The sequence below is a fragment of the Nocardioides limicola genome, from assembly GCF_016827675.1.
GTDB lineage: Bacteria > Actinomycetota > Actinomycetes > Propionibacteriales > Nocardioidaceae > Nocardioides > Nocardioides limicola.
On sequence record NZ_JAERJA010000010.1, the window covers coordinates 1 to 56854 of the forward strand.

The following is a 56854-nucleotide window of genomic DNA, read 5'->3' on the forward strand; positions in this document are numbered from 1 at the left end:
GCAGTGGCCAACGGCCCGTTGTAGACCACCTCATGCTCGGTGCCGGGCGTCCTCGACAGTCTCAGCACGATGAGCGCTGCGGCATGCTCGGTGCCGGGCGTCCTCGACAGTCTCAGCACGATGAGCGCTGCGGCGGCCCCGTGGGAGGTCTGACGTATCGCGACACCGCGGGAACCGTAGGTCGCCTTGATCTCAACCTGACGACCGTCCCCGGCGATCGCGTCGTGGCCGGTCGAGGATGCTGGAACCAAGACGATGTCGAACATGGCCTCGGCTGCGGCCTCACCAATGGAGCCGACGAGGTGACCATCCAGCGGGAACTTCCGTCCGGGATGCATGGCCTCAAGCTCGTCTACGACCGCATGCAATCGCTCCACCAGTACGGCCGTCCGAGCAGTCCGCTCCGAGTGATCGACTGACCGACGCTCGCCTGCACCTGGCTTCTCCACCATGGGTCGATGATGCCGGTTCAAGAAGCAACAGGCAGACGTGGCCGGTGACGTGTGGTGCGCAGGTGCTCGGACCGGGCCCGGCCGAGCGAGGCGAACAAGCGTCGACCAGCAGGGATCGTCAGCAACGACCGTGCGAACTCGATCGCGACCCGGCTCGGGCGCGGGCTGGTCACCGTCGTACCGGTGACCAGCAACATCGACCGGATCTTCCCGTTCCAGGCACTGCTCCCGGCAGCCGCCACCGGACTGGGGTAGGACTCGAAGGCCCAGGCCGAGCGGGTCCGTTCGATCGCAGTCGAGCGACGCGGCGCCGTGTGGGGTCAGATCGTGCGGTTTGGCACCGTTCGTGTTGACAGCAATAGGGACATTGCGGCACCTTGAACCCGAGAGCGTCAACGATCGCGTTGACCCCCGTCGAGTGAGAGCCGCTATGAACAGTCCTTCACGCACGTCTCCGACCGTCGGCTCGAGCGAGGCCACGGTGACCGTCCACCCCACCCGCAGATCCGGTGCCGGTGGCGTCACGCTGGCGATGGACACGTTCACCCCGACCACGGTCCGCCCCACCGCCACCGTGGTCGTGCTCCATGGCGGCGGACAGTCGCGCGAGCAATGGCGCGACGTCGGACTCGGCCTCGCCGCGGCCGGACTACGTGCGGTCACCGTGGACCTGCGCGGCCACGGGGAGAGCGACTGGTCACCGTCGGGCAGCTACCGACTCGAGGACTTCGTGGCCGACCTCGAGCTCATCATCGACGACCTGGTCAATGACCTCGCCGCCCCGATCATCCTCGCCGGGCACAGCCACGGCGGGAAGGTCGTGCTGACCACGGCGGGCCGGCGAACGGCCGCCGTCGCCGGGGTGGTGCTGATCGACTCCCTCCCGGACATGGAGCCGGACTGGAGTGTCAACGAGTTCTACCAGCGCACCGCGGCCGGCTTCGGCGGGCTCGACGAGGCCGCTGCGGCCCTCGCCGAGCTGGTCGGTCGACCGATGACCCCCGCCGGCCTGGATCGAGGACTACGACACGGCGAGGACGGCCGGTGGTACTGGAACTGGGACACCAGGACCCTCGACGCGGTGGCCGACGGCCTCACCCGCGACCGGGTCGTGATGAACGCCGCCGCGCGCCAACTCAAACTCCCCGCGCTGCTGCTGCGCACCGAGGAGTCGCCCTTCCTCAACGACGAGAACGTCGCCCGGCTCCAGGACGCCATTCCGCACGCGGCGGTGCAGACCATGCCCGACACCCAGCACCACCGCCCCTGGCAACACCCGGGGCTCGTCGTCAACCACCTCAGCGAGTTCGTCGCGACCACCCGCAGACGACCGCCCGAGGCCGAGCTGTTGTACGACGTCGACTCGATCGCGCCGCTGTTCCAGCCGTTCCGGCTCGGCGAGCTCGAGTTGACCTCACGGGTGGTGATGGCCCCCATGACGCGCAACTTCTGCCCCGACGGCGTACCAGGCCCCGACGTGGTGGACTACTACGCCCGGCGGGCCGCCGCCGGAGTGGGGCTGATCATCAGCGAGGGCATCTACGTGCCGCACCGCAGCGCGGGCACCTATCCCGACGTCCCGGAGATGGCAGCCCCCGGGGCGGTCGAGGCGTGGCGCCGGGTCACCGACCGGGTGCATGCCGAGGGCGCCCGGATCCTCGCCCAACTGTGGCACGTCGGTGGTGTGCGACGGGTCGGCAAGCCGCCGTTCCCGGACGCGCCGGTGGTCACCCCGTCCGGCCTGGACCTGCGCGGACGTGACGTCGGCGAACCCCTGGGGCTGGTGGAGATCGACGAGATCGTGGCGGCCTACGCCTCGGCGGCGGCGGATGCGATGGCGGCCGGATTCGACGGTGTGGAGATCCACGGCGCTCATGGCTACCTCATCGACGAGTTCCACTGGGGTCAGACCAACCTGCGCGAGGACCACTTCAGTGGCGACATCGGCGACCGCAGCACCCTCGGCGCCCGCGTCACCGCAGCGGTACGGGAGGCGATCGGTCCGCAGGCCACCCTGTCCTATCGATTCTCCCAGTGGAAGCTCACCGACTACAACGCCATGGGCGCCGCCGACCCCGACGAGTTGGCCCGCATGCTCGAACCCATCGTGGCGGCGGGGGCGAGCGTGCTGCACCCCTCCACGCGGCGCTACTGGACCCCCGCCTTCGAGGGGTCGGACCGCACCCTCGCGGGCTGGACGCGGCACCTGACCGGGCTGCCCGTGATCGCCGTCGGATCGATCGGCGTGACGGCGCCCGCCCGCTCCGAGGAGACCGATCGCGACGGAGTGTCCCTGGCGCCGCTGGTCGACCTCGTCACCTCCGGCGAGGTCGACCTGGTCGCCGTCGGCAGGGCGCTGGTCTCCGATCCCGAGTGGGCGTCGAAGGTCCGCGACCGCCGGCCCGAGGCGATCCGCTGGTACCGCAAGGAGCACGAGGCAGAGCTCTACTGAGGCACATCAGATTCCACACAAGTGTTGACAGCCCGGCCGTTCGCGTGGTCGTATATCAACACTAACGTTGACACCCCGTTCAGGACGGTGAGATCTCGATGTTCTACGACTGGTTCGGCAAGAGCCTTGCCGGCACCTTCGACCACACGTGCCGGGAGATGCCCGACCATGCCGCGCTCGTCGTCGGAGCCCGCCGGTTGACCTACCGCGAGCTCCAGGACGAGGTCCTCGAGGTGGCCGCCGGTCTGCAGGCGGTCGGCGTCGGCGCGGGCACCCGCGTGGCCGCCATGGTCGAGGGCTCCGAGGAGTTCGCCACCATGGTGCTGGCCCTGCACCGCCTGCAGGCAGTGCTGATCCCGTTGAACCTGAGCTGGACCGCCCGCGAGTTCGTCCAGTCCTTCCAGCTCACCGACCCCGACCTGCTGATCACCGTCGAGGAGTTCCGCGGCAACGAGATCCTGGCCGGCCTCGAGGGAGCCCTCCCCGAGCTGACCCACAGTTCCTTCGGCGACCTGCAGCTGGCCGATGTGCCCACCCTGCGCGGCGTCATCACCGTACGGAGCAGCACGCCACGCCCCTACGCGCGCACGTTCGCCGACGTCAAGGCGGGAGGGCGCGGCTACGACCGGACGGCGATGCTGGCCCTCTCCGACGCCGTGGACCCCGAGGCTCCCGTGCTGTGTCTGCCCACCTCGGGCTCAACCGGCTTCCCCAAGCCCGTGATGCACTCGCAGAACAGCTTCCTGAGCAACTGCGCCAACTACGTCGACGCGGTCGAGCTGACCGCCGACGACGTCGTCCTCAACTTCGGCACCACCTACCACGCCTCAGGTCAGCTGCTCTTCATCCTGCCGCTGATCCGAGGCGCCTCCCAGGTCCTGCTCGACTGGTTCGATCCGGGCGTCGCGATGCAGCTGATCCAGCAGGAGGGCGTCACCGTCACCTGGGGCTTCGACGTGCACTTCCAGATGATGGCGCGCCACCCCGAGCTGAAGAAGTACGACATCAGCTCGCTGACCCGGGCGCTGATCGGCAGCGACCCGGCCGCTTACGACGAGATCGCCCAGCTGGGCTTCGAACACCACGGCAACATCTACGGCTGCTCGGAGTACCTCTCCAACGTCTTCCCCTACCGGGATCGGGCCGACCGTGAACGGATGAGGACCTCGCACGGCCGCCCGGCCGAAGGCGTCGTCCAGAAGATCGTCGACCCGGCCACGGGTGACCGGGTCCCCGTCGGCCAGATCGGCGAGATCTGCGTCAAGGGCCCCGGCCTCTTCAAGGGCTACTACAAGATGCCCGAGCAGACCGCCCAGGCCATCGACGACGAGGGCTTCTTCCACACCGGCGACTTCGCCTACGTCGACGAGGCCGGCTACACCTACTACCGCGGCCGCCTCAAGGACACCGTCAAGACGGGCGGCGAGAACGTGTCGGCCCGCGAGGTCGAGCTCTTCTTGCAGACGGAGACGCCGTACGTCCGGATGGCCCAGGTCTTCGGAGTCCCCGACCCCAAGTGGGGCGAGGCGGTGACCGCCATGATCGAGCTCCGCGACGGCGTCTCGATCACCGACCAGGAGCTGCGCGACTTCTGCCGCGGGAAGCTCGCGGGCTACAAGATCCCCAAGCGCTTCGTGATCGTCGGCGAGTCCGACTGGATCGTGACCCCCACCGGCAAGCTCGACAAGCAGGCGCTGCGCCAGCGGACGTTGACCGAGCTCGACAGCGCCACCACCGGCGCCTGACCGTCGGCCCCCACCCACCACCACACGTGAGGAACCCAGTTCATGGACTTCGAAATCTCCGACGAGCAGAGCGCCATGGTTGCCGGCGTACGCGACGTGCTCAGGGGCCGGTTCAGTCCCTCCCACTTCCGCGAGCTCGAGGACAACGCCGAGTGGCCGTGGGAGGCGATGAAGGTGCTGGGCGACCAGGGGTACCTCAGCATCCTGGCGCCCGAGGAGCTCGGCGGTGCGGGCGGAACCAGCTTTGATGCGATGCTGTGTCTGGAGGAGGCGGCGCGGGTCATGGGCGGCCCGGCCATGGCCTTCTTCACCACCATGTGCTTCGGCGTACGCTCGCTGGCCGAGCTCGGCACGCCCGCCCAACAGGAGAAGATCCTGCCGGGACTGATGGCCGGCACCAGCTTCGTCGGCCTCTCGCTGACCGAACCCGACGGCGGAACCGACGTCCTGGGCGCGATGCGCACCCGCGCCAGGCAGGACGAGGACGGCACCTGGGTGATCAACGGCGCCAAGATCTTCACCACCGGAGCCCACATCGCCGACTACGTCATCGCGGTGGTGCGCACCGACGGCTTCGACAAGCGCAGCAGCTACGGCGTGACGATGTTCCTGGTGCCCACCGACGCGCCCGGCCTGACGATCACACCGATCCCCGTCTTCGCCCAGCGCACCACCGGCGCCAACAACGTCATCTTCGACGACGTGCGGGTGCCGGCCGACATGATCCTCGGCGAGGTCAACAAGGGGCTCTACGCCCTGTTCAACGTCCTCAACGATGAGCGGATCGGCGCCGCCACGATGGCGCTGGGCATCGCCCAGGCCGCCTTCGACGAGGCGTTGGAGTACGCGAAGAACCGCACCGCGTTCAACCGGCCCATCGGTCAGTTCCAGGCGGTCCAGCACAAGCTGGCCGAGATCTGGGTGCGGCTCCAGGCCGTCCGTCAGATGGTCTACCGCGCGGCGTGGCTGCAGACCAACGGGAAGCCCGCCGAGATGGAGTCCTCCGGCGCCAAACTGCTGGCCTCCGAGACGTGCATCTGGGTGGTCAACGAGTGCATGGACGTCCTGGGCGGCTACAGCCACACCCTGGAGTTCAACATGAGCTACTACCTGCGCGACGGCCGCTACACCTTCGCCCCGGTGACCAACAACGCCGTGAAGAACCTCATCGGCGAGCGCCTCGGCCTGCCGAAGTCCTACTGACCCTTCCCACCCAGAGATTGGACCGAAACCATGCAGGAACGCGAGTCCTTCGAGGACTACACGGTCGGTGAGCGGCTGGTCAGCCCGGCCCGCACCATCACCGAGTCGGATGTGGTCAACTTCGCGATGATCACCGGCGACTGGCACCCGATCCACATCGACAAGGAGTACGCCGGGAAGAGCAGCTTCGGGCAGCGCATCGCCCACGGCATGCTCACCATGAGCCTCGGCGGCTCCCTGTGCATGTGGATGGGCCCCAACACCTTCTCGCCCAAGAGCTTCATCGCCTTCCTGGCCATGGACGAGATCCGGATGAAGAACCCCACCTTCATCGGCGACACCATCCACTGGGAGGGCGAGGTCGTCGGCCTCGAGCCGAAGAGCAACGGACGCGGCGTGATCACCTATGCGTGCGAGGTGAAGAACCAGCGCGACGAGGTGTGTGCCTCCTACGTGCAGAAGATCCTGGTCGGCCGTCGCGACGAGAGCGAGCCCGCACGATGAGCCTCTCCGCGTCGACACTGTCAGGGAAGGCCGCCATCACCGGGGTCGGCGAGACCAGCTTCGCCGAGGGCGCCTCACGCAACCGCCTGGCGCTGGCCCTGGAGGCCATCGAGAAGGCCGCCGCAGACGCCGGGATCGCAGTCGAGGACATCGACGGCATCGTCCGCTACTCCATCGACGGCTCCGGCAACGACCAGATCCTGCACCAGAACCTGGGCATGAAGGACCTCTCCTTCTCCGTGGAGATCCCCTACTACGGCGGATCGGGTGCGGCTGCGATCGGTGCGGCTGCTGCCGCGGTCTCCTCGGGCCTGGCCAAGAACGTCATCGTCTACCGGGCGTTCACCCTCTACGACATGACGCACTTCGCCAAGCGCAACGCCGCGTCGGTGTGGGCGATGGAGGGTGGCGTGGCTGACTTCATGCGCCCCTACGGCTGGCTGTCGATGATGGACACCTACGCGCTCACCTACGAGACCCACCGGGCGAAGTACGGCACCACCACCGAGCAGCTCGGCGCCATCGCGGTGGCGATCCGCAAGGCCGCCAACCGCAACCCCAACGCGATCCTGCGTGACGTGCCGCTGACCCTGGAGGACCACGCCCGCGCCAACCGGGTGTCCGGCCGCCTGGTCGTGGACGACGTCACCCTCAGCGACTGCGAAGGCGCGGCCGCGGTCCTGGTGAGCTCGGTCGAGCAGGCCCGGGACTCCCGGCACAAGCCGGTGGTCATCCACGGCGCGGCCGCCGGCCTGGGACCCAACCCCTCCCTCAACTGGGAGATGCACCTCTTCAAGGACGACCCCACGGTCTCGCCGGCCCACTACGTGGCTCCGAAGGTCTTCGGGATGGCCGGGGTCACCCCCGCGGACATTGACGTGGCCCAGATCTACGACTGCGCGACCGTCAACGTCCTGCTCCAACTGGAGGACTACGGGTTCTGCGCCAAGGGCGAGGGTGGCTCCTTCGTCGAGAACGGCAACATCGAGCTGGGTGGCTCGCTGCCGATCACCACCAGCGGCGGGATGCTGTCCGAGGCGTCGATCCATGGGTTCAACCATGTGGTCGAGGGCGTCAAGCAGATTCGGGGTACCTCGACCAGTCAGGTCGATGAGGCAGAGCTGTGCCTGGTCACGAGCTCGGTGCCCACGCCGACCAGCGCCGTGATCCTGGGCTCCGACCGTGGAGGAATGTCATGACCGAGAAGTACGACCGCCCACTGCCCCGGTTCTATGCCGAGGGGTCCCGTGACTTCTACGAGGCCACCAAGAGGCACGAGCTGCGCATCCAGCAGTGCGCCGAGTGCGGGAGGTTCCGCTTCCCGCCGCAGCTGATGTGCCCGTCCTGCCGATCGATGAAGTCGCAGTGGACTCAGGTGTCGGGGCGCGGGACGATCCACACCTTCACCGTGGTCCGCGGCTACGAGCCGCGATCCGTGCCGATGTTCTCCTGGCCGGCCGAGCGCTACCCGATCGTAGTGGTGATCGTGGAGCTGCCCGACGCCGACGGAACGCACATCGTGAGCAACATGGTCGACTGCGACCCGGAGGCGTTGGAGATCGGCATGCCGGTCGAGGTCGTCTTCGAGGACGTCACCGACGAGATCACCCTGCCCAAGTTCCGGCTGGTGGACGACGTGAGTCAGGAATCGGCATGAGCGCCACGGTCGACCGCCTCTTCCAGCCCGGCCGGATCGGGACCCTCGAGATCGAGAACCGGATCGTGCTGCCGCCGATGCTCATGGGATACGGCAGCGAGGACGGGTTCGTCACCGAGCGTGCCCTGGCCTACTACGCCGCACGCGCCCGCGGTGGTGCCGGACTGGTCGTCGTCGAGGCGTCGATGCCGCTGCCCGGCGGCAAGATGTTCAAGACGTACTTCGACATCAGCCACGACCGCTACCTCCCGGGGCTGAGCGAGCTGGCCACCTCGATCAAGGAGAACGGCGCCCGCGCCGCCATCCAGTTGGGCGACGGGGGCAGGGAGGTACGCCGCGACCTCACCGGGCGCGCCCCGATGGGCCCCTCCCCGGTCGCTGCCCGCAAGCGCGAGGTGCCGATCGAGATGACCCTCTCCGACATCCGGAACGCCGTGCGAGGCTTCGCCGAGGCCGGCCTCCGGGCCAAGCGGGCAGGGTTCGAGGGCGTGGAGATCCACGCCGCGCACGTCTACCTGTTGAGCCAGTTCCTCTCCGGCTTCACCAACTACCGCACCGACGAGTACGGCGGCAGCGTCGAGAACCGGTTCCGGATCCTCATCGACATCCTCAACGAGACCAAGCGGCTCACCGGCGAGGACTTCCCCGTCTGGCTGCGCATCAACGGCGTCGAGTACGACACTCCCAACGGAGTGACCCTCGAGGACAGCCGGGCCTACGCCCGGCTCGCCGAGGAGGCCGGCTACGACGCGATCAGCATCTCTGCCGGCAGCCCGCACTACGAAGCGACCATGCACACCCTCTACACGCCACCGAAGTTCCTGGTGCCGCTGGCCGCGGCCATCAAGGCGGACGTGTCGTTCCCGGTGATGGTCGCCGGCAAGCTCACCGCCGAGCAGGGCGAGGAGATCCTGGCCGCCGGCGAAGCCGACTTCATCGCCATCGGTCGTGCCCTGATGGCGGACGCCGACCTTCCCAACAAGGTGCGCGAGGGCCGGCACGAGGACGTACGCCCGTGCCCGTGCCTGCTCGACTGCGTCAACCGGGGTGTGCTGCGCGACCAGCCGCTCGTCTGCATGTCCAACGCCGCGCTCGGTCGTGAGCAGGAGTACGCCATCGAGCCGGTGGCCACACCTGGCCGGGTGGTCGTCGTCGGCGCCGGCCCGGCCGGTCTGGAAGCGGCCCTCGTCGCTGCCCAGCGAGGTCACTCGGTCACCCTGTTCGAGCGCGCCGCGGCGCTCGGCGGCCAACTGGTCGTCTCGTCGCGGGGGCCGCACAAGGGCGACCTCGGTCGGCTGGTGGACTTCTACTCGGTCCAGCTGGAGAAGCACGGCGTGGACGTGGTGACCGGCGAGGAGGCGACGGTGGAGGCCATCGTGGCCACGTCGCCGACCGCGGTCGTCCTGGCCACCGGCGAGGGCCACGGTCACACCCGGTCCAGCGGCACGGTCAGCAACGTCGACGAGCTGCTCATGGGCGAGGTTCCCGACCATCGATCGGTGGTGGTCGTCGGCGCCGACACCCGCAGCTGCGAGCTCGCGGACCTGCTCACCGAGGAGCGCGACAACACCGTCGTCCTGGCGACGCCCGAGCGCAAGGTCGCGCCGCTGCTCACCGGGATCGTCCGGGGCACCCTGATGGAACGACTGAAGGGGAAGGGCGTCGACCAGCGGACCCTCACCCGACTGGGCGCCATCACCCGCGACACCGTCGAGCTGGTGCGTGAGGACGGGTCCGGCTCCGATGTGGTGCCGGCCGACCTCCTGGTGATGGGCGAGACCAGCACCGTGGACGCGGCGCTCCTGGATGACCTGCGACGCCAGGTGCCGCGGATCTATCTCGTCGGTGATGTCGTCGAGAAGGGCGAGCACATCGATGCGATCTCCGAGGGGGCTCGGGTCGGGCGGTTGCTGTGACCGGGTCGGCCCGGGTGCTGCACCAGCCCTACGCGGTGCCCGGGTCCGGTGATCTGGTGGTACTACAATCGGCGACCCACCAGGACCTCAGGAGTGAGATGACTCAGAGCAACATCGGACGCCGTCGCGCTCTCGCCAGGCAGGAGGGCAACGCCGCCTATCTGGAGAAGAAGGCGCAGGTGGTCGCCGCCGCCACACTCCTGTTCAAGCAGCACGGCTTCGAGGCCACGACGCTGGCCCACATCGCCGAAGAGGTGGGCATGGACCGGGCCTCGCTGTACTACTACTTCCCGAGCAAGAACGAGATCCTCCAGGAGGCGGTGGCCGGGGTCACCGGACGCAACCTGGAGATGGTGCACGGACTGAAGAGCTCCGACCTGACGCCCCCCGAGCGGATCGAGAAGCTGATCCACCACGCGCTGGTCTCGTTCCACGAGAACTACCCCCAGGTCTTCGTCTACATCCAGGAGGACATGACGCGGATCGCGGACCGCGAGGACCCCTGGGCGAAGACCATGCTCAAACAGACCCGTGAGTTCGAGGACGCGCTCCTCGCGCTGCTCCGGGACGGCATGGAGCAGGGCTCCTTCCGACCCGACCTGAATCCAGTCCTCGTCGCGCACGCGATGTGGGGAATGATCAACTGGACCCACCGCTGGTATCGGCCCGGCAACTTCGAGCCGGCCGAGATCGCGAGTGAGTTCACGAGCGTCTTCCTGCGTGGCATCGAGCATCGTCGAGGTGACGACGCCGCGCCACCGGGAGAATAGGAGAACCTCATGCACGACCTCGACGAGCTGGCCAGCCGGCTCGAGATCCAGAACGTCATCGCGAAGTACGCCCACGCAGTCGACCGGCGTGACTTCGAGACGGTGAGGTCGTGCTACCACCCCGACGCGTACGACGACCACGGGCGCTACAAGGGAGACCTGGACGGCCTGCTGGCCTACTTCGACCGGCTTGCCGACAAGCTCAACTCGACCTTCCACCTGATGGGCACCCCGTACATCGAGGTCAAGGGCGACACCGCCTGGGCCGAGACCTTCGCGGTCTATCGCCGCGACCTCAAGGGCGACGTCCCGGTCCTGCAGGGCCTGCGCTACGCCGACAGGTTCGAGCGTCGGACGGGGCAGTGGCGGATCGCGCACCGCCTGGTCATCCTCGACTGGGAACACGCAGCGGGCGGCGAGCCCCCCTTGCCGAGCGCCCCGGAGTGGCTGCGAGGCGGCCTGGGGGAGAACGATCCGGCGTACGCCCTGTTCGGTGAGGCGCGCGCAGCGTCAACCCGCTGAGCCCTGCGGGCCGGCCGCACGGTCGCGCCGGTGGAGCGGCGTGCGGACGCGGACCAGCAGATCCTCGGGATCGCGGTAGCCGGGCTGTGCGGACGCGCCGAAGGCAGCGGCGACGGCGGCCTGGCGTTCGTCGACCAGCGGGGCGTACTCGGGGTGGGTGAACACGTAGAGCTCACCGTGGTGGACCGCCTCGACGACCCGTGCCGCCACCGAGGCGGGGTCCATCTTCGTCGCGTCCGTGGCGGCGGCGGTCGCTGGCCGCAGGCCGTCGCCATCGCTGGCGCCGAAGCGGCGGGCGGACTCGTTGAACGGCGTGGCCACTCCGCCGGGGCACAGGATCGACATGCCGATGTCGTACGCCGAGAGTTCGGCGGCGGCGACCTCGGAGAGCGCCACGACGGCGAACTTGGAGGAGGCGTAGGCGCCCAGGGAGGGCGGGGCGAGGAATCCCGCCATCGACGCGGTGTTCACGATGTGTGCGGGCCGCTTCCGGGCGATCATCCGGGGGATGACCGTCCGCATGCCCAGCAGGGTGCCGACCAGGTTCACGTCGATGACCTGCCGGAACTTCTCCAGCGGGACATCCCAGACCGGGCTCGGTGACGATCCGGCCGGAGCAGCGACACCGATGCCAGCGTTGTTGCACAGCAGATCGATGGCCCCGTGATCGCGCCACGTCTCCTGGACGACCCGCTCCCAGTCCTCGGCGGAGCGCACGTCCAGGACCTGGGGGACCAGGCCGGTGCCTCCCGAGGTCTGGACGGCGTCAGCCAGGGCGTCCTCGTCCTGGTCGGTCATCACCACGGTCATGCCCTCGTCACGCAGCGCCCGGCTGAGGGCGAGGCCGATGCCTCGACCGCCGCCGGTGACCAGGGCGGTTCCTCCACGAAGGTGCTTCAGTCCCATGGGTTTGCCTCGCAGCGTCGTCGTCGTTGTCAGTGTGGATGTGGGTGTGCAGCGGGTGCTCAGAACGACGCCTCGTCGAGGTCCATCAGCGAGAGGTCGATGCTCTCGGCGATGACCCGTTCGGACGTCAGCCTGGGCAGGTTGGTGGTGGCGAAGAAGCAGGCGGCGGCGACCTTGCCCTCGTAGAAGGCGCGATCCCGGTCGCCGACCGGGCCGCCCAGCCTGGCCAGAGCGACCTCGGCCTGGCGCAGCAGCAGCCAGGCGCAGATGACGTCGCCGGCTCCCATCAGCAGCCGGGTGGCGTTGAGACCGACCTTGTAGACGTGGCGGGCCGCCCCGGCTGAAGAGGCCAGGTCGTCCGTCATCTGCTGGACGATGGCGCTGAGGTCCTCGAGTGCGGTGCCGAGCAGGCGTCGCTCGCCCCGGAGCCGGCTGTCGCCGGACTCGTCGTCGACGAAGGCTTCGATCTCGGCGGTCAGGTGGCCCAGCGCACGGCCCTGGTCCTTGACGATCTTGCGGAAGAAGAGGTCCTGGCCCTGGATCGCCGTGGTGCCCTCGTAGAGCGTGTCGATCTTGGCGTCTCGGACGTACTGCTCGATCGGATACTCCTGGAGGTAGCCCGAGCCGCCGAAGGTCTGCAGCGACTCGGTGCCGAGCAGCACCCACGAACGCTCCGAGCCGAAGCCCTTGACGATCGGGAGCAGCAGGTCGTTGATCGCCCCAGCCAGGGTGACCGCCTCGCTCTCGGTGTCGCCGGCGTGCTCGGCGATCGCCACCCGGTCCTGCCAGGTGGCCGTGTAGAGCACCAGGGCTCGCAGCGCCTCGGCGTACGCCTTCTGGGTCATCAGCGAGCGCCGTACGTCGGGATGGTGGGTGATCGTGACGCGTGCCGCGGTCCTGTCGGCGGTCCGGGTCATGTCGGCGCCCTGGACGCGCTCCTTGGCGTAGTCGAGGGCGTGGAGATAGCCGGAGGAGAGCGTGGCCATGGCCTTGGTGCCCACCATCATCCGGGCGTACTCGATGACGTCGAACATCTGGGCGATGCCGTCGTGGACCTCGCCGAGCAGCCAGCCCCGGGCCGGCTCACCGCCGCCGACCTGCGGGTCGCCGAAGGTCACCTCGCAGGTGTTGGACGCCTTCAGCCCCATCTTGTGTTCGACGTTCGTGACGTAGGCGCCGTTGCGCTCGCCGGTCAGCTCGCCGGTCTCGTGGTCGAAGTGGAACTTCGGGACCAGGAAGAGTGAGAGGCCCTTGGTGCCCGGCCCGCCGGCCCCGGCCACCCCCTCCGGACGGGCGAGCACGAGGTGCAGGATGTTCTCGCTGAGGTCGTGCTCGGCGCTGGTGATGAAGCGCTTGACGCCGGTGAGGTGCCACGAGCCGTCCTCGTTCAGGGTGGCCTTGGCGCGGCCGGCGCCCACGTCGGAACCCGCGTCCGGCTCGGTCAGCACCATGGTCGCTGTCCACTGGCGGTCCACCATGACCCTGGCCACCCGCGCATCCCGGTCGTTGCCGTTGCGGAGGATGAGCCGGCTGAACGTCGTGCCGACCGCGTACATCCACAGCGCCGGGTTGGCGCCGAGGACCATCTCACCGATGGCCCAGTTGAGGGACGAGGGGGCCGGTGTGCCGCCGAGCTCCGCGGGGATCTGCAACCGCCAGAACTCCGCCTCCATCCAGGCCCGGTAGCTCTTCGTGAACGACGCCGGCAGCGGAGCGGTGTGGGTCGAGGGGTCGAAGACCGGGGGGTGGCGGTCGCTGTCGGCGAAGGGCTCCGCCAACTCGTCGCGGGAGAGCCGATCCACCTCGCGGAGGATCTCGCGAGCGCTGTCGCCGTCCACCTCGGCGAACGGTCCGGAGCCCAGGATCTCGCCCCGGTCGAACACCTCGAAGAGGTTGAACTCGATGTCGCGCAGGTTGCTCTTGTAGTGACTCACGGGCCAGTCCCAGGGGTGGTCGTATCGGCTGCTCCCAGCAGCGTAGGCGCTGAACCGGAGGGAGATCAACGGATGTGTTGATCTTTTTTCAACGAATGTGTTGAAAACTCTTGACGACCGTGTCAACTTCATTGCAGAGTGTGGCCTGCGTCTCACCGTCGAGACGCGATCAAGGGCAGTGTTTCTCCCCTTCCAGAGGATGTGAGCTGAGTGGCTGATCTGCTGCAGCTACTGGTCAGCGGCCTGTCGCTAGGCGCGCTGTACGGTCTGATCGCGCTGGGATTCGTGATCGTCTTCAAGGCGACCGGCATCCTGAACTTCTCGCACGGAGCGATGCTGCTCCTCGGTGCCTACGTGGTGACCCGCCTGGCGCACGTGAACTTCCTGCTCGCCGTGCTGGCGGGCATCGCGGCCGCGGTGGCGCTGAACCTGCTCGTCGAGCGGGTGCTGGTCAGATCCATGGCGGGCCGCTCCGCGCTGGCCATCACCGTGATGACCATCGGCCTCGACGTGGTCCTGATGACCTATGCGCGTGGCGAGATCAACACCCGGGTGCTCCCGATGGGTGACCCCTGGGGCGCGACCATGGTCAGCATCGGCGCGGTGGACATCCCGCTCAGTCGCCTGGTCGCCCTGGTCGTCTCGCTGGTCGTGGTCGCGGCGTTCTTCGTCTGGTTCAAACGGTCCTCGTGGGGGGTCGCCTTCCGAGCCGCCACCGAGCGCCGCGACGTCGCCCCGCTGATGGGGATCCGGCTCAACCGGCTCTCCGTCGTGGCCTGGGTGCTCGCCGGTGTGCTCGCGGTGATCGCCGGTGTGTTCCTGGCGACCTTCCCGTCGTCCGGCGTCAACGTCGACCTCTCGCACGTGGCCCTGCGAGCATTCCCGGCCGCGGTGATCGGCGGCCTCGACTCCACCCACGGAGCGATCGTCGGCGGCCTGATGATCGGGACGGCCGAGATCCTCGCCCAGGGCTACCAGTCGCACCTGGAGTTCCTCGGTGGTGGCTTCCACGAGGTGCTCACCTACGTGCTGATGGTCATCGTCCTCTGGTTCAAGCCGGCCGGACTCTTCGGAACGCAGGAGGTCAATCGTGTCTGAACTCGTCGACACCCGCGTCGCCGCACCTGCCGTCAGTACGCCGGGCGCGAGGGCCGCTCGCAGACGTCTCCCCCCCGCGACCCTGCTCAGGGGCGGCGGCCTCGTCGTCGCCGCGATCCTGGTCATCATCACCCCCTCGATCGCCGGCACCTGGCTGCCGGTGGTGATGAACCTCGCCGCCTTCGCCGTCGGCGTGGTCGGCTTCAACCTGCTGTACTCCGCCGGCCAACTCTCCTTGGGCCACGCCTTCTTCATGGGACTGGGTGGCTTCTCCTACGCCTACCTCTCCGGGCAGAACAGCGCCCGCACCGACGGATTGGGGCTCGACCCGCTCCTCGCCTTCGTCCTCTCCGCGCTCCTGGTCGGACTGGTGGGGCTGGCCTTCAGCCCGCTGACCTCCCGGCTGGGAGGGCTCTCCCTGGCCGCCGCCACCCTGGGCCTGGTCTTCCTCGGCTCGCACGTCTTCGGGATGGCCGAACGAGTCACCGGCGGCACCTCCGGCCGGGTCCTGGAATCCATGCGGTTCGGGCAGTACGAGCTCTATGAGGCGAGAGACATCTGGTACTTCGTCGCCGGCGTCGCTGCCCTCGCCTTCGCGTTCGCCGCGCTGATCTCCCGCAGCCGTGTCGGATTGGCCCTCGAGGCCATCCGGGACGGTGAGCACCTGGCGCGCGGACTCGGCATCAATGTGCGTCGCTACAAGGCCCAGGCCTTCTTCTTCTCCTCGGTCTATGCCGGCGTCAGCGGCATCCTGATCGGCCTCGTCGCCGGCGTCCTGGTGAAGGAGAGCTTCACGCTCTACCTGACGATGAACATCTTGATGATGGCCATCCTCGGTGGCGCCTCCGCCCTCGTCGTCGGTGCCGTCGTCGGCACCGCGCTCTTCATCGTGCTGCCGGAGCTCCTCCGCCGGTACGGCGACGCCATCCCCCTCCTCGCCCCGGAGGGCTCGGTCACCGGCCTCACGCCGGCGGCCGCAGCGACGTACCTCTTCGGCGCAGCCATCATCCTCATCCTCATCGTCGAGCCGGATGGCCTCACCGCGCTCGGGCGTCGGGCCCGGATCCGGATCCTCCGGTCTCGCCCTCGCGCCGATCAATCTCGGTCATGACTCTCGGGCCAACAGCCCAACCACCAGTCAACTCACCAGCAGGAACCCAGGAAAGGGATCAGACATGAAGCTCATGCGTGCCACCGGAGCCGCGGCCGTGGCTCTCCTCACCACAGCCGCACTCGCCGCTTGCGGCAACAACACCGACGGCGCCTCCGACGGCGCCTCCGCCGGCGCACCCGGCGTGACCGAGGACTCGATCAAGCTCGGCCACATCACCGACCTGACAGGCGTGTGGGGTCCGGTCGGCAAGAAGTACCTGTCCGGCTCGCAGCTCTGGGTCGACGCGGTCAACGCCAACGGCGGCATCTGCGACCGGACGGTCGAACTGGTGGTGCGCGACCACAAGAGCAACATCCAGGACGCCGTGACGATCTATCGCGAGCTCGAGAGGGACGTCTTCGGTATGCAGACGATCCTCGGCTCCGGCCCGATCCTGGCCGCCGCCCCCTCACTCACCAAGGACAAGGTCCTGGCGTCCACCTACGCCTGGGACGAGATGCTGCTCGAGGGCACGGAGACCATCTTCCTGCCGGGCGCCACCTACGAGGTCGCCAGCGTGGCGCTGACCGAATGGGTCGTGAAGGAGCGTGGCCTCCAGCCCGGCGACAGCATCGGCCTGGTGCGCTACGACGGCATCTTCGAGGGCGTCCTGACCGGCATGGAGCTGGTCGCCGAGGAGTACGGCCTGAACCTGGTCGAGCAGAAGGTCCAGGTCTCCGACTCCGACTTCACCGGCCCGGTCCGGGCCTTCAAGAGGGCCGACGCCAAGCTGGTGATGTCTGCCATCAGCACCCCGCACCTGGGAACCTTCGTCTCCACGGCCTCGTCCCAGGGTCTCGAGCCCGCGATCCTGTCCCCGTCGCCGGGCAACTTCGACGAGTCGCTCCTCGCCGGGCCGGCCAAGCAGCTCTTCGAGGAGAACTCGTACTTCGCCTCCCCGTTCACCAACTGGGACAACGACAGCGCGGGCGCCGCGGAGGTCCGCGACGCCTTCGAGAAGTACGGCGAGGGTGACCCCAACTACGGTCTGATGCTCGGCTACGGCCAGGCCTCCATCTTCGGGCAGATCCTCGAAGCGGGATGCGCGAACGGTGAGCTCACCCGCGACAGCGTGGTCGACGCCTTCGGGTCCATGGACACCGTGGCCACCAACGGCATCATGACGGAGCTCGACTTCTCTCGTGGCGACGGAATGTCGCAGTCGATCGAGGTCGGCATCCTCCAGCCCGACGGCTCGGCGACCACGGGCTTCACCGAGATCCAGGAGCCGTTCATCAGCGACCTCGTCGCCAAGAGCGGACTCTGATCCAGCACGGATCCAGGTCACGACGGATCCCGGCAGAGCAGGAGTAGAGCAGTGTTGATGGTCAACGGACTCAAGGTCACCTACGCAGGCGTCGCCGAGGGGCTGCGCGGCGTGGACCTCACGGTCGAGGAAGGCCAACTGGTCACCGTCCTGGGCAGCAACGGCGCCGGCAAGACGACGTTGCTGCGGGCCATCTCCAACGTGCTCAACGCCTTCAACGGCGTTGTCACTGCCGGTGCGATCGACTGGGACGGACTCAACCTGGTCCGGACCCGGGCCGACCGGATCGTCAGTCGGGGCCTCATCCAGGCCCCCGAAGGTCGAGGGATCTTCGGGGGCCTGACGGTGGAGGAGAACCTCAGAGTGGGTGGCTTCCTGAGGTCGCGCGCAGAGCAGCGGCACCAGCAGAAGCGTGTCCTGGACCTGTTCCCGGACCTTTCCGACCGACTCCGTCAGCATGCCGGCCTGCTCTCGGGGGGTCAGCAGCAGATGCTCGCCATCGGTCGGGCGCTGATGGCCGACCCCAAGCTCCTGTTGCTCGACGAGCCGTCGCTGGGGCTTGCTCCCAAACTCGTCGACGACGTCGCCGCCGTGGTGCAGCAGATCAACCAGGCAGGCACCACCGTCGTCCTGGTGGAGCAGAACGCCTCGATGGCCCTGAGCATGGCGGACTACGCCTACGTCCTGGAGAACGGTCGGGTGAGCCTGCACGGGCCCGGTGCCGAGCTGCGCGACAGCGACGAGGTCCGTCGTCTCTACCTAGGACAGGGAAGCGATGACGAGCCCGACGAAGACACCGACCCCGTGTTCGTCGGCAACAAGGAGCAGTCATGAACGACGTGAGCATGAGCCCTGACCGGCCGGCGCTGGCACTCCAGCTCCACGATGTCGACGTCACCTTCGGCGGCGTCCGGGCCCTGCAGAGCGTGTCCCTCGACGTACACGTCGGCGGCATCCACGCGGTGATCGGCCCCAACGGCGCCGGCAAGACCACGTTCTTCAATGCCGTCTCCGGCATGGTGCGGATCTCAGGCGGCGAGGTGCTGCTCAACGGAGAACGGATCGACGGCTGGGCCGCCAACCGGATCGCCGCCGCCGGGATGGCCCGGACCTTCCAGAACCTGGCTGTCTTCAGCAACCTCACGGTCCGCCAGAACCTCCTTCTGGGCCGGCACGTCCAGACAAGGGCCGGCTGGTTCAGCGCCGGGATGGCGCTCCCGTCGGCCAGGCGAGAGGCCGCCCGACAGATCGAGCACGTGGAGAGGGTGGCGCACCTGGTCGACCTGGGTCACCTGCTCGACTCCGGAGGAGGGGACCTCTCCTACGGAGACCGCAAGCGGGTCGAGATCGGGCGCGCGCTGTGTATGGAGCCGAGCGTGCTGCTGCTCGACGAGCCGGTGGCCGGGATGAACTCGACCGAGACCTCGCGGATGGCGAAGCTGATGCGCACCATCCGCGACGAGATGGACATCACGGTCCTCCTGGTGGAGCACGACATGGGCATGGTGATGCGGCTGGCCGACCATGTCACGGTCCTGGACTTCGGTCGGGTCGTTGCCTCCGGCCCGCCGGCAGCGGTGCAGGAGGACCCGAAGGTGATCGAGGCCTACCTCGGAGTCAAGGGCGCCAGCGACCTGCTGGCCGGGCACTGACTCACACACAAGGAGGCGGGAGCCCTCGGGCTCCCGCCTCCTTGACGTGTGCGGTGAGGTCGGCTGCCGTCAGGCGCAGTAGCCGCCGTCGACGGCGATCGCCTGTCCGCTGACGTAGCTGGCCCTGTCGGAGGCCAGGAAGGCGACGACCTCCGCGATCTCGTGCGAGAGACCGAAGCGCTGCAGCGGAGTGAGGCGCATGGTGATCTCGATGGACGCCGGGTCGAAGTTGCCGGTCTCGATCAGGGCGATGCCCATGGCATCCTCGACCACGCCGGGCGCCACCGAGTTGGCCCGGATGCCGAACTTGCCCTCCTCGCGGGCGATGCCGCGCACGATGACCTCGATGCCGCCCTTCGGGGCGCCGGAGAGGATGTCCTTCACCGGGAACCGCTGCACGGCCACGCTTGTCACCGCGGTGATGGAACCCGCCGTACGCCGCAGCGCCGGCAGCGTGGCATGCACGACGTTGAAGAAGGCGTTGAGCTCAGCGTCGACGTGCGAGGTGAACTTCTTCGGCTCGATGTTGCTGATGTAGATCTGATCGACGAACGGGCCGCTGGCGTGCACGACCGTCTTGACGTCGCCGAACTCGGTCGTGACCTGTGCGATGAGGTCGATCACCGCGTCCACGTCGGTGAGGTCGAGTTGCACCGCCCGCGCGGTGGCGCCGGCCTCCTGCAGCTCGGCCACGAGCTCCTCGGCCTTGGTGACGTTGGAGTGGTAGGTGAAGACGACGTCATGGCCGTCGCGGGCCAGGGCCCGACAGGAGGCGGCGCCGATGCCGCCGGTGCCTCCGGTCACGAACGCCACGGGTCGGCTGCTCTCGGCAGGTGAGGTGGTCACAGGTGTGTCCTTTCGGGGGGTGTGCTGGGGAGCGGGGGGGGGGGGGGGGGGTCACAGGGAGCGGGCGATCAGGACCTTCATGATTTCGTTGGTCCCGCCGTAGATCTTCTGCACGCGGGCACCCGCGTAGAGCTGGGCGATGGGGTACTCGGTGATGTACCCGTAGCCGCCGAACAGCTGGAGACAACGGTCGATCACGGTGCACTGCATGTCGGTGGACCAGTACTTCAGCCGGGAGACCGTGACCGCATCCAGACGGCCGGCCAGATGCAGCTCCATGCAGTGATCCAGGAAGGTGCGGGCCACCAGGACATCGGTCGAGCACTCGGCCAGGACGAACTGCGTGTTCTGATAGTCGAGGACCTGCTTGCCGAAGGCAGTGCGCTCCTTGACGTAGCGCACCGTCTCCTCGACGGCGGTCTCCGCGTAGGCCACGGCGCCGATGCCGATCACCAGCCGCTCTTGCGCGAGCTGCTGCATCATCTGGTAGAAGCCCTGCCCCTCCTCGTTGCCGAGCAGGTTGGCGACGGGCACCCTCATGTCCGTGAAGGACAGTTCCCGTGTGTCCTGGCCGTGCTGGCCGATCTTCTTCAACACCCGGCCGCGCGCGAACCCCTCCGCCCCGGTCACCTCGGTGACCAGCAGCGAGATGCCGGTGGCGCCTTCGCCGCCGGTCCGCGCCACCAGGAGCACCAGGTCGGCATGCCCACCGTTGGTGATGAACGTCTTGGTCCCGTTCACCACGTAGTGGTCGCCGTCGCGACGCGCGGTGGTCCGGACGGCCTGCAGGTCAGAACCGGTGCCGGGCTCGGTCATCGCCAGCGCCGCGACCAGGTCACCGGAGGCCATCGGCGGCAGCCAGCGCTGCTTCTGCTCCTCGGTCCCGAAGCTGTGGATGTAGTGGGCGACGATCGCCGAGTGGATGCCGAGGCCCAACGCGTCGTCGCCGGAGCGGCACTGCTCCCAGAGCACGGCGGCCTCGTGGGCGAACGTGCCGCCGCCACCGCCGTACTCCTCGGGAATGCTGGCCAGCAACAGTCCGGCCTCGCCCGCCTTCGTCCAGGTCGCCCGGTCCACCTGGTGCTGTTCGGCGAACCGCTCCCGGTGCGGGGTGACCTCCTTGGCGAAGAACACGCGTGCCAGATCAGCGGTGTCGGCGACGTCGGCGTCGCGCATCCACGGGGAGACGTAGGGCTCGGGGGACTGCATGGATCTCTCCGTCGGGGGTCGAGTGCGGCGATGGGGGAGCGGGTCAGCCTGGGATGCCGACGGACCGGCACCAGATGCGGGCCATCGTCGTGATGGCGATGTCCTCGTCCAGGGGCTCCTTCAGCACATACCTGGCGAAGGCGACATCGGCGACCATCCCGCCGAGCGCCTCGGCGGCGTGCCGGGGATCGAGGGCGCCCTCGCCGGTCCCGCGAGACTGCCACGACTCGATGGTGGCCTCGATGCGGTCGATGTAGCGCTTGCGGATCCGACGGCGGTAGGCCATGAAGTCGGGGTTGCTGGCCACCACCTGCTCGAGCACCCGGTGCATGCTGGCGTTGTCTCGGTAGGTGTGCATGAAGCGGGCGATCGTCTCTTCGAGCTGCTGGGCCGGCGTCGTATCCGGGGTGACCGGCTTCGAGGAGGCGGCGAAGGAGACCTCGACGAGCTCGTCGATCAAGGCCTTGAGGACGTCGTCCTTGGACGTGAAGTAGGTGTAGAAGGTGCCGTGCGAGACCCCGGCCTCCTGGGCGATGTCGGCCACCCGCACCTGGTAGTAGCTCTCTCGCTCGAACACGGCCTGACCAGCGCGCAGCACCTGCTCGCGCCGGGCCCAGCCCCGCGACGTACGCGGTTGACGCACCTCGGTGGTCATGTCGGAACCCCTCAGACCGAGACGGAAGGCGCGACGGCCTCCGCCTCGACTCGCAGGACGCGCCGCAGCAACTTGCCCGACGGATTGCGAGGCAGGGACTCCACGACCTCGACCGAGGTCGGGCACTTGTAGTGGGCCAGGTTGGCGCGCGCATGGTCGATCACCGCCTGCGGCTCCAACGTGGCACCAGCCTTGGTGATGACGTAGGCGCGCGGGGTCTCGCCCCACTTCTCGTGCGGCACGCCGACGACGGCAACCTCAGCCACGTCCGGGTGGGAGGCGATCACGCCCTCCACTTCGGTGGGGAAGATGTTCTCGCCCCCGGAGACGATCATGTCCCCGACCCGGTCGCGCAGGAACAGGAAGCCTCCCTCGTCCTGCCATCCCAGGTCGTTGGTGCGCATGTAGCCGTCGTCGGTGAACACCGCGGCGGTCTGCTCGGGCAGCTTGTAGTAACCGAGCATGTTGCCGACGTACTTCACCCAGACCTCGCCGGTCTCTCCCGGCTGCACCGGCTCGCGGGTGAGGGGATCGAGCAGCTTCATGCTGAGGGCAGTGATCGGGCGCCCGGCGGACTGGAGGCGTTCGGGGTGCTCGGTGTCGTGGTGGGCGGCGTCGTCGAGCAGGGTGATCGTGCCCCAGGTCTCGGTCATGCCGTAGATCTGGACCATGGTGGTGTGCGGCAGCAGCTGGAGGAACTCGCGCAGCACCGTCTGGGTGATGGGGGAGGCGCCGTAGGAGACCAGTTTGAGGGTGGAGAGGTCGGCGGTGCGGGCGTCCGGGTGGGCGCAGATGCCCTGGATCATCACCGGGGCGACCACCATCGAGGTGACCCGGAACCGCTCGATGGCTTCGAGGATGGAGCCGCCCGAGACCTCGTTCTGCGCCACGATGGAACCGCCCGTGTGCAGGGCTCCGGTGGCGGCGCCGATCCCACCGACATGGAACCAGGGCAGCACCGGCATCAGGACGGCGTCCTGGCCGAGCTGCCAGATCTCGTCGAGCAGGGCGACGGTCGCGCGCAGCCCGGCACAGCCGAGCATCACGCCCTTGGGGGTGCCGCTGGTGCCGGAGGTGTAGAGCTGGGCGACGACGTCGGCGTCCTCAAGCGTCGCGAACTGGTGCGGGGCCAGCGGGGTCGCGGCGGACCTCCAGCTCTGCCAGGTGAGTTCGGTGCTGGTGGCTCCGTCGCCGATGATGACGACGTGCTGCACCCGCGGGCTGGCGGCCAGGGCGTCGCGGGCCAGCTCGAGGAGCACGGACTGGACGACCACGACGGTGGCGTCCATGTGGTCGATGAGCGCGGCGATCTCGCGGGCGCTGAGCCGCCAGTTGATCGGCACGGTGACGGCCCCGAGCATGCCTGCGGCCGTGGTGAGCTCGATCTGCTCGATGGAGTTCTTGCCCAGGTAGGTGACCCGGTGTCCCTTCTCGACACCCAGGGTGGCCAGCGCGCCGGCGACCTGGCGGGCGTTGTCGCGGACTTCGGCGTACGTCGCCTGGCGAGCGGTCTCGATGACGGCGACCGCCTCGGGTGTGCGCTCGGCCCAGGCTTCGATACCTGCAACGAGGGTGTGGTTGGACGGCACCTGGACTCCTTCGGGAAGGTGGATCGGGAGGGGACGTGGATACCCGGGACTGACGACACGCTAGACCGAACTTGAACTTGATGTCAATATCAAGTTTGGGGTCAGATCGGTGCCTTCGGGTGCCCGCCGGAGTGGTGTTCCGGCGGACACCCGCGCCGCAGTGGCGAACGTTTCAGGACAGGCGCTCGATGACCATGGCCATGCCCTGACCGCCGCCGACGCACATCGTCTCCAGGCCGAACTGCTTGTCCTTGACCTGGAGGCCGTTGACCAGCGTGGACGCGATGCGGGCGCCAGTCATGCCGAACGGGTGGCCCACGGCGATGGCGCCTCCGTGCACGTTGAGCCGGTCGAAGTCCAGTCCGAGCTCGCGGCCCGAGGCGATCACCTGGGCGGCGAATGCCTCGTTGATCTCGAACAGGTCGATGTCGTCCACCCCGAGTCCGGCGCGGGCCAGCGCTCGACGCGAGGCCTCCACCGGACCCAGCCCCATGATCTCGGGGGCGAGGCCGCTGACCGCCGTGGAGACGATGCGGGCCAGCGGGGTGAGGCCGAGCTCACGCGCCTTGGTGTCGGACATGATCACCAGGGCGGCGGCACCGTCGTTGAGGGGGCAGGCGTTGCCTGCGGTCACGGTGCCGTCGGGGCGGAACGCCGGGCTCAGCGCGCCCACGGACTCCATGGTGACGCCCGCCCGTGGGCTGTCGTCGCGGTCGGCGACCTGGCCGTTCGGCAGCTGCACCGGCAACAGGTCGCGATCCCAGAAACCCTCGGCCTGCGCCTGGTTGGTCAGGTTCTGGCTGCGTACGGCGAACGCGTCCTGGTCGGCGCGGCTGACGCCGTGCAGCTCCGCGACGTTCTCCGCGGTCAGCCCCATGGAGATGTACACGTCGGGCAGGTCGCCTGCGTCCCGGGGGTCGCTCCACGCGCCGCCGGTCGCGACCCGGTCAGCGGTGCGCTTCGCCGCCTCGGCGAAGATCGGGTTCTCGGTGTCGGGCAGGTTGTCGCTGTGACCCTTGGTCGAGCGGCTCACGGCCTCGACCCCGGCCGAGATAAACACATCTCCTTCGCCGGCCTTGATGGCGTGCAGCGCCATCCGAGTGGATTGGAGGCTGGAGGAGCAGTAGCGGTTGACCGTGGTGCCGGGGAGGTGGTCCATGTCCATCAGCACCGAGACGATCCTGGCCATGTTGAAGCCGGACTCCCCGCCCGGGAGGCCACATCCGAGGATGAGGTCCTCGATGTCGGTGGGGTCGAGCGAGGGCACCTGGGCGAGGGCCGCTTGGATCGCGACGGCCGCCAGTTCGTCGGCCCTCATCTCAGCGAGCGAGCCCTTGAAGGCACGTCCGATCGGTGTGCGGGCGGTGGAGACGATGACTGCTTCAGGCATGGAGGATCCTCGGGTTTCGGTGAAGGGGCTCTGGCGGGCACATTCTGGACACGCCATCCGGTTCTAGTCAACACTAGCGTTGAAAGAGGGGTGTGGAGTGTCGTCACCGCTGTCGTGCGGGCCAGCGGACACTGGGGGCATGACGAACGCCCCGTTTCCGCAACTGAGCACCTCACGTTTGGGCCTCCGCCGGTTCCGTGAGTCCGACGCCGAGGCCTTCGCCCGCTACAGGTCCGACCCAGCCGTGGCCCGCTACCAGAGTTGGGAGGCGCCGTACCCGCTTGAGGAAGCGAGCCGTTTCGTCTCGGCGATGGCGACACAACCCGCCGACGTACCCGGGGAGTGGCTGCAGATCGCGGTGACCCTGGAGGATGCGCTCATCGGTGACTGTGCCTTCGTGGCTCAGGCGCACGAACCGAGGACCGCCGAGATCGGGTTCACCATCGCTCCGGAGCACCAGGGGCGCGGCTACGCAGGCGAGGCCGTCACGTCGCTTCTGGGGTACCTGTTCGACCAGCTCGGCAAGCATCGGGTGACCGCCTCCTGCGGTCCCCGCAACGCGCCCTCGGTCAAGGTGCTCGAGTCCGTGGGGATGCGCCGCGAGGGGCACCTGGTGGAGAGCACGTGGGCGAAGGGTGAATGGACCGACGACCTGATCTTCGCCGTCCTCGGACGCGAGGTGAGTTAGCGCTCCGTGCTCGTGGCCTCGACGCCCGCATCGAGGATCGGCACTAGGAGCCCCCAAAGTCCCGTGTGTTCGATTTGTTCGTTTGCTACTCTGGATGTGCGCGCCAAGGAGGTTCGTCATGACGCGATCTGCTGCTAGCACCGATGCCCGCACGTACGTTGCGAGCGATGCTGACGAGGAGCTCTACCGCACCTTCGCCCGCGCGCTCGGGGCGGTTCCCGAGACGAGCAGTCATCGGCCCGCTCTTGTGGACGCGGCGGGCAACGAGGTGCCCATTCCACGAGAAATGCACGACGTTCTACTTCAGGTGGCCCATGCCCTGACGGCGGGGATGGGCGTCAACGTCGCGCCACTCAACGCCATGCTCACCACCCAGGAGGCGGCCGACTACCTGGGCGTATCCCGTCCCACCGCGGTGCGGTTGCTGGATGCGGGCGAGATCCCGATGAGTCGGCCCGGTCGCCACCGGTACGTGCGCCTCGTGGACCTGATCGACTACGCGGAGCGGACTCGTCAGACCCGTTCCGAGGCGCTGGATGACATGGCGCGAGAAGCGGAAGATGCTGGCCTGTACGGGGTTCTCGATGGGCCCCCACCACCGATGAGGTGATCGTTGCACTTCCCGGTCTTCTTGGACACCTGCGTGCTCTACCCGATCGTGCTCACGGATACGTTGCTGCGAGTGGCCGAGCAGCAGGTGTTCCGTCCGTACTGGTCGGGCGATGTCTTGGCAGAGCTGCAACGGAACCTCGGGGCCGTGCCGCAGATCGGCGATGACCGAGCGCGTAGTCGGATCAAGGCGATGAACCGGGCATTTCCCGACGCGACGGTGACCGGATACGAGGCACTGATCGATGGTATGGAGTGCGATCCGAAGGATCGGCACGTCATGGCTGCAGCTGTGCACTCGGAATGCCAGGTTGTCGTGACCTACAACCTCAGGGACTTCCCATCGGAGGCTATGGGCAGGCACCATCTGGAGGCCGTGCACCCAGACACGTTCCTCCTCGACCAACTCGACCTCTACCCGGAGGCGGTGTACCTCTCCCTGCGGCGCCAGTCGACCGAGTCGGCGCGCCCCGGGCTCACCGCCCTGCAACTCATGGCTTCCTTCGAGAAACTGGAATTGCGGGGGTTCGCGGCAAGAACTGCGTCGCCGCTGGCCGAACCTCAACGCCGGCCGGTGGTGACCGAGACCCCCCTCAGGCGGTGGTGAGCTCCCGGATCCGGGCCCGCAGCCGGGCAGCCCGGCCACTCAGCCGCTGAGCGCGGGCACGCAACCGCGACGCTCGGTCGCGGTTGCCCGCGGCTCGGGCCGCGCGGGCGCGTTGGCGCACCTGCCGGCGTCGCTGGACGACCTCGGCCCGGCGGGCGCGAAGCCGCGCCACCTCGGGGTCCTCCCCGGGCGGGGTGGGGACGTCGTTCTCCTCGACCGCGCAGGACTCGCTGACCAGGCCCGCCGGGGTGCGCACCAGGAGCTCGACGTTCGCGTCCTCGGGTGCCCCCTCGTATCCCTTGGTCCGCGACTGCCAGTCGTTGGCGGCGATCTCACGCGCCAAGCTGGCCAGCGCCAGTGGGGAGTCGATGCTGCCGTCCCACTCGGCGGGGGCGGCGTGGTCGAGGATGGTGGTGAAGATCGACATCGTGCCGTCGGCGTTGTCGGCGACCTCGACGATGCGCGCCTGCTGTGGGAAGTCGATGTGGGAGGCGGTGTTGACCTCCCAGAAGCCGCCGCTGCCGTCGGCGCGGGAGTGCGCCCAGATCTGGTTGCGGTGGGTGTGGCCGTTGAACCAGGCGATCACGTGCGGCTGGGTGAGGAGATACTCGACCACCGCGGCGCCGAACACCCGCACCCCGAAGTCGAACCCGGTCGCGATGAACGGGTTCGACATCGTGCCCGACGTGTGATGGCTGAACAGGATGACCGCCTTGTCCTGGCTGGCCTCGATGACCTGCTTGAGCCAGGCGAACTGGTCCGGGTCCAGCGACCCGTCGGCGTACCCGTTCACGTTCACGGTGTCCATCGAGATGAAGCGAATCGGGCCCTTGTCGAAGAAGTAGTAGGCGTGCCCGTTGGTGCGGTTCTCCTCGGTGAAGCCGTGGCCCACCGGGAGGCCGCTGGTCTGGAAGTACTGCCCGACGGTCTGCTTGCGGGTCAGCAACTTGCGCTGTGGGTCGGGGGTGACCAGGCGCACCGTCCCGAGGATGCCGAGGGGGTCGGTGAGGATCGCATCCTGGACGAGTCCGAGCAGGTCGGCCGCCACCAACCGGTTGACGACGTCGGCCTGGTTGAGGCCGGCCGGTGCCTTGATCACCTTGGCGGGACCGACGGCGAGGGCGTTGAGCAGGGGGCCGGTGGTCACCTCGGTCGGGAAGTTGCCCTGCACCAACCCGTCGTGGTTGCCGTGGACGCTGTACCACTCCATCTTCTGGGCGCCGTTTCGGCGCAGTCCACTGGCCTGGAAGGGCTGGCGTGACGTGTCCAGCACTCCGGCGACCTCCGGGAAGCCGTACTGCCGCCGGGCGATGTCGGGGGCCAGCGGGCCGAGCAGTCCGTTCGGGGTGCCGTCGGGGTGCCAGTAGTGGGGGTCGTAGTTGAGCACCGCCTTGGAGTCCATCACCCCCTCGTAGCGGTTGCGGTTGCCGCTGTCGGGGGTGACCTCCTCGCCGTCGAGGATGTCGATGTTCCACCGGATCTCGTTGAGTTGGGCGTTGTCGGAGTTGTCGCCGGTCTCGATGGCGAACTCCAGGGGCGCACCGGTGACCGGCCCCCCGGTGAGGTTGTTGATCGCCTGCACCATGGACTCGGAGATGTGAGCGCTGAAGATCTCCTGCGGCCGGTGCGCGGAGGTGAACAGGCCGAGGCCGAAGTTCCCGAGGTCGGTCGGGTCGTCGTACCGGTCGGTCCACTCGAGCCGCATCGGCGACTGGTGGTCGATGATGTGGATGTCGCTGAGGTGGGCGAAGGCCAGCAGTGGACGTCGGCAGGCTTCACGGTCCGCGGCGGCGGCGACGCCCAGGTCGGTGCGAACGACCCGCGGCCTGCCGGGCCCGTCGAGCAGTCGCGCATAGCCGCCGTCGCCGGGCTCACCGCGGACGATGGTGTGCGTCAGTGTGGTGCGACCCGCGACCGCGGCCGCGGCGAGACTGGCATGGCGGATCACCGGCCGGGCCGCGGCGGAGCCGCCCCCTGCCGAGACCGCGACAGCCGCCCCCGCGGCGAAGAGGGCAGACTTCATGGCGGTACGACGCGACAACTCCATGCAGCCACCAACGATCGACCTGTGACCTGAGTCACGGACCGCGTCGGAGATGCCGGCTGAACCCTACTCGTCCCGGAGGCGCAACCCCCGGCGGCTCAACTCCTCACGCAGGATCCGGATGGCCTTGGGGCCGACGCCGTGGATGTCGAGGAGCTCTCGCGCTGACCGGTCGGTGAGCTGTTCGAAGCGGGTCAGTCCGTGCGCAGCCAACTCCCGGCGGGAGACCTTGCCCATCGATGCCGGGAACTCTGTCTCGTCACTCATCGTCGCACTCCTCTCACTCGCCGCGTGCCAACGCGGCTTCCAGTCCGTCCAGGATGAGGTGCAGGCCGAAGTCGAACTCGTCGCCATAGTCGTAGCCGTCGGCGATCGCGTGGCTCACCATCTCGGCCAGGTGTGGGAATTCCGCAGCGGGGAGCGCCTCGCCGAGCCCGGCGGCGTACTCGGCTGCCGTTTCGTCGGCCTCGAACGGCAGGTTCACCTCGGTCAGCACGAAGCCGTACACGTAGGCATCGAGCGCCGAGAACGCGTGCGCGGCCAACGACACCGAGAATCCGCCGTCGCGCAGGCAGCCCAACACCGCGTCGTGGTGCCGCAGCAGCGTCGGTCCCGGAGCCTTCCGGGACTCCAACAGCCCCAGCGCCCACGGGTGTCGCCGCAACGCCGCCCGCGCCGAGCCGGCTCGCGCCACCATCGCGGCCCGCCAGGGTGCCCCCGCCTCAGGCAGGGCGACCTCGGCGAACACCCGATCCACCACCAGATCCAGCAGCTCGTCCTTGCCGCCGACGTGGTGATAGAGCGACATCGCCTCCACGCCCAGCGCCCGTCCGACACTGCGCATAGTGATCCCGGCCAGCCCGCGCTCGTCGGCGACGCCGATCGCCGCCGCCACCACCTGATCCCGGTCCAGTCGTCGCTCGGCCACCGCCACCTCCCTTGCAGGCTTACGTGCGTAAGGCTATCGTGTCAGCGACCACCTTACGTGCGTAAGGTTAGATCGAACGGGAGAACCAGATGCGAGCAGTCGTCTACGACCGGTACGGGCCACCCGAGGTGCTCCGCGTCACCGAGGTGCCCGACCCCCGTCCTCGCGCCCGTGAGGTCCTCGTCCGGGTGCACGCGGTCGCGGTCACCTCCGCCGACGCCCGGATCCGTGCCGCTCGCTTCCCACGCGGCTTCGGGATCCCCGCCCGACTCGTCTTCGGCATCCTGCGCCCCCGCCGACGGATCCTGGGCAGTGCCTTCTCCGGGGTCGTCGAGGCGATCGGGCCTCGAGCCACCGACGTCGAGGGTGCTGGGCTCAGTGTCGGCGACGAGGTCTCCGGGATGACCGGCCTCGGCCTCGGTGGGTACGCCGAGAAGCTCGCCGTCCGCGCCGACCGGGTGGTCCCCAAGCCGGCCGGCGTCACCCACGAGGAGGCGGCCGGACTGCTCTTCGGGGGCAGCACGGCGCTGTACTTCCTGCGCGACCTCGGCGGCCTGACCGCAGGCCAGCGGGTGCTGGTCGTCGGCGCCTCCGGAGCGATCGGCACCACTGCCGTCCAACTGGCCAGGCTGGCCGGGGCTGAGGTCACCGCCGTCACCAGCGGCGCCAACGCCGCACTGGTCACCGATCTCGGCGCGACGCGGGTCATCGACCACACCACCACCGCAGTCACCGGCGACCCGGACCCCGACCAACCAGAGGGCTACGACCTGGTCCTGGACACCGTCGGCGTGCTCGACCCGGCCCAGACCCGGAGGCTGCTGGCCCCCGGCGGCACCGGCCTGCTGGCGGCCGCCGATCTCGGCCAGACGCTGCGCGCTCGCGGCGACGTACGCACCGGCACCTCCCCCGAACGCGCCGAGGACTTCGCCCACCTGCTCGGCCTGGCCGAGCGCGGCGACCTCAGAGTGGTGCTCAGCGGCACCCACCCGCTTGCCGACGCCGCCGCTGCGCACGCGGTCGTCGACTCCGGACGCAAGGTCGGCAACGTGGTGCTCAGCCTCTCCTGAGGAGCCCCCCGGCCTGGACGACCCGCCTCAGGGGGCGCGGTCGCCGTCCGGCTGGATCACCCACCACAGACCGCCGTGGGTGGAGATGTTGTGGCACTTCACCTCGCCGGGGCCCTCGTGGGCGTAGTAGTAGAGCGGGTGGTCGTTGTAGGTCACCTGGAGGCTGCCGTCGCGGCGCTCGGTGGTGCCGAGCAGCCCCGGGTCCACCTCACCGCCGGCCTCGGGGGCGCCGTTGGTGAGCACGGGTGGCCAGGCGACCGCGCAGTCGTCGTAGCAGGTGGGCTCGGAGGTCGGCTCGAGCTCCCAGATGTAGATGGCCTGGTCGAACTCGTCGAAGAGCATCGTGCCGAACTGGCTCTCACCCGTGGTGATCACCGTGCCGGGCGGCTCCGGGTCGGGCTCGGGCTCCGGGTCCGGCTCGGGTTCTGGCTCGGGGTCGGGCGTGGGTTCGGGCTCCTGGGTGGGCGTCGGCTCGCTGGTCGCCTCGGGGTCGGTCTCGGGCGCCGTGGCGCAACCGAGCACCAGCAGGACTGAACCGAGAGCTGCCGCGATCCGGATCATGCGTCGATTCTGCCCGATCGGCCCCAGTCGTGTCAGACTCAGCGCCATGCGTGCGCGACGACCGGTCTGGGCCATCGTCCTGACCGCCCTCGCCGGCCTCCTGGTCGCCTGCGGCGGCACCCCCGAGCCGGTGCCCATCCCACCCCGGCCCACCGAGGCCGTCACCCTCGCGCCGCTCCCGGCGGCCCAGGCGCCGACCGACCCGCGTCAGGCACTGGCGCTGGTGCCCGCCGACGCCGAGACGGTGACCATCACCAACTGGCTCGCCATCCGTCAGGCCGCCGGCCACGACGGCCTCACCAGCGAAGATCTGATGGTCGACCGCCGCGACTTCTGGGACAAGGCCGCCAGCACGTCGGTGCTGCTCACCGACGGTCTCCTGGTCGAGGAGAACTCACTCTTCATGCTCGACTACGACTTCACCCAGGAGGACGTGGACTTCGAGGTCCGCTTCCGCGGCCCCTCCGGCAACGGATACATCCTCGGCTTCCGCTCCACCCTGGACATGGCGCGCGTCGAACGCGCCGTGCAGGACCGGGCCGGGCGGCTGCGCGGCGCCGAGGTGTGGCCCGACCAGTTCCTGGCCGTCAAGAACGTCGCCGAGCAGGGGGAGCCGACCTGGGCGGCCGACTCCGACCTGATCGACCTCACCTCGGCCCAGGCAGAGTCCACCTATCTGCACCGCGGCTGCCTGGCCTTCACCGAAGCCCTCGGTGTGGACGCGACGTACGACGACGCCGAGCCGATCCTGAACGGCTACGACTTCGAGCACCAGCTGCGCCCACTGACGGCGTTCTCGGTGAGCTTCTCCGGTGACGTGGCCACCGGCCGCCTCGGCCGCGACCGCGAGGACCTGGCGGTGCGCACCGAACTCATCGACGTGTGGCCGCGCACCAGCCCGGTCCACCTCGACGACGCCTTCACCGGGATGCCGCTCTTCGACCCGGGCAGCGGCCGGATCGGGCTCACCATCAACAACATGCGGGCCGCGGCCACGTTGACGCTGACCCACCAGCTGCCGTTCGCGATCTGCCGCGGCACCCCGGTGGTCGAAGAGCCGGAGTGACGCCGAGCCGCGGGGACCCGGAGAGTGACTCGGTCAGCGCGGCTCAACCACTGAGCGCGGCGAACTCGGTCGGGTCGTGGGCGGAGAACACCCGAATCTCGGGATGGTCGGCGACCAGGTCCCGCAACCGCTCCTGGTTGCGCCGGCGCTGTGAGTTCGAGGCGGCGATCATCGACTGGAAGACGCTGAGCGTGCGGTTGTACGACGGCGGAGTGAGCACCTCGCCGGCGTGGAAGTAGGAGTCCCCCGCATGCAGCAACCACTCGTCGTCGCCCGTGCGCACCGCCACCCCGCAGTGGCCGCGGGTGTGGCCCAGCAGCGGCACCAGCAGTACGTCGTCGCCCAGCGCGGTCACCGACTCGAAGCCGCGCCAGCTCTCCCCGGCGATCCGGTGCTCGCGCCACTTCGGGCCATGCGCCCACTGCACGGAGCGGTAGCGGGCCCGCTCCTGCGGCCGCGGGTGCCGGGCGGCGTGCAGCTCATCGGCGTACACGTGCACGGTCGCGGCCGGGAAGTCGACCAGGCCACCGGCATGGTCGAGGTCGAGATGGGTCAGCGCCAGGTCGGTCACGTCGCCCGGGTCCAGGCCCAGGGCCCGGATCTGGGCGATCGCCGGCTCGGTGGCGTCCAGGGCCGGCCCCATCGCCTGCCGGAAGAACCATGGCAGCCGGGACGGGTCGGCGACGTCGGCGGTGCTGAACCCGGTGTCGATCAGCAGCAGTCCACTGTCGCGCTCCACCAGCAGGCAGTGGGCGACCAGGGACTCAGGGACCAGACGGCCCGCTCCGGGGGGGCGCATCGTGGCGCAGTTGAGATGGTGGACGATCACGCGCTCACGCTACTGGAGTTGCCCCCGTCACAGCGGGAGAACACCGCCGCGCCGCGCCTGCGAGCCGCCTCGTAGGCTGACCGGGTGTCTGCCGCCACCGCCCTGAAGCCCCGCTACTGGGTGCTCCATCTCGTCGCGGTGGCCGCGGTCGCGGTGGCCGGCTGGCTCGGCTGGTGGCAACTGCAGGCCTGGCAGGCCGCCCGGGACGTCGAGGCCCGGGACCTGACCCTGACCACCCCCCTCGCACTCGGCGACGTGCTCGGGCCCGACGACCCGTTCCCCGCCGAGCACGTCGGACGGCCGGTGCTGGTGGCCGGCACCTGGCTCCCCGACAGCACGCTCTATGTCAGCGGCCGGCAACACCAGGGCGTCGACGGCTTCTGGGCGGTCACCCCGCTGGCGGTGCAGGACCCGCCCACCGACTCCGCGCTGCTGGTGGTCCGCGGCTGGGGACCCGACCGGGACACGATGCCCGAACCGCCGACCGGGCCGGCCGCCTTCGTGGCCTGGCTGCAGCCGGGTGAAGGCACCGGCGCCGTCGACGACGACCCCACCGACGACGTGCTGCCCCAACTGCGACTGGCCGACGCCATCCAGCACGTCGACCAGGACCTCTACAACGGCTACGCCGTGCTCGCCCAGCAGACCGTGCCGGGCGACTGGCCGTCGACCAACCGGGGCGACGACGCGCTGGTGCCGGCCACGGTGGACCAACTGCCCCAGGCCGGCGGCTTCACCGGCCTGCGCAACCTGCTCTACGGCGTCGAATGGTGGGTGTTCGGCGCCTTCGCGGCGTTCATCTGGTGGCGCTGGGTGCGCGACGAACTCAACCCGAGGAAAGACACATGACACGACTGCTCACCAGCTATCGGATCCTGGCCTCCGCGGTCGGCGTACTCCTGGTGGTGCTCTTCTTCATCGGCGTTCCGCTGGCGAACTTCAACGGCGGCCCGATGTGGCACATCTTCGACACCACCCCCACCATCTGGTTGGAGGGCAGCGACGCGCAACGCGCCGGCGAGGCGATCACCAGCTGGCTCGGCGTGCTGCACGGCTGGCTCTACATGGCGTTCGTGATCGTCGCCTTCATGCTCTCCCGGCGGGCCGAGTGGAGCATCGGCTTCACCGTGGTGACGCTGGCCCTGGGCACCGTGCCGGTGCTCTCCTTCTGGGCCGAGCACCGGGCCACCCGGCGAGTCCGCGACCAGCTGGCCGCAGAACCCGCCGGGTAGTCCGGGCCGGGTAGCCCGGGCTGGTCAGACCGGGCCGGTCAGACCGGCTCGGGGTCAGCCCGCGTCCGGGACCGGGGCAGGCGGCGGTGTGTACGCCGTCTGCCAGCCGTCGTCCTCGCCGCTGCGCAGCTTCTTGAACAGGAGTGCTGCCACACTGCCGACGACAGCGAGCACCAGTAGCTTCTTGATCACGCCCATCACGTCCCTTCCGGATCGGTTTGGTTCCATCCTGCCCGGTCGCTGGTGAGCACCGCCCGGCACCGGGGCGGCTGGGCGGCGCGTGGGATGATCGCCACGACCCACCGATGACGAGGAAAGGCTCACCGATGACCGAGCTGCAGGCCACCCTGAAGACCAACCGGGGTGACATCACGATCAACCTGTTCCCCAACCACGCGCCCAAGACCGTCGAGAACTTCGTCGGCCTCGCCGAGGGGACCAAGGAGTACGTCGACCCGCAGAGCGGTCAGAGCTCCACCGGCAAGTTCTACGACGGGCTCGGCTTCCACCGGGTGATCGCGGACTTCATGATCCAGGGCGGCTGCCCGCTCGGCACCGGCACCGGCGGCCCCGGCTACCAGTTCGGTGACGAGTTCCACCCCGAACTGCAGTTCGACCGCCCCTACCTGCTGGCGATGGCCAACGCCGGCCCGGGCACCAACGGCTCCCAGTTCTTCATCACCGTGATCCCCACCGGGTGGCTGAACAACAAGCACACCATCTTCGGTGAGGTCGCCGACCAGGCCGGGCGCGACGTCGTCGACGCGATCGCCGCCACCGCCACCGGCCGCGGCGACGTCCCGGTCGACCCGGTCGTCATCGACTCGGTCGAGGTCACCCGCGGCTGACATGGCCAACGAACCCGCTGCCGGGGTGCCCACCTGCTACCGGCACCCCGGCCGGGAGACCTACATCCGCTGCCAGCGGTGTGACCGGCACATCTGCCCCGACTGCATGCGTGACGCGGCGGTCGGGTTCCACTGCGTCTCCTGCCTCGCCGAGGGAGCCAAGTCGACCCGGCAGAACCTGACCCCGTTCGGCGGCCGCAGGTCCGCCGACCCGCGGCTGACCACCTTCGTGCTGATCGGCCTCAACCTGCTCGTCTGGGCGGCGATCACCGCCACCGGCGGCAGCCGCAGCCGACTCTTCGAGGTCCTCGCCCTCAGCCCCCGCGGCCGGTGCCTGATCGACGACCAGCCCGGGTTCCTGATCCCCGACGCCGCGCCGGCCTCCTGCGTGGCCTCCTCCGCGCACACCTGGATCGACGGGGTGGCCAGCGGCGCGGTGTGGCAGTTGCTCACCCACGCGTTCAGCCACGTACAGATCTGGCACATCGGCCTCAACATGCTGGTGCTTTTCCTGATCGCCCCCCAACTCGAGGCGGTCTTCGGCCGGGCCCGGTTCCTGGCCGTCTACTTCGGGTCGGTGCTGGCCGCCGCGGCCGCGGTGATGTGGCTGGCGCTTCCCTACGGCGCCACGATCGGCGCCTCCGGAGGGGTGTTCGGACTGCTCGGCGCGATGCTGGTGGTGACCTACAAACTCGGTGGCGACTACCAGCAGATCCTGATGTGGATCGGCATCAACGTGGTGATCACCATCTGGGGGAGCAGTTTCATCTCCTGGCAGGGCCACCTGGGCGGTCTGATCGGTGGCCTGCTGCTGGCCGCCGCGATCGTCTGGGCACCGAAGTCCCGGACCCCAGGTCTCGGCTTCGAGCCGACCGGCGGCTCCACCCGGGTACGCCGGCGAGCCCTGCTGCAGTGGTCCGGGATCTCCACCGTGGTGGTCGTCTCGGCGCTGCTGATCGTGGCCCGGGCCCTCACCCTCTGAGCTGGCTCGTCCGCTGAGCCCCGGCCGCCTGCCCCCGACCGGTGCGGGCGGGGGTTCATGCACAGCTGTGGACAAAGGTGTGGAGAACTACACCGGTGTAGTTACCCACAGGGATTTCCCCAGCTGTGGGAAACCCTCACTCCCACTTCGTGGCGTAGGTGAAGCCGACCGCCATCCAGCCGATGCCGAAGACCAGGTTCCAGTTGCCCAGGTCGTTGAAGACCGGGATCGAGGACAGGTCGTTGGAGAACACGTAGAACACGCAGATCCAGAGCAGGCCGAACAGGAAGCAGAACAGCATCCCGACCACCACGCCGCGGCCGCGACCCAACGGCGTACTCGGGTGTGCGGCGACGACCAGACCGAGCATCAGCAGGCCCAACCCGATCACGTAGTTCCAGCCCTGCAGCTCCGAGATCTGCGTCGGGAACGCGGACGGGTCGTTCCGGGCGGCCGTGTAGTACCAGGCCACCCAGGCGATGCCCAGCACCTTGAGCACGATCGCCAGCACGAACCGGGCCGAGAAGAGCTTCCCGTCGATGTTGGCACTGCCCAAGTTGGTCTTGTCCTTCGCCACCGCGCGTTCCTTCTTCCTCGTCCGACTCGTGGTTGGCTACCACCGGCGGCTAGCGTAGTCGCCGTGACGCAATCAGGTGAACGCCCGCGCCGCTGGAAGGCGGGGACCACGGCAGTGCTCTGCCTGTGCGGCGGCCTGTTCGCGGTCAGCGCCAGCAACAGCGGCGGCACCGACCTGCGCCCGGGTCGGTACACCGACCTCGCCTCGGTGGTGCGCCAGGAGAGCGCCGACGTGGAGGCGTTGAACCGACGGGTCGCCGAACTCACCGCCGAGGTCGGCGCCCTCACCGAGGGGCTCGGCGACCGTCAGGTCGGCCGGATCACCGACGAGATCGAGGTGCTGCGCGACCCCGCCGGCCTGGTGCCCCGCTCCGGGCCCGGCGTGGTGGTCACCCTCTCCGACGCCCCGGCCGAGGTGATCGCCACCTCCGAGCGTGACGTCAACCTGCTGGTCGTCCACCAGCAGGACATCCAGGCGGTGGTGAACGCGATGTGGTCGGCCGGAGCCGAGGCGGTGACCATCGCCGGGCAACGGATCGTCAGCACCACCGGGATCAAGTGCGAAGGCAACGCGGTGATGCTGCAGGGCGTCCCGTACGGGCAGCCCTACGTGATCGAGGCGGTCGGCGACCCGGACGCGATCCAGGAGTCGCTGGCCGGCAACCGGACCGTGCGCACCTACCGTGCGCAGGCCGAGACCCCCGACATCGCCATCGGCTGGAGTCTCCAGGTCGTCGACGAGATCGAGGCGCCGGCGTACGAGGGTCTGCTGGACATGCGCTACGCCCAGCCCAAGGCCTGAGGCCTCAGCTCGGCACGCTCAGGGGCGGGGCCGGGGCAGGATGCCCTCCTCCTCGTCCGGGTCGGGTTCGGGCTCCGGCTCCGGTTCGGGCTCCGGTTCGGGCTCCGGCTCCACGTAGTTGGAGACCACGATCGTCACCGTGGAGCCCTGCGGCAACGGCTGGCCCGCGGCCGGGCTCTGCTGGATGACGGTGCCCTGGGGTTCGGTGGTGTCGGTGGTGTAGACCACCGTCGGCGAGAAGCCGCGGTCCCGGATCGCCCGCTCGGCGTCGGCCTCCTGCATGTCCACCACGTCGGGGACCTCCTTGGGTCCGGCCGAGTAGTAGACGGTCACCCGCGAGTTGTACGGCACCGTGGTGCCGGCGGCCGGGTCGGTCTCCAGCACCCGCCCGGCCGGTTCGTCGGACTCACGCTCCTCCATCCGCACCCGCAGGTCGGCGTCCTCGAGGATGGCCCGGGCGTCCTGCCGGGTCCGGCCGATCACGTGCGGCACCTCCCGCTCCGGCAGCCCCCCGGAGATCACCAGGTTCACCGCACTGTCGGGGGCCACGAAGCTGCCGGGCAGAGGGTCCTGGGAGATCACGTCACCCTCGGGGACGGTCTCGGACTCCTCGTAGTCGACGGTGCCGACGACCAGTTGCGCCCGACCGATCTCGGCGCGGGCGTCGTCCTCGGTCAGCCCGACCAGGGTGGGCACCGACACGTCGTCGGGGACCTGCTCGAAGAAGCGGGGCAGGAAGAACGCGGCACCGGCCAGCAGCAGCACCACCAGGGCGACCACCGAGACGATCAGGCCGGTCCGGCGCCCCTCCTCCTCGGGCTCCTCGGCGGCCAGTGTGGTGATCGGCTGCACCGTGGTCATCGCCTCGTCCGGGACCAGCATCCCCGGCACCACGGCGGGCACCGCCGAGCGGACCGCGGTGGCCGCCTCGACCGGGTGGCCGGCCAGGTAGCGCTCGATGTCGTTGCGCATCGCGGCGGCGCTCTGGTAGCGGTCCTCGACGCGCTTGGCCAGCGCCTTCATCACGATGGCGTCGATCTCCGGGGCCAGGTCGGGGTCGCTCTGACTCGGCGGTACGGCGAGCTCGCGGACGTGCTGGTAGGCCACCGACACCGGGGAGTCACCCACGAACGGTGGCCGGCCGGTGAGCAGTTCATAGAGCAGGCAGCCGGCCGAGTAGACGTCCGAACGCGAGTCCACGGTCTCGCCGCGGGCCTGCTCGGGGGACAGGTACTGGGCGGTGCCGACCACGGCAGCGGTCTGGGTCATCGACGCGGACGCGTCCGAGATCGCCCGGGCGATGCCGAAGTCCATCACCTTGATGTCGCCGGCGGGGGTGAGCATCACGTTGCCGGGCTTGATGTCGCGGTGGATGATGCCGGCGCGGTGGCTGTAGTCGAGCGCCGCCAACACCCCCGAACCGATCTCCAGCGCCCGCTCGGGGAGGATCTTGCGCCCCTCCTTGAGGATGTCGCGCAGCGTCCGGCCCTCGACGTACTCCATCACGATGTAGGGCTGGTTGACGCCGGTGCCGTCGGTGGCCACCTCCTCGCCGGTGTCATAGACCGCGACGATGGCGGGGTGGTTCAGCGATGCGGCGCTCTGCGCCTCCCGGCGGAACCGGGCCTGGAAGGTCGCGTCGCTGGCCAGGTCGGTGCGCAGGCGCTTGACCGCCACCTTGCGACCGAGACGGGCGTCGGTGCCCATCCGGACCTCGGCCATCCCGCCGCGGCCCAGGAGCTCCCCGAGCTCGTACCGCCCACCCACCACTATCGGGTCGTGGCTGCTCATCCGTTGTCCTCTTCTTCCTCGTCCTCATCAGGGTCTGGCTCAGGTTCTTCGGGCTCCGGCACCGGACCCCAGTAGGTGACGGTGACCGGGTCGCCGGGGGACAGTTCCCCGGTGGGCGCCACCTCGATCACGGTGCCGGCGACCTGATCGCCCGGGTTGTCCCGCTCCTCCGGCCGCGGCTCGAGGCCGAGGTCGCGCAGCGCCTGCTCGACCTCGCCGATCGGGCGGCCGACATAGTCGGCGGCGGTCACCGTCACCGTGGTCGGCTCGGTCTCCACGGGTTCGGCCGGCTCGACCTCGTCGGTCGGCTCGGCCGGTTCGGTCTGCTCGGGCACCTCCGGAGCGGGCTCGTCGGCCTGCTCCCAGGGCCGCCAGAGCACCAGCACCAGGAGCAGCAGCGCGACCAGCAGCGCCAGCCATGGCCACGGGCTCGTCCTCCGCCGCGGCGCCGGCTCGGCCGGCGGCGCCGGGGTGAGCACCGCAGTCTCGGGGGCACCCGTCTCGGGGACACCGGGCACCTGCGTGGTCTGGACCACGGTGGCCGCCTCAGCCGCCGCCACCGGAGGCACCACCGGGGCAGGGGCCGGCTCTCCGCGCAGCGCCGCGGCCAGCGCGGCGCCGTCTTGGTAGCGGTCCGCCGGGTCCTTGGCCAGGCACCGCATCGCCACCGCGACCAGGTCAGCCGGCAGGTACGACGGCAACGGCGGTGGCGCGTCCTTGATGTGCGCGAGGGCGGTGGCCACCGCGCTGTCGCCGCCGAACGGACGACGACCGACCAGGCACTCGTAGAGGACCACGCCGAGCGAGTACACGTCGGACGCGGCGGTCGCCGGCTCGCCCTTGGCCTGCTCGGGGGAGAGGTACTGCGGCGTGCCCATCACCTGGCCGGTCTGGGTCAGCGGCAGCGACTGCGCGGCCCGGGCGATGCCGAAGTCGGTGATCTTGAGGGTGCGGTCGGGGCCGATCAGCAGGTTGCCCGGCTTGATGTCACGGTGCACGATCCCGGCGACGTGGGCGGCGCCGACGGCATCGGCCGCCTGCGCCATCAGCGACCGGACCGCTTGGGGCTCCATGTCCCGGCCGGCCTTGAGCAGGTCCGAGAGGGGCTGCCCGTCGACGAGCTCCATCACGATGTAGGGGCGGGCCATGCCCTCGTGCTGCACGGTGCCGGTGTCGTAGACCCGCGCCACCCCAGGATGGGTCAAGGCGGCCGCGTGCTGGGCCTCGGACTCGAAGCGGGAGCGGAACACGGCGTCGTCGCTGTACTCGGCCTTCAGCAGTTTGATGGCCACCGGCCGGCCCAGTGCGGTGTCCTCGCCGCGCCAGACCACACCCATGCCGCCGCTGGCGATCCGGCTGTCGATGCGGTAGCGGTCGGCGACGCCGACGGCGGTCGGCTCAGCCAACGTTGATCACCGCCTCCATGATCGCCCGGGCCACCGGCCCGGCGAGTCGGCCGCCGGCGATCTCGCTGCGCTGCACACCGGCGTCCTCGATCATCACCGCGACCGCGATCTGCGGATTGTCGGCCGGTGCGAAGGAGACGAACCAGGCGATCGGCAACTGACCCTCGCCACGCTGCGCGGTGCCCGTCTTGCCGGCCACCTGGACGCCGGAGATCCGGGCCGGGGTGGCGGTGCCCGAGTCCACGGTGGCCACCAGCATCGAGGTCAACTCCGCCGCGGTCCGCGGGCTGACCGCCCGGGAGAGCTCCCGCGGCTCGGTCTTGTCCAGGACGTCGAGATCGGGGGTGCGCACCTCGTCCACCACGTAGGGACGCATCACGATGCCGCTGTTGGCGATCCCGGCCGCCACCATCGCCATCTGCAGCGGGGTCGCGCTGACGCTGGACTGGCCGATCCCCGACATCGCAGTCTGGGGGGCATCCAGGTCGCTCGGGAACGCCGAGGTCGCCTGCAGGGGCAGGTCCTCGAGCGTGGTGCCGTTGAAGCCGAAGGCCTCCGCCTGCGCCCGCATCGCGTCGGTGCCCAGCTCGTCGGCCAACGCCAGGAAGGTCACGTTGCAGGAGACCTGCATCGCCCGGGTCATGGTGATCTGGTCGCCGCCGCAGTTGCCGCCGTCGTGGTTGCCGACGACCGCGCTGGACTGCGGCAACTGGAAGGTCCGCCCGCCGCGGACCGACGCCTGGGCGTCGGCGTAGGTGCCGCTCTCCAGCGCCGCGGCCGCGGTCACCAGCTTGAACGTCGAGCCGGGGGGCATCCGGGTCTGGATGGCCCGGTTCAACAGCGGCTCCGCGGCGTCACCGTCGTACTCCGCCCAGGCCTCGCGGGCGGCGCCGAGGTCGTGTGAGGCGAGCCGGTTCGGGTCGAAGGTGGGGGTGGAGACCATGGCCAGGATCCGGCCGGTGGCCGGCTCGATGGCGACGGCTGCGCCCTTGGTGTTGCTGCCGAGCGCCCGGAGCGCGTCGAAGGCGGCGTTCTGGGCGCGGCGGTTCAGGGTCAGCTGGACGCTGCCGCCCTGCGGGTCGCTGTTGCCGAGCAGGTCGACCAGGCGCGCCACGAAGAGGCGCGGGTCGTTGCCGGAGAGGATGCTGTTCTGGGAGCGCTCGACACCGGTATGACCGTAGGCGAACGAGAAGTAGCCGGTCGCATGCGCGTACCGCAGCGGCTCGGGATAGGTGCGCAGGTGCGCGAAGCGGCCGTCGGAAGGCACCGACTCGGCCACCGGGTCGCGGCCCACCAGGATCGCCCCCCGCTCGCGGGCGAAGGCCGCCTCCACGACGCGGCGGTTCCGGGGGTCGTCGCCGAGACGGTCGGCGGCGACGTACTGCAGATAGGTGGCGTTGATCATCAGCGCCAGGAAGAGCACCAGGCAGCCGATCGCCATGGTCCGGATCGGGCGGTTCACGACAACTTCACCACCTGCGTGTCGTCGTCACTGTCGCCCCAGCCGGGTCCGGACAGGTCCGGGGCCGGCCGACGGGCCTGGTCGGAGATGCGCAGCAGCAGCGCGATGATCACCCAGTTCGCGACCAGCGACGAGCCGCCGTAGGACAGGAACGGGGTGGTCAGGCCGGTCAGCGGGATGAGCCGGGTGACGCCGCCGACGACCACGAACACCTGCAGCGCGAACACCAGGCCGAGGCCGGTGGCCAGCAGCTTCCCGAACCCGTCGCGGCACACCAGCGCGGTGCGCAGCGCCCGCTCCACGATCAGTCCGTACAGCAGGATCACCGCCATGATCCCGGTGAGTCCGAGCTCCTCGCCGAGGGTGCCGACGATGAAGTCGCTCTCGGCGTAGGGGATCCGCTCGGGCCGACCGTCGCCGAAGCCGCGCCCGATCAGCCCACCCCAACTCATCCCGAACATCGACTCGGCGATCTGATAGCCGCGGCCGTCGTAGTTGCCGAGTGGGTCGAGCCAGATCTCGACCCGGGTCCGCACGTGGCCGAAGAGGCGGTACGCCGCCACCGAGCCGACCGCGAACATCGCACCGCCGACGAGCAGCCAGCCAGGCCGTTCGGTGGCGACATAGAGCATCACCAGGAACAGGCCGAAGAGCAGCAAGGAGGCACCCAGGTCGCGCTGGAAGACCAGCACCCCCATGCTGATGCCCCACATCATCAGGATCGGACCGAGGTCCCGACCGCGCGGCAGGTCGACGAAGAGCAGCCGGCGCCCGGCCAGCGCGAGCGCGTCCCGGTGCAGCACCAGGTAGCCGGCGAAGGCGACCACCAACAGCACCTTGGCGACCTCACCGGGCTGGAAGCTGAACGGCCCGACATGGATCCAGATCCGGGCCCCGTTGATGGTCTTCCCGATCACCGGCAGCATCGGCATCAGCAGCAGCACGATGGCGGCCAGTCCGGACGTGTAGGTGAACCGTTGCAGCACTCGGTGATCACGCAGCACCAGCAGGGTGCCGAGGAAGAGGGCCACGCCGACGGTCATCCACATCAGCTGCCGGGCGGCGAACTCGCTGTCGCGGACCAGGTCGAGGCGATAGATCAACGCCAGCCCGAGGCCGTTGATGGCGGCCACCACCGGCAGCAGCACCGGATCGGCGTACGGCGCGGCGAGCCGGACCACGATATGGGCGGCGATCAGCAGGCAGGCCAGCCAGCCGCCGTAGGTGAGGATGTCGGTGGGCAGTTCCCCGGTCACCCCGAGTCCGACCGCGGCGTGGCCACCGACGCCGACGGCCAGGGCGAGCAGCAGCAGGAAGAGTTCCGCGCCCCTGCGGCGGCGGTGGACGAAGACCATCAGTTGGCTCATTCGTCGTCCGCCGTGCTGTCGTCGGCCTGCAGGGCGGCGAGGTTGTCGACGGTACGGCGGGCGTCCTCCAGCGAGGTCGCCGGGATGCCCTCGCGGACCTTGCTGGCCTGGAAGCTGGAGAGCCGGGTCAGGGACACGTCACTGGCCTCGTAGGGGGTGGACATGGTGAGCCCGGGCAGGTCGGCGTCGATGCCGCGATAGATCACCACCACCCCGTCGCCCTCGGCCACGAAGTACTGCGACTGGGTCCACGACCAGGCCCCGGCGGCGGCGATCCAGAGCAGGCCGACCAGCACGACCAGGGTCATCAGCCGGGCGCTCCAGACGAACCGGCGGGGTGCCTGCGGGGCGTAGCGTGCCTGCTCGGGGTCGATCGGGTCGCTGGGGATGGCCCATTCGAGGTCGTCGGGGATCTCCGCGGTGATCGCGGGGAGTTCGCCGGTGTCGCCGGAGCGGTGGCCGCGGAACAGGCCGGTGACCGCGTTCAGGGTGCCGGTACGCCGGGGCAGGTGTGCTGCCGAACCGACCAGCAGCGGGATCAGCTCGGCAGGCGGGTCGGTGACCACGTGGGCGACCACACAGGTGACGTTGTCGGTGCTGCCCGCCTCCAGGCTGGCCCGGACCAGCTCCACGGCGGCGAAGTCGGGGGTGCCGGTGGCCAGGATGTCCGCGATCCGGTCGTCGTCGAGGACTCCGGAGGCGCCGTCGGAGCAGAGCAGCAGCCGGTCACCGGGAGCCAGTTCGATGGTGAACAGATCGGGCTCACTGTCGTGGACGCCGTCGAGGGCCTTGAGGATCAGGTTGCGGTGCGGGTGGGTGCGCGCCTCGGCCTCGGTGATCCGTCCCTCGTCGATGAGCGACTGCACGAACGTGTGGTCGTGGGTGAGCTGGCTGATGGTGCCGTCGCGGTGCAGGTAGGCCCGGGAGTCGCCGATGTGTCCGATCCCGATCCTGGAGCCGTCGAACCAGGCCACGGTGGCCGTGGTGCTGGTCCCGTTCAGGGCGGGGTCGTCGTCGACGAGCTCGCCGATCCGGGTGTGCGCCCGGTCCAGGGCGCCGGCGACGCCGGGCAGCAGGTCGGCGGGGTCGGCCGGCGGGACGTCCAGCTTGCGCAGCTGGCTGATCGCGGTGGCCGAGGCGATGTCACCCCGGGCCGCGCCACCGACGCCGTCACAGACGGCGAGCAGGTGCGGCCCGGCGTACCCGGAGTCCTGGTTGTCCTTGCGGACCCGGCCGACGTCGGAGAGCGCCGAGAAATGCAGGTGCAGGGACGGCTGGGGGTCCTCGGTGTCCGTGTCGCTCATCGAGGCCTTACTTCCGCAACTCGATGATCGTCTTGCCCACCCGGACCTGAGCGCCCAGCGGCAGTGCGGTCGGCTGGGTGAGTCGGACGGTGCCCAGGTAGGTGCCGTTGGTGGAGCCGAGGTCCTCGACGAACCACTGGTCACCGGAGAGCGCGATCCGGGCGTGCCGGGTGGAGACATAGTCATCGTCGAGCTTGATCGCCGCATCGGAGCCGCGCCCGATCAGGATCGGGGCCTCACTGAGCGGCACGGTGATCCCGCGGTTCCCGCCCTCGACCACCACCGCCTGGGTGGGTACGCCGCGGCGTCGGGGCTGCCGGGCCGCCTTCCCCTTGGCTGGGCGTGGCTCGGGCACCCGGGCGCCGAACATGTCACTGCGGATCACCGAGAGGGCCGAGAGCACGAAGATCCACAGGATCGCCAGGTAGGCGAACCGGACCAGGAACAGGGTCAGTTCACCCACGGGGCTCCTCCGCTTCCTCGACCAGGTGCAGCGTCATCGACGTGGTGCCGATCCGAACCACCGATCCGTGTTCGAGGGGGGCCTCGACCAGCTTCTCGTCGTTGACGAGCATCCCGTTGGTAGAGCCGAGGTCGCGCACCTCGACCCGCATCCCGCCGAAGCCGACCATGCCGCCGAGGCCGCGGCGGCGGATGACGGTGAACTCGATGTGCCGGCGACTGACGCCGGGGTCGTTGATCCGGATGTCGGCGTCGGTGCCGCGACCCACCACGGTGGTCGGCTCGTGCAGGGCGTGCCGGGTGCCGTTGATCTCCAGCAGCGCCTTGGCCCGACGGACCGTGGTGTCGGTGTCGAGGCCCGACACCGCGGCCTGGGCCTGGCTGCGGACCCGGAACCGGCCGGTGGTGAGGTCCTCGGCCTGCTCGAGGGTGATCCGCACCGGCCCCGGGAACACATAGCTCTGGTGCTCGGCGTGCTCACGCAGCGTCTCGGTCAACTCCGCGACCATCGTAGCGTCGTACTCCTGCAGCCGTTCCAGGTCGCCGGGAGAGAGTTCGACGTGGAAGTCGTTGGGGACCAGTCGCCGGTTGCGACTGAGGATCTGGGCCTTGTTGTCGACCTCTCGCTGCAGGGCGGCACCGATCTCGACCGGCTGCACGGCACTGCGGAAGGCGCGGGCGAACATGCCACTGATGAACTGTTCGAGTCGACGCTCGAAGTTGCTCAGAGCATTCACGCTGCCTCCTTCCCGGGGGTGGCCGCTGATCCGGCTGGGTGTTGATCGTATCGGTCACCCCTGAGTTTGGACTGGTCGCAACACCTGGGATAGCCTCACCCTTGCTTCACGCGCGAGTGGCGGAATAGGCAGACGCGCACGGTTCAGGTCCGTGTGTCCGAAAGGACGTGGGGGTTCAACTCCCCCCTCGCGCACGTGTGACAGGCCCCGGGTCCTCGGATCCGGGGCTTCGTCATTTCGCGTCTCTGATCTCGGCCACCCAAGTACGCCGACGCATCGCCGGCGATCATCCGACGCCCGGAGACTTCCGCACCAACTGCGCGCGCGGAGCGTCGGCAGCGTGCGCCCAGCGGCGACCGAAGGGCAGCGCTGCGCCGATGGAGAAATGAAGCGTGTACTGCGATCATGAGCGCGTGAGTGCCCCATCCCCGGAGGCCCTGGCCGCCGCCCAGATCGCGCTGAGGGCGGGCGCTGCGGCAACGGCGCGGGAGGCTCTGGCGGGGGAACCGCTCACCGCCCCGGTGCTCGAGATGTTGGCTCGAGCGGCCTACCTCGACCTGGACTTCGGCGGGGCCATCGAGCAATGGGAGCAGGCCTACGTCGCCTACCGCGCGGGGGACGACACCGTCGGCGCGGTGCGCGTCGCGCGAACGCTGGGCGGCATGTACTTCGCCATCGTCGGCGACGCCGTTGTTGCTGGCGGCTGGATCGGGCGTGCTCAGCGGATGCTGGGGGAGGTCGGCGCTTCTGCGGAGCATGGGTGGGTCGCACTTAACTGCGGCATGGCCGCGTCGGACCGCCGTACCAAGGAAGTGCTGTTCCGTCAGGCGCTGGACATCTCCCGCCAATGGCGAGACACCGACCTCGAGGTGGCGGCGCTGGCCTATCTGGGCGCGAGCATGGTGCACGGGGATCGCGCTGCGGACGGGATGGCTCTGCTCGACGACGCCCTGGCGGCAGTGACCGGCGGCGAGATCGATGACCTGTGCGTGCTCGAGGAGGTCTTCTGCCAACTCTTCGCCGCGTGCGAGCACGCGCTCGACGTCGGTCGGGCCGATCAGTGGATCCGGGCCGGCGAAGCCCTCGCCGCGCGTCGTGGACTGCCTGGCATCTCCGCCTTCTGCCGGACGCACTACGGCGCGATCCTGACCGCGGCTGGGCGCTGGCGAGAAGCCGAGCAGGTGCTGACCGAGGCGATCGACCTCTGGGGTTTGGGGCAGCGCTCGTCGCTGCGGTTGGGCGCCGTGACCCGGCTGGCGGATCTGCGCGTGCGGCAGGGTCGCCTGGATGAGGCCGAGGCGCTCCTGCGTGAGCTCGATGTGGACGCAGCCGTCGATGCCGCCCGGCCGCTCGCCGCAGTCCATCTCGAGCGAGGCGAGCCCGCGATCGCGCACGAGATCCTCATCCGCGCGTTGGGGACGATCGAACCGTCCGGGTCCGCCGCCGTCCCGGTTCTGGCGCTGCTGGTGGACGTCCAGATCGCGCAGGACCAGCACGAGGCGGCGACGGCGTGCGCCGACCAGCTCGTGGAGATCGCGAAGACGCACGAGAACGACTGGGCAGGGGCGGCTGCCGCCGCTGCCTGCGGCAGGATCGCCGTGGCCTCCGGTGTCGGGGATGGGCTGGACTGCTTCCGGCGGGCGATCGGTGGGTTCGCCAGAGCAGGGCTCCCCCTCGAAGCGGCCCGCTGCCGCCTTGACCTCGCGCGGGTCCTCGCTGCCGACCGGCCCGAGGTCGCAGAGGCGGAGGCGCGCACCGCCCTGGCCGTCTTCGAGAAGCTGCAGGCGCCCCTGTACGTCGAGTCCGCGACCGCGCTGCTCGATGAGCTGGGGTCTCCAGCAGCACCGCGCCCCCAACGCCGGCCTCCTCACCAGACGAGAGACCGAGGTGCTCCAGCTGATCGCCCGAGGGCTGGCCGACAGGCAGATCGCGGCCCGGCTGACGCTGAGCGAGCACACCGTCCATCGCCACGTCTCGAACATCCTGGCCAAGCTGGGCGTCGGGAAGCGCTCCAGCGCAGTGGCCTTCGCGGTCCGGCACGGCATGCTCGATTGAGCGGCGGACATGGCCGAGACCGGCCATGTCTCCACGATGGCCACTCTGAGCGATGCGGCGGCACGCCCGCATGGCGGAGCCTCGACGTACCTAATCGAAGGAGATTGCCATGACCGACATGCGCACCGCCGAGGGTTCAGCACCAGTCCAAGGTCCGTTGTGGGGGGCGCGTCCTCGCGACTGGGCCGCACAGGAGGAACGGCACCACAGTATCTACGACAACATCTGGCCGCTCGTCGATGTCCCCGCGGGGGGCTCCGTCCTCGACGTGGGCTGCGGCGCCGGAACGTTCTGCCGACTCGCCGCCGCGCAGGGATACCAAGTCACCGGGATCGACGCCGCCGCGTCGTTGATCGACCTGGCCGGTGAGCTGGTCCCGGACGGTGAGTTCCACGTCGGAGACCTCCAGTTCCTTCCCTTCGCCGACGACCACTTCGACTGCGTGACCGCGTTCAACTCGGTCCAGTTCGCGGCCGATCCGGGCGCCGCGCTCGCCGAGATCAAACGCGTCGCGAGGCCGGCAGCCCCCGTCGTCATCGTCGTGTGGGGCCGACCGGAACACTCCGAGCTGACCGCCATCGTCACCGGGCTCGCGCCGCTGCTGCCACCGCCGCCGCCCGGGGTCGGCGGACCTGCCGCGCTCGCCGAGGAGCATGTTCTGGACACGCTCATCGAGCGGGCCGGCCTGCGGGCCACGGCAAGCGGATACCTTCCCGTTCCGCTCGACTACCCTGACCAGGAGGCGTTCTTGTTGGCAAACCTCTCCACGGGAGTCGCAGCCGTCGCGATCCGGACATCCGGCGAGGACGCCGTCCGCGATGCGATCCTGCGCGCCGCGGCGCCATTCCGAACCGCGAGCGGCGGATACCGGATCGAAGCCGAGTCGCGCTACGTCATCGCCTCGGCGTGACCTGGGGTCGGACCAGTGGTGGAACGGGTTCGCGCCGCCGCGCTCAGGGGGGCGGCTGGTCAACCGGACACTGGCTCGTGCACCCCTGGGGTGCACGCCCCCGAGGGAACGGGACCAACCGGAGGCAACGGAACGCCGGTTTCGCGCTCAGGACGCGGGTTTTCGTGTGATCGAGCGTGGTGCTCCTACGGTTCAACTCCCCCTCGCGCACAACAGCCCCCGGGTCTTTGACCTGGGGCTTTGTGTTTGGCGGGAACCGTCAGTTCGGCTCCGATCACGGCGAGCGCGTCCACTCCTCGAGCACTACCAGCGTCTTGGTGCCGACCACTCCGTCGCCGGAGCGCAACCGGCTGACCACGCTGCGCAGGTGCTCGACACCGTCCACCCGGATCCGGACCAGCGCGTCGGGGTCGCCGGCGAGGGTGAGCACCTCCTCGACCTCCGGGATCTGGGCGACCGACTCCATGATGGCAGCCAGATCGCGGTGGCCGTCGAAGCGGAGCTCGGTGACCGCCTCGATGCCCGCAGCGATCCGGCTCTGGTTGATCTGGACCGTGTAGCGACCGATCACGCCGGTCGCCTCCAGTCGGGCGATCCGCCGCTGCACGGGTGCGACGGTCAGGCCGACCGCCTGGGCGATCTCACGCAGCGGGCGGCGCGCGTTCTCCCGCAGCAGGCGCAGGATCTCACGGTCGGTCTTGTCCAGGCTGGCCTGATCGCTCACGCAACAGATGCTACGTCCGACGTCCTACTACGTGTGCAGATCCGGGTGGGAATGGCCTCAGGTTTGCGATCTGTCGCTAAATGCAGCGAAAGCGGTTGTGGTCTGAGTCACGAGGCGAGAGGCTCGGTGCACCGCCGCGCACCCCTGAGATGGAGTCCACCCATGACCATCGCCCCTCCCGCCCCGCACGACACCCGCGCCACCGCCGCCGACCCAGTCGACGTCCTCGGCAGCAGCGCCCACGAGCAGGTCATCTTCTGCCGGGACGAGGCCACCGGCCTGCGCGCGATCATCGCGATCCACGACACCACCCTCGGGCCCGCCCTCGGCGGCACCCGCTTCTACCCCTACGGCTCCGAGCGCGAGGCACTCGCCGACGTGCTCCGGCTCTCGGAGGGGATGACCTCCAAGGCCGCAGCTGCCGGGCTCGAGCTCGGCGGCGGCAAGGCCGTCATCATCGGTGACCCCGCGACGCTGAAGACCCCCGACCTGATGCGTGCCTATGGGCGCTTCGTCGACTCGCTGTCCGGCCGCTACTTCACCGCCGCCGACGTCGGCACCACCGCCGGCGACCTCGACCACGTGGGCGAGTCCACGGAGTACGTCGTCGGCAGCAACCGCGGCTCCGGCGACAGCGGCTTCTCCACGGCGTACGGCGTGTTCTGCTCGATGCGTGCCGCCGCCGAGCATCTCTGGGGGGCCGCTGGTCTGGCCGGTCGACACGTCGGTGTCGAGGGCGTCGGCAAGGTCGGCAGCCACCTGGTCGAGCTGCTGCTCGACGCGGGCGCGCAGGTGACCGTCGCCGACCCGTCCGCCACGTCGATCGACCGGCTGCGGCAGGCACACCCCGGCGTCGCCGTACGGTCCTCGGTGCTGGACGCCGACGTCGACGTCTACGCCCCCTGCGCCCTGGGCGCCACCCTCACGCCCGCCACGGTGCCGCAGCTGAAGGCCGCGCTCGTCTGTGGTGCCGCCAACAACCAGCTGCTCGACTCCTCGGTGGCCACGCTGCTCCGGGAGCGGGGCATCACCTGGGTGCCCGACTTCGTCGCCAACGCCGGCGGCCTGATCCAGGTGGCCAGCGAGATATGGGAGCACACCCCGGAGCAGGTGCGGGCGCGGATCGCCGCGATCGGGACCACGGTGCGCGACATCCTCGACCGCGCCCAGACCATCGGCGAGCTGCCCGGCGACGTCGCCGACACGATCGTGCAGGAACGGGTCGACGCCGCACCCGCCCGCGACCGGCGGGACGCCTGATGACCGAGCTTCTCAACCCCCCGGCCCCGCAGACCGACGCCTACGACCTCGCCGACCGCTACCGCGTCGGCGGCCCCCCGACGCTGCTGACCGGCGTACAGGCGATCGCCCGCCTGCTCATCGAGCACCGTGCCCTCGACCGCCGCCGTGGACTGCACACGGCATCGTTCGTCTCGGGCTATCAGGGCAGCCCGCTCGGCGGCCTCGACCGGATGCTCGCCGAGATGAAGGACGTGCTCGACGAGAACGACATCCGATTCGTGCCCGGCCTCAACGAGGAGCTCGCGGCGACCGCGGTGTGGGGGAGCCAGATCGACCTCCCGGCCGCGCCTGCGAAGTACGACGGCATCACCGGCTTCTGGTACGGCAAGGGTCCGGGTGTCGACCGGGCCACCGACGCCCTCCGACACGCCAACATGTACGGCGTCAACCGCCGCGGCGGCGCGGTCCTGCTGGTCGGGGACGACCCCGCCTCGAAGTCGTCGACGGTGCCGGCGGTGAGCGAGCGATCCCTGGCGGCACTCGGGATTCCAGTGCTCTTCCCGCGCAACTCCACCGAGATCGTCACCCTCGGCCTGCACGCGATCGAGATGTCCCGCCACACCGGCTGCGTGGTCGCCCTCAAGATCGTCGCCGACGTCGCCGACGGTGCCTGGGTGATCGACAGCGCCGACCTGGACCTCACTCCGGTGACGCCGGCGATCGAGTGGAACGGCAACCCCTACGCCTACGCGCAGAGCCCGATCGTGCTGCGTCCGCCGATGATCGTCGGCGCCGAGGCCGAGCTCGTCGGACCGCGCACCGCGCTGGTCCACGACTACTCCGCACGCAACGGCCTCAACGTCACCGAGATCGACGTCCCGGGTGCCCGCCTCGGACTGGTCGCCTCCGGCAGCTGCTTCGACTCGCTGCGTCAGGCCCTGACCGACCTCGGCATCAGCGACGACGCACTGGTCGCCGCCGGCGTACGCCTGATGCGGATGGGGATGATGTCCCCGGTCGAGCCGGAGGCCGTACGACGATTCGCCGAGGGGCTCGAGCAGATCCTGGTCGTCGAGGACAAGACCTCCTTCATGGAGATGCAGATCCGCGACCTCCTCTACGGCACCGACCGCGCCCCGGCGATCCTCGGCAAGAAGGACGCCACAGGCCTGCCGCTGATCCCCGCCGACGGCGAACTGACCGCGGGACGCCTGCTCGCGCCGCTGCGGCACGCGCTCGAGGGCTGGGTGAAGGTGACGCCGCCGAAGCCGAAGCGGATCTCGTTGCCTTTGCTGCCCGTCAACCGGTCGGCGTACTTCTGCTCCGGCTGCCCCCACAACCGCTCGACCGTGCTGCCCGAGGGATCGATGGGCGGCGGCGGCATCGGCTGCCACGCCATGGTCACCATCTCCGACCGCCCCGACAGCGCCGTCACCGGCGTGACCCAGATGGGCGGCGAGGGCGCCCAGTGGATCGGCCAGGCGTGGTTCACCGACGCCGAGCACATCTTCCAGAACGTCGGCGACGGCACCTTCTTCCACTCCGCCCAGCTCGCCGTCCAGGCGTGCATCGCGGCCGGCGTCAACATCACCTACAAGGTGCTCTACAACGACGTCGTCGCGATGACCGGGGCCCAGGACGCCGAGGGCGCGCTCACCGTGCCGCAACTCACCCACAAGCTGCACACCGAGGGCGTCAAGAAGATCATCATCTGCGCCGACGAGCCGGGCCGGCACCGCCGCCGCGACCTGGCCCCGGGCACCCTGCTGTGGGATCGCGACCGTCTCGACGAGGCGCAGCGGATGCTCCGGGAGATCCCCGGCACCACCGTGCTGATCTACGACCAGCACTGCGCCGCGGACGCCCGCCGCCAGCGCAAGCGCGGCACCCTGCCCGCCCGCACCCAGCGCGTCGTCATCAACGAGGCGGTCTGTGAGGGCTGCGGCGACTGCGGCGTGAAGAGCAACTGCCTGTCGGTGCAGCCGGTCGAGACCGAGTACGGCCGCAAGACCCGCATCGACCAGACCTCCTGCAACACCGACTACAGCTGCCTGGACGGCGACTGCCCGTCGTTCGTCACCATCGAGACCGCACCCAAGACCCGCCGGCTGCGCCGCAAGCGGGCCGGTGCGCCGGCCAAGGCGCGCAAGCGCACGCAGATCGCCGCCCCGCCGGAGGTGGCCGCCAGTGACGCCGAGCAGACCATCACCACCACCCAGAACGTGTTCATGGTCGGCATCGGTGGCACCGGCATCGTCACCGTCAACCAGGTGCTCGCCACCGCCGCCCTGCGGGCTGGTTACGCGGTGGAGTCGCTCGACCAGACCGGCCTGAGCCAGAAGGCCGGCCCGGTGGTCGGTCACCTGCGGTTCGCCGCCGGCGACCTCGAGCCCGCCAACCGGCTCACCCCCGGCTCGGCCGACTGCTTCCTCGGCTTCGACCTGCTCACCATGGCCGAGGAGCGCAACCTGGTCTTCGGTGACCCGACGCAGACCACGGCCGTGGTCTCGACCAGCCGCACCCCGACCGGGTCGATGGTCTTCGACCCGGCGGTGAAGCACCCCGACGAGGCGGGCATGCTCGACCGGGTCCGGACCGCCACCTCCGAGTTGTTCGGCTTCGACGCGCTGGAGGCCGCCGACCGGATCTTCGGCAACACTATGGCCGCCAACTTCCTGCTGGTGGGAGCGGCGTACCAGACCGGCGCGCTGCGCCTGCCGGCCGCAGCGATCGAAGAGGCCATCGAGATCAACGGCACCGCGGTCGCGGCCAACGTCGCCGCCTTCCGCTGGGGGCGGGCCGCCGTCAGTGACCCCGCCGCCTTCAGTGCCGCCGGTGTCGTCGAGCGGCCGCAGCCGGCGCCACGCGTGGTGCCGGCGTCGGTGGCAGCGTCCGGCCTCGACGGCGAGGTGCTGCGACTGGTCAGCCTGCGCGCCACCGACCTGGTCGACTACCAGGACGCCAGGATCGCGGATCTGTACGTCGACGTGGTGGCCCGCGTCGCCGCCGCCGAGCGTGGCGTGACCGGCGAGACCCGCTTCAGTGAGGCCGTGGCCCGCAACCTCTTCAAACTGACGGCGTACAAGGACGAGTACGAGGTCGCCCGCCTGCTCACCGACCCGGAGTTCCTCAGCACCACCGGCGAGGCCTTCCCCGGCGGCACCATCGCGTTCAAGCTGCACCCGCCAGCGCTGCGCGCGATGGGTCGGGACAAGAAGATGTCGTTCGGTCCCAGGTCGCAGGTCGCCCTGCGCGCCCTGGCCCGGATGAAGCGGCTGCGCGGCACCCGGCTGGACCTGTTCGGGTACGCCCACCTGCGCAAGGTGGAGCGGGACCTGCGCGACCACTACCGCCACCTCGTCGAGGACCTCGCCGGGTCGCTGACCGTCGCGGAGTACGACCGGGCGGTCCGGATCGCCGAACTGCCCGACCTGGTGCGGGGCTACGAGACGGTGAAGTTGCGCAACGTGGCGACCTACGTCGCCGAGCTGCGTGCGCTCGGCGTGGAGCCGCCGGCGTCGGTGGCCGACGTCGCCTGAGCGCCGTTGGCCCCACCCCACGAACGGTGCACGTGCACCGCTTGCGTCGTGGGAAGCGGGAGATCGGCCCCGCAAACTGCACATGTGAGTCGGACTGCGAGGTCCGCGCGGCGAGCCTGTGGATAACCTCGGCGCGCTCGGACGGATCCGGGCAGGCTCGTGGCCATGGATCTGCAGCGTCCGTTCTCCCGCTCTGAGGCGGTGGCGACCGGCATCAGTGCTGAGGTACTGCGCGGACCGCGGTTCCGACGGATCTTCCGCGGGATCTACGTGGACGCCTCGGTCCCGATAACACCGATGCTGCGGGCCGAGGCTGCACTGGCGCCCTTCCCGGACTCGGCTCATCTCAGCCACGCCTCCGCCGCGCGTCTGTACGACGTGCCGGTCCCGACCCTGCCCGAGGAGCACGTCACGGTGTGCTCGCCCGGCGACCGGCGCCGCCGCGACGGCATCAAGGTCCACGTCGCCCAACCGGATCAGGTCAGAGTGGTCGGCGGGCTCCGGGTCTCGACCTGCGGCGACATGTTCATCGAGTTGGCCGAACTGCTGCCGCTGGTCGACCTGGTGGTGGTCGGCGACACCTTGGTCCGGCGTGGGTGGCTGACGCCCGCGGAACTCGTCCAGCATTGTGCGGTAAGCCGTCGCCTCGGCACCCGCGCCGCTCGCCGCGCAGCAAGCTATGTGCGGCCGCGCGTGGACTCGCCGATGGAGACGCGCCTGCGGATGCTCATCGTCCTTGCGGGGCTGCCCGAGCCGGAGGTGAATGTGACGATCCGAAACGTCGTGGGCGAGCCGATCCGCAGGTACGACCTGAGCTATCGACGGTCGCGCACCATCGTCGAGTACGACGGCCGCCACCACATCGAGCGCGAGCAGCAGTGGGAGTCCGACCTCGATCGTCGGGAGGCGATCGATGACGACAAGTGGCGGATCCTCGTCGTGATCGCCAAGGGCATCTACGCCGAACCGGAGCGGACGCTGCAGCGGATCCACCGGGTGCTGCGCGCGCGGGGCGAGCCGGGCGTGCCCGCTCAGCTCTCCGATGACTGGCGTCCACACTTCCCCGGACACCGGTGATCGGCTCCACGCAAACTGCACATACGCACCTATGCAGGGGCGGATCGCGGGCGATCGGCCCCGCAAACTGCACATGTGGACGATTGGGGGGATCTCACGCAGACTTTGGTCCCGTTTCCTCGCAGGACCTTCGTCACAGTATGGTGTCCGTAGCGTCTAGCCAGTGACCAACGCGGCAGCCTGTCGTTGAGGTCTTGTAAGGATGCACCCGTGTCCGAGCTCGAGGCTCGGGCAAACCGTATGTGTCGGCCTACGGGGGACTCGAGGTTGAGGCTCGTAGACGTGGACACTGAAGACCAGGAGATATACCCGTGAACCGAACGGTAATGCGAATCGGAGCTGCTACGGCAGCGGCCGCGCTCACCATCCTCACTGTGGCCCCGGCTCATGCCGCCATCGTGTCCCAGTCCACTGCCAATGCCCTCACCTTGGGTATCGCTGGCAATGAGTTCGACTCTGGCACCGTCCAGGCCACCCACGATGGCACCAGCGAGTCCGTCACCGGTGAGACCAACCCCACGGTCGGCCTGTTGGACGGCCAGGACCTGCTGCAGCTGAGCGTGCTCGCCCAGGAGGCCACCGCACGGGTGCTCCAGAACGGTGACGGCAACTCGTTCGCCTGTTCCGGTGTCGCCGGTGAAGGCGGCGCGGTCGTCGAGGTCGGCGACTCGTCCTGCATCGCTCCCGGTGAGCCGATCAGCGTCAGCCTGGCCAACGTCGACCTGAGCAACGCGGACCTCTTCAACGTCCAGTCCGCCCTCGCCCCGCTCAACGCAATCGGCGACCCGCTCATCGACGCTCTGCTCGGCCCGCTCACCAGCGCGCTCGCGGACGCGATCGGCGACACGGCGCTCGGTGAGATCGGCCTGTTCGGCTCGCTCGGTGCCGTCGAAGCCCGCTGCGTCGCGCTGCCCGGCTCTGCTGAAGGCACCGCGAACATCGTGGACGGCGACATCTACCTGCAGATCCCCGGCGGCGACCGGATCAACCTGGTCAGCCTGCCTGCCAACCCGGCC

At 69.5% G+C, this 56854-nt stretch carries 54 protein-coding genes and 1 tRNA gene (1 of these 55 cut by a window edge); 32 read left to right on the top strand and 23 right to left on the bottom strand.

Annotated features, from left to right (window positions below; all coding sequences use genetic code 11):
• Nucleotides 1–338, bottom strand: a 338-nt coding sequence (locus JKG67_RS15110) for a DUF6998 domain-containing protein (protein WP_203338172.1), incomplete at its 3' end; no start/stop codon positions are given.
• 168 nt (nt 339–506) lie between these two features.
• On the opposite strand from JKG67_RS15110, the gene JKG67_RS15115 reads away from it, so the two are divergent.
• The 10 genes from JKG67_RS15115 to JKG67_RS15160 all read left to right on the top strand — a co-directional run bounded on the left by JKG67_RS15115 (nt 507) and on the right by JKG67_RS15160 (nt 11221).
• Nucleotides 507–707, top strand: coding sequence for a type II toxin-antitoxin system PemK/MazF family toxin (locus tag JKG67_RS15115; RefSeq protein ID WP_307816589.1), 201 nt, complete (start codon nt 507–509; stop codon nt 705–707).
• 226 nt (nt 708–933) lie between these two features.
• Nucleotides 934–2904, top strand: a complete 1971-nt coding sequence (locus JKG67_RS15120) for an alpha/beta fold hydrolase (protein WP_203338174.1) — start codon at nt 934–936, stop codon at nt 2902–2904.
• Between the two features lie 98 nt (nt 2905–3002).
• Nucleotides 3003–4649, top strand: coding sequence for a class I adenylate-forming enzyme family protein (locus tag JKG67_RS15125; protein ID WP_203338175.1), 1647 nt, complete (start codon nt 3003–3005; stop codon nt 4647–4649).
• A gap of 42 nt (nt 4650–4691) precedes the next feature.
• Entirely contained in the window at nt 4692–5852 is a 1161-nt protein-coding gene (locus JKG67_RS15130; RefSeq protein WP_203338176.1) for an acyl-CoA dehydrogenase family protein, read from the top strand.
• A gap of 30 nt (nt 5853–5882) precedes the next feature.
• Nucleotides 5883–6356: a MaoC/PaaZ C-terminal domain-containing protein gene (locus JKG67_RS15135; protein ID WP_203338177.1), complete on the top strand. Its 474-nt coding sequence runs from the start codon at nt 5883–5885 to the stop codon at nt 6354–6356.
• A complete protein-coding gene (locus JKG67_RS15140) occupies nt 6353–7555 on the top strand; it encodes a thiolase C-terminal domain-containing protein (RefSeq protein WP_203338178.1) in 1203 nt (400 codons plus the stop codon). The genes JKG67_RS15135 and JKG67_RS15140 overlap by 4 nt, the downstream gene beginning before the upstream one ends.
• Complete coding sequence (locus tag JKG67_RS15145; RefSeq protein ID WP_203338179.1) at nt 7552–8013, top strand: Zn-ribbon domain-containing OB-fold protein; 462 nt, start codon at nt 7552–7554, stop codon at nt 8011–8013. Before JKG67_RS15140 ends, JKG67_RS15145 begins: the two co-directional genes overlap by 4 nt.
• Nucleotides 8010–9929 carry an oxidoreductase gene (locus JKG67_RS15150; RefSeq protein ID WP_203338180.1) on the top strand — a complete coding sequence of 640 codons (1920 nt, stop codon included), beginning with the start codon at nt 8010–8012 and terminating at the stop codon, nt 9927–9929. The genes JKG67_RS15145 and JKG67_RS15150 overlap by 4 nt, the downstream gene beginning before the upstream one ends.
• A 98-nt stretch (nt 9930–10027) precedes the next feature.
• Nucleotides 10028–10699 carry a TetR/AcrR family transcriptional regulator gene (locus tag JKG67_RS15155; RefSeq protein WP_203338181.1) on the top strand — a complete coding sequence of 224 codons (672 nt, stop codon included), beginning with the start codon at nt 10028–10030 and terminating at the stop codon, nt 10697–10699.
• Nucleotides 10700–10708: 9 nt separating this feature from the next.
• Nucleotides 10709–11221, top strand: a complete 513-nt coding sequence (locus JKG67_RS15160; protein ID WP_203338182.1) for a nuclear transport factor 2 family protein — start codon at nt 10709–10711, stop codon at nt 11219–11221.
• On the opposite strand, the gene JKG67_RS15165 is transcribed toward JKG67_RS15160, so the two are convergent.
• On the bottom strand, nt 11210–12127 hold the full coding sequence (locus JKG67_RS15165) for an SDR family oxidoreductase (RefSeq protein ID WP_203338183.1): 918 nt from the start codon (nt 12125–12127) through the stop codon (nt 11210–11212). The two genes, JKG67_RS15160 and JKG67_RS15165, sit on opposite strands and share 12 nt — an antisense overlap.
• Before the next feature lie 59 nt (nt 12128–12186).
• Nucleotides 12187–14061, bottom strand: coding sequence for an acyl-CoA dehydrogenase (locus JKG67_RS15170; protein WP_203338184.1), 1875 nt, complete (start codon nt 14059–14061; stop codon nt 12187–12189).
• A gap of 210 nt (nt 14062–14271) precedes the next feature.
• On the opposite strand from JKG67_RS15170, the gene JKG67_RS15175 reads away from it, so the two are divergent.
• The 5 genes from JKG67_RS15175 (at nt 14272) to JKG67_RS15195 (ending at nt 19231) form a co-directional block, all read left to right on the top strand.
• Nucleotides 14272–15159, top strand: coding sequence for a branched-chain amino acid ABC transporter permease (locus JKG67_RS15175; protein ID WP_203338185.1), 888 nt, complete (start codon nt 14272–14274; stop codon nt 15157–15159).
• Nucleotides 15152–16270 (top strand): branched-chain amino acid ABC transporter permease, encoded by a 1119-nt coding sequence (locus JKG67_RS15180; protein WP_203338186.1) that lies wholly within the window; start codon nt 15152–15154, stop codon nt 16268–16270. The genes JKG67_RS15175 and JKG67_RS15180 overlap by 8 nt, the downstream gene beginning before the upstream one ends.
• 64 nt (nt 16271–16334) lie before the next feature.
• Nucleotides 16335–17579: an ABC transporter substrate-binding protein gene (locus JKG67_RS15185; RefSeq protein WP_203338187.1), complete on the top strand. Its 1245-nt coding sequence runs from the start codon at nt 16335–16337 to the stop codon at nt 17577–17579.
• A 57-nt stretch (nt 17580–17636) separates the two neighbouring features.
• Nucleotides 17637–18413: an ABC transporter ATP-binding protein gene (locus JKG67_RS15190; RefSeq protein ID WP_203338188.1), complete on the top strand. Its 777-nt coding sequence runs from the start codon at nt 17637–17639 to the stop codon at nt 18411–18413.
• Nucleotides 18410–19231, top strand: coding sequence for an ABC transporter ATP-binding protein (locus tag JKG67_RS15195; RefSeq protein ID WP_203338278.1), 822 nt, complete (start codon nt 18410–18412; stop codon nt 19229–19231). Before JKG67_RS15190 ends, JKG67_RS15195 begins: the two co-directional genes overlap by 4 nt.
• A 69-nt stretch (nt 19232–19300) precedes the next feature.
• Here JKG67_RS15195 and JKG67_RS15200 read toward each other — a convergent pair whose 3' ends face one another.
• The 5 genes from JKG67_RS15200 to JKG67_RS15220 all read right to left on the bottom strand — a co-directional run bounded on the left by JKG67_RS15200 (nt 19301) and on the right by JKG67_RS15220 (nt 24920).
• Nucleotides 19301–20077, bottom strand: a complete 777-nt coding sequence (locus JKG67_RS15200; protein WP_203338189.1) for an SDR family NAD(P)-dependent oxidoreductase — start codon at nt 20075–20077, stop codon at nt 19301–19303.
• A gap of 51 nt (nt 20078–20128) precedes the next feature.
• Nucleotides 20129–21286, bottom strand: coding sequence for an acyl-CoA dehydrogenase family protein (locus JKG67_RS15205; protein ID WP_238998530.1), 1158 nt, complete (start codon nt 21284–21286; stop codon nt 20129–20131).
• Between the two features lie 43 nt (nt 21287–21329).
• Nucleotides 21330–21941: a TetR/AcrR family transcriptional regulator gene (locus tag JKG67_RS15210; RefSeq protein WP_203338190.1), complete on the bottom strand. Its 612-nt coding sequence runs from the start codon at nt 21939–21941 to the stop codon at nt 21330–21332.
• Between the two features lie 11 nt (nt 21942–21952).
• Complete coding sequence (locus JKG67_RS15215; protein WP_203338191.1) at nt 21953–23530, bottom strand: AMP-binding protein; 1578 nt, start codon at nt 23528–23530, stop codon at nt 21953–21955.
• 172 nt (nt 23531–23702) lie between these two features.
• The gene (locus JKG67_RS15220; RefSeq protein WP_203338192.1) at nt 23703–24920 is read right to left on the bottom strand and encodes an acetyl-CoA C-acetyltransferase; all 1218 of its coding nucleotides are present in this window, start codon (nt 24918–24920) and stop codon (nt 23703–23705) included.
• A gap of 139 nt (nt 24921–25059) precedes the next feature.
• Between JKG67_RS15220 and JKG67_RS15225 the strand changes: the two genes are divergently transcribed.
• The 3 genes from JKG67_RS15225 (at nt 25060) to JKG67_RS15235 (ending at nt 26824) form a co-directional block, all read left to right on the top strand.
• Nucleotides 25060–25608 (top strand): GNAT family N-acetyltransferase, encoded by a 549-nt coding sequence (locus JKG67_RS15225; protein WP_203338193.1) that lies wholly within the window; start codon nt 25060–25062, stop codon nt 25606–25608.
• 118 nt (nt 25609–25726) lie between these two features.
• The gene (locus JKG67_RS15230; RefSeq protein ID WP_203338194.1) at nt 25727–26218 is read left to right on the top strand and encodes a helix-turn-helix domain-containing protein; all 492 of its coding nucleotides are present in this window, start codon (nt 25727–25729) and stop codon (nt 26216–26218) included.
• Between the two features lie 21 nt (nt 26219–26239).
• On the top strand, nt 26240–26824 hold the full coding sequence (locus JKG67_RS15235) for a PIN domain-containing protein (RefSeq protein WP_275403395.1): 585 nt from the start codon (nt 26240–26242) through the stop codon (nt 26822–26824).
• Here JKG67_RS15235 and JKG67_RS15240 read toward each other — a convergent pair.
• The 3 genes from JKG67_RS15240 to JKG67_RS15250 all read right to left on the bottom strand — a co-directional run bounded on the left by JKG67_RS15240 (nt 26811) and on the right by JKG67_RS15250 (nt 29796).
• The gene (locus JKG67_RS15240; protein ID WP_203338196.1) at nt 26811–28847 is read right to left on the bottom strand and encodes a TIGR03767 family metallophosphoesterase; all 2037 of its coding nucleotides are present in this window, start codon (nt 28845–28847) and stop codon (nt 26811–26813) included. The genes JKG67_RS15235 and JKG67_RS15240 overlap by 14 nt on opposite strands.
• Before the next feature lie 87 nt (nt 28848–28934).
• Nucleotides 28935–29135: a helix-hairpin-helix domain-containing protein gene (locus tag JKG67_RS15245; RefSeq protein WP_203338197.1), complete on the bottom strand. Its 201-nt coding sequence runs from the start codon at nt 29133–29135 to the stop codon at nt 28935–28937.
• Between the two features lie 13 nt (nt 29136–29148).
• Nucleotides 29149–29796 (bottom strand): TetR/AcrR family transcriptional regulator C-terminal domain-containing protein, encoded by a 648-nt coding sequence (locus JKG67_RS15250; RefSeq protein WP_307816590.1) that lies wholly within the window; start codon nt 29794–29796, stop codon nt 29149–29151.
• An 89-nt stretch (nt 29797–29885) separates the two neighbouring features.
• Between JKG67_RS15250 and JKG67_RS15255 the strand changes: the two genes are divergently transcribed.
• Nucleotides 29886–30866, top strand: a complete 981-nt coding sequence (locus tag JKG67_RS15255) for an NAD(P)-dependent alcohol dehydrogenase (RefSeq protein ID WP_203338198.1) — start codon at nt 29886–29888, stop codon at nt 30864–30866.
• Nucleotides 30867–30893: 27 nt separating this feature from the next.
• On the opposite strand, the gene JKG67_RS15260 is transcribed toward JKG67_RS15255, so the two are convergent.
• On the bottom strand, nt 30894–31427 hold the full coding sequence (locus tag JKG67_RS15260) for a COG4315 family predicted lipoprotein (protein ID WP_203338199.1): 534 nt from the start codon (nt 31425–31427) through the stop codon (nt 30894–30896).
• Between the two features lie 46 nt (nt 31428–31473).
• Here JKG67_RS15260 and JKG67_RS15265 point away from each other — a divergent pair, with 46 nt between their 5' ends.
• Entirely contained in the window at nt 31474–32493 is a 1020-nt protein-coding gene (locus tag JKG67_RS15265) for a hypothetical protein (RefSeq protein ID WP_203338200.1), read from the top strand.
• 43 nt (nt 32494–32536) lie between these two features.
• Here the strand turns inward: JKG67_RS15265 and JKG67_RS15270 are convergent, their stop codons facing one another.
• The gene (locus tag JKG67_RS15270) at nt 32537–33322 is read right to left on the bottom strand and encodes an MBL fold metallo-hydrolase (protein WP_203338201.1); all 786 of its coding nucleotides are present in this window, start codon (nt 33320–33322) and stop codon (nt 32537–32539) included.
• A gap of 84 nt (nt 33323–33406) precedes the next feature.
• On the opposite strand from JKG67_RS15270, the gene JKG67_RS15275 reads away from it, so the two are divergent.
• Both JKG67_RS15275 and JKG67_RS15280 read left to right on the top strand, forming a co-directional pair.
• The gene (locus JKG67_RS15275) at nt 33407–34171 is read left to right on the top strand and encodes an SURF1 family protein (protein WP_203338202.1); all 765 of its coding nucleotides are present in this window, start codon (nt 33407–33409) and stop codon (nt 34169–34171) included.
• Nucleotides 34168–34554 (top strand): DUF3817 domain-containing protein, encoded by a 387-nt coding sequence (locus JKG67_RS15280; protein ID WP_203338203.1) that lies wholly within the window; start codon nt 34168–34170, stop codon nt 34552–34554. The genes JKG67_RS15275 and JKG67_RS15280 overlap by 4 nt, the downstream gene beginning before the upstream one ends.
• Nucleotides 34555–34608: 54 nt before the next feature.
• Here the strand turns inward: JKG67_RS15280 and JKG67_RS15285 are convergent, their stop codons facing one another.
• A complete protein-coding gene (locus JKG67_RS15285) occupies nt 34609–34746 on the bottom strand; it encodes a hypothetical protein (protein WP_203338204.1) in 138 nt (45 codons plus the stop codon).
• Between the two features lie 134 nt (nt 34747–34880).
• Between JKG67_RS15285 and JKG67_RS15290 the strand changes: the two genes are divergently transcribed.
• Entirely contained in the window at nt 34881–35402 is a 522-nt protein-coding gene (locus JKG67_RS15290; protein WP_203338205.1) for a peptidylprolyl isomerase, read from the top strand.
• A 1-nt stretch (nt 35403) separates the two neighbouring features.
• The gene (locus JKG67_RS15295) at nt 35404–36384 is read left to right on the top strand and encodes a rhomboid family intramembrane serine protease (RefSeq protein WP_238998531.1); all 981 of its coding nucleotides are present in this window, start codon (nt 35404–35406) and stop codon (nt 36382–36384) included.
• Between the two features lie 136 nt (nt 36385–36520).
• On the opposite strand, the gene JKG67_RS19265 is transcribed toward JKG67_RS15295, so the two are convergent.
• On the bottom strand, nt 36521–36961 hold the full coding sequence (locus JKG67_RS19265) for a cell division protein CrgA (protein WP_203338206.1): 441 nt from the start codon (nt 36959–36961) through the stop codon (nt 36521–36523).
• Between the two features lie 63 nt (nt 36962–37024).
• Between JKG67_RS19265 and JKG67_RS15305 the strand changes: the two genes are divergently transcribed.
• Nucleotides 37025–37762 carry a DUF881 domain-containing protein gene (locus tag JKG67_RS15305; protein ID WP_307816591.1) on the top strand — a complete coding sequence of 246 codons (738 nt, stop codon included), beginning with the start codon at nt 37025–37027 and terminating at the stop codon, nt 37760–37762.
• Between the two features lie 18 nt (nt 37763–37780).
• Here JKG67_RS15305 and pknB read toward each other — a convergent pair whose 3' ends face one another.
• The 7 genes from pknB to JKG67_RS15340 are packed head-to-tail and all read right to left on the bottom strand — an operon-like array spanning nt 37781 to nt 46291.
• On the bottom strand, nt 37781–39553 hold the full coding sequence (gene pknB / locus JKG67_RS15310; protein ID WP_203338207.1) for a Stk1 family PASTA domain-containing Ser/Thr kinase: 1773 nt from the start codon (nt 39551–39553) through the stop codon (nt 37781–37783).
• Nucleotides 39550–40959 carry a serine/threonine protein kinase gene (locus JKG67_RS15315; RefSeq protein ID WP_203338208.1) on the bottom strand — a complete coding sequence of 470 codons (1410 nt, stop codon included), beginning with the start codon at nt 40957–40959 and terminating at the stop codon, nt 39550–39552. Before JKG67_RS15315 ends, pknB begins: the two co-directional genes overlap by 4 nt.
• Nucleotides 40952–42421: a peptidoglycan D,D-transpeptidase FtsI family protein gene (locus JKG67_RS15320; RefSeq protein ID WP_203338209.1), complete on the bottom strand. Its 1470-nt coding sequence runs from the start codon at nt 42419–42421 to the stop codon at nt 40952–40954. Before JKG67_RS15320 ends, JKG67_RS15315 begins: the two co-directional genes overlap by 8 nt.
• Nucleotides 42418–43776, bottom strand: coding sequence for an FtsW/RodA/SpoVE family cell cycle protein (locus JKG67_RS15325; protein WP_238998532.1), 1359 nt, complete (start codon nt 43774–43776; stop codon nt 42418–42420). Before JKG67_RS15325 ends, JKG67_RS15320 begins: the two co-directional genes overlap by 4 nt.
• 8 nt (nt 43777–43784) lie before the next feature.
• The gene (locus JKG67_RS15330) at nt 43785–45092 is read right to left on the bottom strand and encodes a PP2C family protein-serine/threonine phosphatase (protein ID WP_203338211.1); all 1308 of its coding nucleotides are present in this window, start codon (nt 45090–45092) and stop codon (nt 43785–43787) included.
• A 7-nt stretch (nt 45093–45099) separates the two neighbouring features.
• On the bottom strand, nt 45100–45555 hold the full coding sequence (locus JKG67_RS15335) for an FHA domain-containing protein FhaB/FipA (protein WP_203338212.1): 456 nt from the start codon (nt 45553–45555) through the stop codon (nt 45100–45102).
• Nucleotides 45548–46291: an FHA domain-containing protein gene (locus JKG67_RS15340; RefSeq protein WP_203338213.1), complete on the bottom strand. Its 744-nt coding sequence runs from the start codon at nt 46289–46291 to the stop codon at nt 45548–45550. The genes JKG67_RS15335 and JKG67_RS15340 overlap by 8 nt, the downstream gene beginning before the upstream one ends.
• A 110-nt stretch (nt 46292–46401) precedes the next feature.
• Here JKG67_RS15340 and JKG67_RS15345 point away from each other — a divergent pair.
• The 3 genes from JKG67_RS15345 (at nt 46402) to JKG67_RS15355 (ending at nt 49256) form a co-directional block, all read left to right on the top strand.
• Nucleotides 46402–46485: transfer RNA gene (locus JKG67_RS15345), tRNA-Leu, on the top strand.
• Nucleotides 46486–48112: 1627 nt separating this feature from the next.
• Nucleotides 48113–48346: a response regulator transcription factor gene (locus JKG67_RS18625; protein WP_238998533.1), complete on the top strand. Its 234-nt coding sequence runs from the start codon at nt 48113–48115 to the stop codon at nt 48344–48346.
• A gap of 109 nt (nt 48347–48455) precedes the next feature.
• Nucleotides 48456–49256 (top strand): class I SAM-dependent methyltransferase, encoded by an 801-nt coding sequence (locus JKG67_RS15355; protein ID WP_203338214.1) that lies wholly within the window; start codon nt 48456–48458, stop codon nt 49254–49256.
• Between the two features lie 274 nt (nt 49257–49530).
• Here JKG67_RS15355 and JKG67_RS15360 read toward each other — a convergent pair whose 3' ends face one another.
• A complete protein-coding gene (locus JKG67_RS15360) occupies nt 49531–49980 on the bottom strand; it encodes an Lrp/AsnC family transcriptional regulator (RefSeq protein ID WP_203338215.1) in 450 nt (149 codons plus the stop codon).
• Nucleotides 49981–50142: 162 nt separating this feature from the next.
• Here JKG67_RS15360 and JKG67_RS18930 point away from each other — a divergent pair, with 162 nt between their 5' ends.
• From JKG67_RS18930 to JKG67_RS15380, 4 genes are all read left to right on the top strand, one after another.
• Entirely contained in the window at nt 50143–51240 is a 1098-nt protein-coding gene (locus JKG67_RS18930; RefSeq protein ID WP_203338216.1) for a Glu/Leu/Phe/Val family dehydrogenase, read from the top strand.
• On the top strand, nt 51240–54761 hold the full coding sequence (locus JKG67_RS15370) for an indolepyruvate ferredoxin oxidoreductase family protein (RefSeq protein WP_203338217.1): 3522 nt from the start codon (nt 51240–51242) through the stop codon (nt 54759–54761). The genes JKG67_RS18930 and JKG67_RS15370 overlap by 1 nt, the downstream gene beginning before the upstream one ends.
• A 165-nt stretch (nt 54762–54926) precedes the next feature.
• Nucleotides 54927–55838 (top strand): DUF559 domain-containing protein, encoded by a 912-nt coding sequence (locus tag JKG67_RS15375; RefSeq protein ID WP_203338218.1) that lies wholly within the window; start codon nt 54927–54929, stop codon nt 55836–55838.
• 311 nt (nt 55839–56149) lie between these two features.
• Nucleotides 56150–56854 carry the 5' portion of a hypothetical protein gene (locus tag JKG67_RS15380; protein WP_203338219.1) on the top strand. Its footprint extends 564 nt past the window's final position, so the window shows 705 of its 1269 coding nt (coding positions 1–705); it begins with the start codon at nt 56150–56152; its stop codon lies beyond the right edge, outside the window.

Excerpts from the sequence above, each read along its gene's own strand:
- JKG67_RS15225 (WP_203338193.1), top strand. The coding sequence starts at position 25,060 with ATGACGAACGCCCCGTTTCCGCAACTGAGCACCTCACGTTTGGGCCTC.
- JKG67_RS15190 (WP_203338188.1), top strand. The coding sequence starts at position 17,637 with ATGGTCAACGGACTCAAGGTCACCTACGCAGGCGTCGCCGAGGGGCTG.
- JKG67_RS18930 (WP_203338216.1), top strand. The coding sequence starts at position 50,143 with ATGACCATCGCCCCTCCCGCCCCGCACGACACCCGCGCCACCGCCGCC.
- JKG67_RS15135 (WP_203338177.1), top strand. The coding sequence starts at position 5,883 with ATGCAGGAACGCGAGTCCTTCGAGGACTACACGGTCGGTGAGCGGCTG.
- JKG67_RS15375 (WP_203338218.1), top strand. The coding sequence starts at position 54,927 with ATGGATCTGCAGCGTCCGTTCTCCCGCTCTGAGGCGGTGGCGACCGGC.
- JKG67_RS15370 (WP_203338217.1), top strand. The coding sequence starts at position 51,240 with ATGACCGAGCTTCTCAACCCCCCGGCCCCGCAGACCGACGCCTACGAC.
- JKG67_RS15330 (WP_203338211.1), bottom strand. The coding sequence starts at position 45,092 with ATGAGCGACACGGACACCGAGGACCCCCAGCCGTCCCTGCACCTGCAT.
- JKG67_RS15130 (WP_203338176.1), top strand. The coding sequence starts at position 4,692 with ATGGACTTCGAAATCTCCGACGAGCAGAGCGCCATGGTTGCCGGCGTA.
- JKG67_RS18625 (WP_238998533.1), top strand. The coding sequence starts at position 48,113 with ATGAGCTGGGGTCTCCAGCAGCACCGCGCCCCCAACGCCGGCCTCCTC.
- JKG67_RS15160 (WP_203338182.1), top strand. The coding sequence starts at position 10,709 with ATGCACGACCTCGACGAGCTGGCCAGCCGGCTCGAGATCCAGAACGTC.
- JKG67_RS15245 (WP_203338197.1), bottom strand. The coding sequence starts at position 29,135 with ATGAGTGACGAGACAGAGTTCCCGGCATCGATGGGCAAGGTCTCCCGC.
- JKG67_RS15195 (WP_203338278.1), top strand. The coding sequence starts at position 18,410 with ATGAACGACGTGAGCATGAGCCCTGACCGGCCGGCGCTGGCACTCCAG.
- JKG67_RS15230 (WP_203338194.1), top strand. The coding sequence starts at position 25,727 with ATGACGCGATCTGCTGCTAGCACCGATGCCCGCACGTACGTTGCGAGC.
- JKG67_RS15165 (WP_203338183.1), bottom strand. The coding sequence starts at position 12,127 with ATGGGACTGAAGCACCTTCGTGGAGGAACCGCCCTGGTCACCGGCGGC.
- JKG67_RS15325 (WP_238998532.1), bottom strand. The coding sequence starts at position 43,776 with ATGGTCTTCGTCCACCGCCGCCGCAGGGGCGCGGAACTCTTCCTGCTG.
- JKG67_RS15205 (WP_238998530.1), bottom strand. The coding sequence starts at position 21,286 with ATGCAGTCCCCCGAGCCCTACGTCTCCCCGTGGATGCGCGACGCCGAC.
- JKG67_RS15150 (WP_203338180.1), top strand. The coding sequence starts at position 8,010 with ATGAGCGCCACGGTCGACCGCCTCTTCCAGCCCGGCCGGATCGGGACC.
- JKG67_RS15145 (WP_203338179.1), top strand. The coding sequence starts at position 7,552 with ATGACCGAGAAGTACGACCGCCCACTGCCCCGGTTCTATGCCGAGGGG.
- JKG67_RS15240 (WP_203338196.1), bottom strand. The coding sequence starts at position 28,847 with ATGAAGTCTGCCCTCTTCGCCGCGGGGGCGGCTGTCGCGGTCTCGGCA.
- JKG67_RS15220 (WP_203338192.1), bottom strand. The coding sequence starts at position 24,920 with ATGCCTGAAGCAGTCATCGTCTCCACCGCCCGCACACCGATCGGACGT.
- JKG67_RS15295 (WP_238998531.1), top strand. The coding sequence starts at position 35,404 with ATGGCCAACGAACCCGCTGCCGGGGTGCCCACCTGCTACCGGCACCCC.
- JKG67_RS15260 (WP_203338199.1), bottom strand. The coding sequence starts at position 31,427 with ATGATCCGGATCGCGGCAGCTCTCGGTTCAGTCCTGCTGGTGCTCGGT.
- JKG67_RS15355 (WP_203338214.1), top strand. The coding sequence starts at position 48,456 with ATGACCGACATGCGCACCGCCGAGGGTTCAGCACCAGTCCAAGGTCCG.
- JKG67_RS15210 (WP_203338190.1), bottom strand. The coding sequence starts at position 21,941 with ATGACCACCGAGGTGCGTCAACCGCGTACGTCGCGGGGCTGGGCCCGG.
- JKG67_RS15290 (WP_203338205.1), top strand. The coding sequence starts at position 34,881 with ATGACCGAGCTGCAGGCCACCCTGAAGACCAACCGGGGTGACATCACG.
- pknB (WP_203338207.1), bottom strand. The coding sequence starts at position 39,553 with ATGAGCAGCCACGACCCGATAGTGGTGGGTGGGCGGTACGAGCTCGGG.
- JKG67_RS15155 (WP_203338181.1), top strand. The coding sequence starts at position 10,028 with ATGACTCAGAGCAACATCGGACGCCGTCGCGCTCTCGCCAGGCAGGAG.
- JKG67_RS15140 (WP_203338178.1), top strand. The coding sequence starts at position 6,353 with ATGAGCCTCTCCGCGTCGACACTGTCAGGGAAGGCCGCCATCACCGGG.
- JKG67_RS15255 (WP_203338198.1), top strand. The coding sequence starts at position 29,886 with ATGCGAGCAGTCGTCTACGACCGGTACGGGCCACCCGAGGTGCTCCGC.
- JKG67_RS15125 (WP_203338175.1), top strand. The coding sequence starts at position 3,003 with ATGTTCTACGACTGGTTCGGCAAGAGCCTTGCCGGCACCTTCGACCAC.
- JKG67_RS15280 (WP_203338203.1), top strand. The coding sequence starts at position 34,168 with ATGACACGACTGCTCACCAGCTATCGGATCCTGGCCTCCGCGGTCGGC.
- JKG67_RS15185 (WP_203338187.1), top strand. The coding sequence starts at position 16,335 with ATGAAGCTCATGCGTGCCACCGGAGCCGCGGCCGTGGCTCTCCTCACC.
- JKG67_RS15265 (WP_203338200.1), top strand. The coding sequence starts at position 31,474 with ATGCGTGCGCGACGACCGGTCTGGGCCATCGTCCTGACCGCCCTCGCC.